This is a genomic window from Corallococcus interemptor (assembly GCF_003668875.1).
Classification (GTDB): domain Bacteria; phylum Myxococcota; class Myxococcia; order Myxococcales; family Myxococcaceae; genus Corallococcus; species Corallococcus interemptor.
The window spans coordinates 55,491-101,279 of the sequence record NZ_RAWM01000018.1; the positions used below are offsets into that span (position 1 = coordinate 55,491).

Annotated in this window: 39 protein-coding genes (1 of these 39 cut by a window edge); 27 read left to right on the plus strand and 12 right to left on the minus strand. The window is 70.8% G+C overall.

The annotated features are described in order from the left end of the window. The 4 genes from D7X96_RS09620 to nhaA all read right to left on the minus strand — a co-directional run. Positions 1–1,008: the 5' portion of a hypothetical protein gene (locus D7X96_RS09620; RefSeq protein ID WP_121769549.1), read on the minus strand. Its footprint begins 507 nt before the window's first position; 1,008 of the gene's 1,515 nt are visible here — the first part of the coding sequence; it begins with the start codon at positions 1,006–1,008; its stop codon lies beyond the left edge, outside the window. Next, positions 1,008–1,475: a hypothetical protein gene (locus D7X96_RS09625; protein ID WP_147468270.1), complete on the minus strand. Its 468-nt coding sequence runs from the start codon at positions 1,473–1,475 to the stop codon at positions 1,008–1,010. Before D7X96_RS09625 ends, D7X96_RS09620 begins: the two co-directional genes overlap by 1 nt. A gap of 143 nt (positions 1,476–1,618) precedes the next feature. Continuing rightward, the gene (locus D7X96_RS09630; protein WP_121769551.1) at positions 1,619–3,304 is read right to left on the minus strand and encodes an ABC1 kinase family protein; all 1,686 of its coding nucleotides are present in this window, start codon (positions 3,302–3,304) and stop codon (positions 1,619–1,621) included. After that, entirely contained in the window at positions 3,301–4,656 is a 1,356-nt protein-coding gene (nhaA, locus tag D7X96_RS09635; protein WP_121769552.1) for a Na+/H+ antiporter NhaA, read from the minus strand. The genes D7X96_RS09630 and nhaA overlap by 4 nt, the downstream gene beginning before the upstream one ends. 151 nt (positions 4,657–4,807) lie before the next feature. On the opposite strand from nhaA, the gene mutS reads away from it, so the two are divergent. Next, positions 4,808–7,582 (plus strand): DNA mismatch repair protein MutS, encoded by a 2,775-nt coding sequence (gene mutS, locus D7X96_RS09640; RefSeq protein WP_121769553.1) that lies wholly within the window; start codon positions 4,808–4,810, stop codon positions 7,580–7,582. A gap of 130 nt (positions 7,583–7,712) precedes the next feature. After that, on the plus strand, positions 7,713–8,879 hold the full coding sequence (locus tag D7X96_RS09645; protein ID WP_121769554.1) for a serine/threonine-protein kinase: 1,167 nt from the start codon (positions 7,713–7,715) through the stop codon (positions 8,877–8,879). Between the two features lie 6 nt (positions 8,880–8,885). On the opposite strand, the gene D7X96_RS09650 is transcribed toward D7X96_RS09645, so the two are convergent. Next, positions 8,886–9,245 carry a helix-turn-helix transcriptional regulator gene (locus D7X96_RS09650; protein WP_120547655.1) on the minus strand — a complete coding sequence of 120 codons (360 nt, stop codon included), beginning with the start codon at positions 9,243–9,245 and terminating at the stop codon, positions 8,886–8,888. 317 nt (positions 9,246–9,562) lie between these two features. Here D7X96_RS09650 and D7X96_RS09655 point away from each other — a divergent pair, with 317 nt between their 5' ends. From D7X96_RS09655 to D7X96_RS09665, 3 genes are all read left to right on the plus strand, one after another. Further along, complete coding sequence (locus D7X96_RS09655) at positions 9,563–11,359, plus strand: serine/threonine-protein kinase (protein WP_120547654.1); 1,797 nt, start codon at positions 9,563–9,565, stop codon at positions 11,357–11,359. Positions 11,360–11,410: 51 nt separating this feature from the next. Continuing rightward, positions 11,411–12,301: a DUF2381 family protein gene (locus D7X96_RS09660; RefSeq protein ID WP_244219514.1), complete on the plus strand. Its 891-nt coding sequence runs from the start codon at positions 11,411–11,413 to the stop codon at positions 12,299–12,301. Positions 12,302–12,447: 146 nt separating this feature from the next. Then, positions 12,448–13,347: a universal stress protein gene (locus D7X96_RS09665; protein WP_121769555.1), complete on the plus strand. Its 900-nt coding sequence runs from the start codon at positions 12,448–12,450 to the stop codon at positions 13,345–13,347. 4 nt (positions 13,348–13,351) lie between these two features. On the opposite strand, the gene D7X96_RS09670 is transcribed toward D7X96_RS09665, so the two are convergent. Next, positions 13,352–14,119: a hypothetical protein gene (locus tag D7X96_RS09670; protein ID WP_121769556.1), complete on the minus strand. Its 768-nt coding sequence runs from the start codon at positions 14,117–14,119 to the stop codon at positions 13,352–13,354. A 385-nt stretch (positions 14,120–14,504) separates the two neighbouring features. Between D7X96_RS09670 and D7X96_RS09675 the strand changes: the two genes are divergently transcribed. The 3 genes from D7X96_RS09675 to D7X96_RS09685 all read left to right on the plus strand — a co-directional run bounded on the left by D7X96_RS09675 (position 14,505) and on the right by D7X96_RS09685 (position 20,665). Next, positions 14,505–15,272, plus strand: coding sequence for a DUF3592 domain-containing protein (locus tag D7X96_RS09675; protein WP_120547651.1), 768 nt, complete (start codon positions 14,505–14,507; stop codon positions 15,270–15,272). Between the two features lie 84 nt (positions 15,273–15,356). Beyond that, positions 15,357–17,069: an N-acetylmuramoyl-L-alanine amidase gene (locus tag D7X96_RS09680; protein ID WP_121769557.1), complete on the plus strand. Its 1,713-nt coding sequence runs from the start codon at positions 15,357–15,359 to the stop codon at positions 17,067–17,069. Positions 17,070–17,092: 23 nt separating this feature from the next. Continuing rightward, the gene (locus D7X96_RS09685) at positions 17,093–20,665 is read left to right on the plus strand and encodes a DEAD/DEAH box helicase (protein ID WP_121769558.1); all 3,573 of its coding nucleotides are present in this window, start codon (positions 17,093–17,095) and stop codon (positions 20,663–20,665) included. 296 nt (positions 20,666–20,961) lie between these two features. Here the strand turns inward: D7X96_RS09685 and thiD are convergent, their stop codons facing one another. The 3 genes from thiD to D7X96_RS09700 all read right to left on the minus strand — a co-directional run bounded on the left by thiD (position 20,962) and on the right by D7X96_RS09700 (position 23,599). Continuing rightward, the gene (thiD, locus tag D7X96_RS09690) at positions 20,962–21,771 is read right to left on the minus strand and encodes a bifunctional hydroxymethylpyrimidine kinase/phosphomethylpyrimidine kinase (RefSeq protein WP_121769559.1); all 810 of its coding nucleotides are present in this window, start codon (positions 21,769–21,771) and stop codon (positions 20,962–20,964) included. A 44-nt stretch (positions 21,772–21,815) separates the two neighbouring features. Next, entirely contained in the window at positions 21,816–22,829 is a 1,014-nt protein-coding gene (locus D7X96_RS09695; RefSeq protein ID WP_121769560.1) for an alpha/beta fold hydrolase, read from the minus strand. A 77-nt stretch (positions 22,830–22,906) separates the two neighbouring features. Next, positions 22,907–23,599 (minus strand): TVP38/TMEM64 family protein, encoded by a 693-nt coding sequence (locus tag D7X96_RS09700; RefSeq protein WP_233609988.1) that lies wholly within the window; start codon positions 23,597–23,599, stop codon positions 22,907–22,909. On the opposite strand from D7X96_RS09700, the gene D7X96_RS40270 reads away from it, so the two are divergent. The 7 genes from D7X96_RS40270 to D7X96_RS09730 all read left to right on the plus strand — a co-directional run bounded on the left by D7X96_RS40270 (position 23,598) and on the right by D7X96_RS09730 (position 29,040). Beyond that, positions 23,598–23,735, plus strand: coding sequence for a hypothetical protein (locus D7X96_RS40270; protein ID WP_167510820.1), 138 nt, complete (start codon positions 23,598–23,600; stop codon positions 23,733–23,735). The two genes, D7X96_RS09700 and D7X96_RS40270, sit on opposite strands and share 2 nt — an antisense overlap. Before the next feature lie 229 nt (positions 23,736–23,964). Beyond that, entirely contained in the window at positions 23,965–24,414 is a 450-nt protein-coding gene (locus tag D7X96_RS09705; protein WP_120547645.1) for a general stress protein, read from the plus strand. Positions 24,415–24,453: 39 nt separating this feature from the next. Next, positions 24,454–24,789 (plus strand): hypothetical protein, encoded by a 336-nt coding sequence (locus tag D7X96_RS09710; protein WP_120547644.1) that lies wholly within the window; start codon positions 24,454–24,456, stop codon positions 24,787–24,789. Positions 24,790–24,824: 35 nt separating this feature from the next. After that, positions 24,825–26,060: a sodium:proton exchanger gene (locus D7X96_RS09715; RefSeq protein WP_120547643.1), complete on the plus strand. Its 1,236-nt coding sequence runs from the start codon at positions 24,825–24,827 to the stop codon at positions 26,058–26,060. Then, complete coding sequence (locus tag D7X96_RS09720) at positions 26,057–27,355, plus strand: cation:proton antiporter (protein WP_120547642.1); 1,299 nt, start codon at positions 26,057–26,059, stop codon at positions 27,353–27,355. The genes D7X96_RS09715 and D7X96_RS09720 overlap by 4 nt, the downstream gene beginning before the upstream one ends. A gap of 54 nt (positions 27,356–27,409) precedes the next feature. Further along, on the plus strand, positions 27,410–28,030 hold the full coding sequence (locus D7X96_RS09725; RefSeq protein WP_120547641.1) for an L-threonylcarbamoyladenylate synthase: 621 nt from the start codon (positions 27,410–27,412) through the stop codon (positions 28,028–28,030). A gap of 23 nt (positions 28,031–28,053) precedes the next feature. Continuing rightward, a complete protein-coding gene (locus D7X96_RS09730; RefSeq protein ID WP_120547640.1) occupies positions 28,054–29,040 on the plus strand; it encodes a hypothetical protein in 987 nt (328 codons plus the stop codon). 34 nt (positions 29,041–29,074) lie between these two features. Here the strand turns inward: D7X96_RS09730 and D7X96_RS09735 are convergent, their stop codons facing one another. Continuing rightward, a complete protein-coding gene (locus D7X96_RS09735; protein WP_120547639.1) occupies positions 29,075–29,368 on the minus strand; it encodes a hypothetical protein in 294 nt (97 codons plus the stop codon). Positions 29,369–29,494: 126 nt separating this feature from the next. Here D7X96_RS09735 and xerD point away from each other — a divergent pair, with 126 nt between their 5' ends. The 4 genes from xerD to D7X96_RS09755 all read left to right on the plus strand — a co-directional run bounded on the left by xerD (position 29,495) and on the right by D7X96_RS09755 (position 33,599). Beyond that, positions 29,495–30,433, plus strand: coding sequence for a site-specific tyrosine recombinase XerD (gene xerD / locus D7X96_RS09740; RefSeq protein ID WP_121769562.1), 939 nt, complete (start codon positions 29,495–29,497; stop codon positions 30,431–30,433). 259 nt (positions 30,434–30,692) lie between these two features. Beyond that, the gene (locus D7X96_RS09745; protein WP_147442692.1) at positions 30,693–32,204 is read left to right on the plus strand and encodes a hypothetical protein; all 1,512 of its coding nucleotides are present in this window, start codon (positions 30,693–30,695) and stop codon (positions 32,202–32,204) included. 99 nt (positions 32,205–32,303) lie between these two features. Continuing rightward, positions 32,304–33,026 (plus strand): glutathione S-transferase family protein, encoded by a 723-nt coding sequence (locus tag D7X96_RS09750; RefSeq protein ID WP_121769563.1) that lies wholly within the window; start codon positions 32,304–32,306, stop codon positions 33,024–33,026. Positions 33,027–33,155: 129 nt separating this feature from the next. Next, complete coding sequence (locus D7X96_RS09755; protein WP_121769564.1) at positions 33,156–33,599, plus strand: PAS domain-containing protein; 444 nt, start codon at positions 33,156–33,158, stop codon at positions 33,597–33,599. A 7-nt stretch (positions 33,600–33,606) separates the two neighbouring features. Here D7X96_RS09755 and D7X96_RS09760 read toward each other — a convergent pair whose 3' ends face one another. After that, the gene (locus tag D7X96_RS09760) at positions 33,607–33,990 is read right to left on the minus strand and encodes a hypothetical protein (protein ID WP_121769565.1); all 384 of its coding nucleotides are present in this window, start codon (positions 33,988–33,990) and stop codon (positions 33,607–33,609) included. Between the two features lie 81 nt (positions 33,991–34,071). Between D7X96_RS09760 and sitA5 the strand changes: the two genes are divergently transcribed. Together sitA5 and D7X96_RS09770 are read left to right on the plus strand one after the other, a co-directional pair. Next, positions 34,072–35,310, plus strand: a complete 1,239-nt coding sequence (sitA5, locus tag D7X96_RS09765; protein WP_121769566.1) for a SitA5 family polymorphic toxin — start codon at positions 34,072–34,074, stop codon at positions 35,308–35,310. Further along, complete coding sequence (locus D7X96_RS09770; protein WP_121769567.1) at positions 35,307–35,669, plus strand: hypothetical protein; 363 nt, start codon at positions 35,307–35,309, stop codon at positions 35,667–35,669. Before sitA5 ends, D7X96_RS09770 begins: the two co-directional genes overlap by 4 nt. Before the next feature lie 3 nt (positions 35,670–35,672). On the opposite strand, the gene D7X96_RS09775 is transcribed toward D7X96_RS09770, so the two are convergent. After that, positions 35,673–36,860: a DUF4388 domain-containing protein gene (locus D7X96_RS09775; RefSeq protein WP_120547631.1), complete on the minus strand. Its 1,188-nt coding sequence runs from the start codon at positions 36,858–36,860 to the stop codon at positions 35,673–35,675. Positions 36,861–37,105: 245 nt separating this feature from the next. On the opposite strand from D7X96_RS09775, the gene trpS reads away from it, so the two are divergent. From trpS to D7X96_RS09805, 6 genes are all read left to right on the plus strand, one after another. Further along, positions 37,106–38,119 carry a tryptophan--tRNA ligase gene (trpS, locus tag D7X96_RS09780; protein WP_121723818.1) on the plus strand — a complete coding sequence of 338 codons (1,014 nt, stop codon included), beginning with the start codon at positions 37,106–37,108 and terminating at the stop codon, positions 38,117–38,119. Between the two features lie 201 nt (positions 38,120–38,320). Next, positions 38,321–39,133, plus strand: coding sequence for a segregation and condensation protein A (locus D7X96_RS09785; RefSeq protein ID WP_370450104.1), 813 nt, complete (start codon positions 38,321–38,323; stop codon positions 39,131–39,133). Further along, positions 39,120–40,121, plus strand: a complete 1,002-nt coding sequence (gene scpB, locus D7X96_RS09790) for an SMC-Scp complex subunit ScpB (RefSeq protein ID WP_120547628.1) — start codon at positions 39,120–39,122, stop codon at positions 40,119–40,121. Before D7X96_RS09785 ends, scpB begins: the two co-directional genes overlap by 14 nt. A 30-nt stretch (positions 40,122–40,151) precedes the next feature. Continuing rightward, positions 40,152–42,857 carry a pseudouridine synthase gene (locus D7X96_RS40845; RefSeq protein ID WP_121769568.1) on the plus strand — a complete coding sequence of 902 codons (2,706 nt, stop codon included), beginning with the start codon at positions 40,152–40,154 and terminating at the stop codon, positions 42,855–42,857. 97 nt (positions 42,858–42,954) lie between these two features. Then, on the plus strand, positions 42,955–45,072 hold the full coding sequence (locus D7X96_RS09800; protein ID WP_120547626.1) for a HEAT repeat domain-containing protein: 2,118 nt from the start codon (positions 42,955–42,957) through the stop codon (positions 45,070–45,072). Further along, positions 45,073–45,789: tetratricopeptide repeat protein (locus tag D7X96_RS09805; RefSeq protein WP_502260779.1), on the plus strand; the 717-nt coding region annotated here is incomplete at its 3' end.

Genomic DNA, 45,789 nt, shown 5'->3' on the forward strand with positions numbered 1-45,789 from the left:
GGACTTCAGGCCGAAGGACTGATCAATCGAGCCCGTGATGCCCAGCCGCGCCAGCGCTCCCTTCTGGAAGGCCGCGAGCGGATAGAGCGTCACATCGCCCGCCACCTGCGGCGCGCCCGGCAGCGCGAAGCCGCCCACGTCCGGGCCCAGCGTGTACGGCCGCAACACGCCGAACACGTCGTCCTTGTAGCGCAGCGACCGGCCCAACAGCTTCACGCCCAGCGCACCCTCCACGATGGGCGCGGAAGCGACCGCCGGCTCCGCGACGGACGGTTCGTCCTCGCGCACCGGGGCCTTGTCCTCCTTGGGCTTCGCGGCCACCGGCTTGCGGATGGGCTCCGGGGCCGGCGTCTTGGGCGCGGGCGCCGGTGCCGGCGTCTCCGCGATGGGCGCCGCGGGCTTCAACGGCTCCGGCTCCACCGGCGTGGGCGGCTGCGGGGGCGCCACCGGGGCGGCCTCCGGCGCGGTCGACTTCTGCAGGCCGCGCTCCAGCGCCGTCCACTGACGCTTCACCGCCGCAGGCACCAGCTTCGCCGTGGCGGGCTTCGCGGCGGGGGGCGACGCCAGCGCCTTGCCGTCCTTGCCGTTGCGCACGGTGAGGCGCACCTGCTGCTTCTTGCCCACCGTGGACGTGTCCGCCACCACCACGGCGCTCAGGCCCAGCTCGCTCGCCACCGCGGCGGCGCCAGCGGGCTGCGTCGGATCCCTTCCCAGGCGCGACGCGGCGGCGCGCACCGCGGACTCGGGCACGATCTCGTAGCGGGCCGGACGGCGGGCCAGCTCCGCCTCCAGCACGTCGCGCGCGGCGTCCGCGTGCGGACCGGAGGCGAGCACCGCCACGCGGCGCGCCTCCGTCACCTTCGAGGCCTTGGACGAGGCCTTGGACTTCTTCGACGCGGACTGCGCCGTCTTCGCGGCCGCCTTCTTCGGCGCGGCGTCCGCGGCGGGAGCCAGCAGCAGGGCCGCGCCCAGCAAGGCCGCGGCGGAGGCGTATCGGGTGCGGGTCATCACGGGGAGCCCGGCTTTCCGGCGACCAGCCACTCGGTGAGGCACGCGGTGTCCGCGGCGCTCAGCGACCCGCCCAGCGGCATCTGCGCGCCGCAGCCCGGCGACGGCGCCAGCTTCTTCAGGAAGAAGGACTGGGACGGGTTGCTGCTGTCCGCCAGCGGCGCCTGATTGCACGACGAGTTGGTGGTGTAGAGCCGCCCGGGGAGGCCGGACGCCTGCAGATCCAGGTTCCCGCCCGACGCCTTGGTCTCCGTGGAGTGGCAGGCGAAGCACTGCTGCTGGAGGACGCTCGAGGCGGTGGTGCCCGGCGCGCAGGAGCTGGAGCCCCCGCCGGTGAAGCGCTCGGGGTCATCTAGCCCGCCAGCGCAGCCGGCGGTGGTGGCGAGGAGCGCGGCCGCGAACAGCGTGGCCAGCGGGGCGCGGTACGGACGACGGGCGGCGGATGGGTTCGCGAACAAGTCGAGCACGGGGGGCAAGAGGGGAACGAACAAGCCCCGCAGATTACCCGGCCCATGCGGGACTGTGCACCCCTCAACGGATCCGTTCTCACCCCTGTGACACGCGCTCCCCATGCCCGCATGCTCGTCGCGGGGTGGGCGGGTGTCACACCCTACCTGCGCTTCTTGAGGAAGCGGGTCACGCTGACCTTCCCGAAGCGGCCGCCGAAGAGGTACCAGGTGAGCACCGCGCCGAAGAGGGCCGCCGCCAGCGCGATGCCGACGATGCCCAGCACCGGCGTGTTCCCGTACATGGGCGGCCGGGGCGCGAAGGCGATGAAGGCGCCCACGATGAAGCCGCACGCGCACAGGCCCAGGAAGGCGATGACGGCCACGCTGCGCAGGTTCTCGTTGAGCTTGTCGAACTGCTCCGCGCGCACCGTGACGCTGAACTTGCCCGTCTCCAGGTCCAGCAGGATTTGCGACAGCTGCGTGGGCAGGTCCTGCGCCATGGACTGGAAGCGCAACAGCGTGCGCATCAGGCCGCCCTGCAGCTGCGTGGGATCATACCGGCCCGCCATCAGCTCCTTGGCGTACGGCAGCGCCACCTCCAGGATGTTCAGCTCCGGGTAGAGCCCGCGCAGCATGCCCTCCGTGGAGATGGAGGCGCGCGACAGCAGCGCGTACTCCTTGGGGATGCGGATGCGGTACTTCACGGCCAGGTCCAACAGGTCGCGCAGGAGCGTGCGCGCGTCCACCTGGCCCAGCGTGGTGGGCAGGTGCTGGCCGAGGATGGACTCGATGTCGTTGCGAAAGCCCATCAGGTTGGCGCGCGCGTCCGGCACGCCCACGCGGTAGAGGATGCGCGCCACGGAGTCGCTGTCCTTGAGCGCCACGGCCAGGCACAGCATCACCAGCGTCTCCTGCATGGGGCGGGTGAGCCGGCCCACCACGCCGAAGTCCAGGAGCGCCAGCCGGTTGCCCTCCATGAGCAGCACGTTGCCGGGGTGCGGGTCGCCGTGGAACAGCCCGTCGTCGAAGAGCTGCCGGAAGCTGGCCTCCAGGATGTGCTGGGCAATCTGCTTGCGGTCCGGCTCCGCCAGGGCGGCGGGGTTGATCTTCTCCCCGCGGATGAACTCCATGGTGAGCACGGTGCGGCTGGAGAGCGCCGCGTGCACTCGCGGAATCTTGAGGTACGGGCGGTCCTTGTGGTTCTCCAGGAACGCGCGGATGTTGGTGGCCTCGTTGATGAAGTCCAGCTCCTCGTGGATGGCCCGGTCGAACTCGTCCACGATGCCAGACGGCGTGTAGATGCCCGTCTCCTCCACCACGGCTTCCAGCAGGCGCGCCAGCGAGCGCAGCACGCCCAGGTCCGCGTCGATGCGCTGGGCGATGCCGGGGCGCTGCACCTTGATGACGACCTCCTCGCCCTCCAGCGTCACCGCGCGGTGCACCTGCGCGATGGACGCGGCGGCGAGCGGCTCCGGATCCACCTGGGCGAACAACTCCTGCACCTCCTTGCCCAGCGCGTCGCGGATCTGCGCGTGGACGTCCTCCAGCGGGATGGCCTCCACGTTGTCCTGGAGCGTGGCCAGCTCGTCCACGAACTCCGCGGGCAGCAGGTCCGCGCGGGTGGAGAGCACCTGGCCCAGCTTGATGAACGTGGGGCCCAGCTCCGCCAGGAAGCGGCGGAAGCGGCGCGCGGTGGACTCGCGGCGGGCCTCCTCGGAGACCTCCACCTTCTCCTTGCGGCCGCCGAGCAGGCGCCAGACGCCCGCGCGCTCGGTCACCTCGCCGAAGCCGTGACGGGCCGCGATGAGGGCAATCTGCCGGATGCGGTTGAGGTCCTGGAGGTTCATGACGGGGTCTGGAGGGCAGCCTGTGGCGGACGGGCCACGTAGCGCAAGAGGACGTAGCCCACGACGGCGGACAGCAACGATCCCGTGAGGATGCCCAGCTTCGCCTCCGCCAGCAGGGCGGGCTCGTTCGCGAAGGCGAGCCCCGCCACGAAGAGGGCCACCGTGAAGCCGATGCCGGCCACCACCGACACCCCGTGCACCTGGGCGACGCCCGCGCCCGTGGGCAGCGGCGACACGCCCGTCTTCACCGCCGCGAGCGTGAAGAGGAAGATGCCCACCTGCTTGCCCACGAAGAGGCCCACGATGATGCCCAGGGGCAGGGGCTTGAGCAGGTCCGCCAGGGACATGGCGGACACGTCCACGCCGGAGTTGGCCAGCGCGAACAGGGGCACGATGCCGTAGGCCACGTAGCCGTGCCACAGGTGCACGAAGCGGTTGAGCGGCGGCTCGATGTCCTCCAGCGCCTCCTCGATGTGGAGCAGCTGCGCGCCGCGCGCGCTCTCGTCGTCCGGCCGGGACACCAGCTCCCGGATGTACTGCGCCAGCTCCTCCAGCACCTCGCGCCCGGAGCGGGTGGGCAGCGCGGGGATGGCCAGCCCCAGCACCACGCCGGACAGCGTGGCGTGGATGCCGCCGTGGTGCATGGCGTACCAGAGCGCCGCGCCCACGACGGCGTAGGCCAGGCCGTTGCGCACGTAGAAGCGGTTGAGCCCCCAGAGCACCGCGACCAGGCCCCCGGCCACCGCGAGCCATTCGACGTGCAGGCCCGTGCCGTAGAAGAGCGCGATGACGAGGATGCCGCCGATGTCGTCGAAGATGGCGAGCGCGGTGAGGAACACCACCAGCCCCTGGCCCACGCGCGCCTTCACCAGCGTGAGGCACCCGATGGCGAACGCGATGTCGGTGGCCATGGGGATGGCCCAGCCGCCCTGCGCGGGCGTGCCGTGGGTGAACGCGAGGTACAGCCCCGCGGGCACCACCATGCCGCCCAGCGCGGCGATGAGCGGCAGGAGCGCGCGGGAGAAGGAGCGCAGCTCACCCGCGGCCAGCTCGCGCTTGATCTCCATCCCCACGAGGAAGAAGAAGAGCGTCATCAGGCCGTCGTTGATGAGCTCGCGGAAGGTGAAGGCGCCGCCGTGGCCCACCACCTCCAGGTGCAGGGGCGCGTCGAAGACGGCGGCGTAGGTGCTCCCCCAGGGCGAGTTGGCCCACACGAGCGCGGCCACCGCGCAGAGCGCCAGGAGGATGCCGCTGCTGGCCTCCAGGCGGAAGAACGCCTGCACGGGGGCCAGGGCCACCTTGAACAGGGCGGGGACGGGGGGGCGGGAGGTCGTCTGAGGAGAGTTCGCCATGTCGCCGGGCAGCCTGCCGGGGGGAGCAGGGCCTGCAAACCGTTTTCGGCCGGGGGTCCGCCGAAATGTCGGACGCCGATGGTAGGCATACGCACCAGGTAGGGGCGCCGGTTCGTTGATCCGGGGGTAAGGCCGTGAGAGAAGGTCGGGGATGGCGGTGACGCAGCAGACGAAGACAGGCAAGGCGGCGAACGTGGTGCTGCCCGAAGAGGACACGACTCCGGACGTCGGAACCGGTGAGGCCCCCGCGGGAGCGCGGGAGATCGCCTCCCTGACCCCGATGATGCGCCAGTACCTGGAGGTGAAGGCGCTCCACCCGGACACGGTGCTCTTCTTCCGGCTGGGTGACTTCTACGAGATGTTCTTCGAGGACGCGGTGCGGGCCTCGGAGCTCCTGCAGATCACCCTGACGGCCCGGGCCAAGGGCGCGGACAAGATCCCCATGTGCGGGGTGCCGTACCACTCCTCGCGCCGGTACATCGCGAAGCTGGTGGAGCACGGCCTCAAGGTCGCCATCTGCGAGCAGGTGACGGAGCCGGGCAACGGGCCGGGCATCGTGCAGCGCGAGGTGACGCGGGTCATCACCCCCGGCATGGTGCTGGACGACGAGGTGCTGGAGCCGCAGGCCAGCAACTTCCTCGCGGCCCTGTGCTGGGGCGAGGCGGGCTTCGGCGCGGCGCTGCTGGAGGCGTCCACCGGCGAGTTCTTCACCTTCGAGGCGCAAGGCCTGCCGGAGCTGGTGGAGGGCCTGTCGCGCGTGGAGCCGCGCGAGCTGCTGGTGCCGCAGGGCCTGCGCGAGGCGCCGGAGGTGGTGCAGGTGTGCCAGCGGCTGTCGCGCGTGCCGGCCGTGGCGGAAGCGGAAGGGGCGGCCTTCGAGCCCACGCGCGCGTCCGCGTTCCTGCGCTCGCACTTCAACGTGCAGTCGCTGTCCGCGTTCGGGCTGGACGGCTCGCCGCTGGCCACCGGGGCGGCGGGGGCGGCGCTGCGCTACCTCAAGGACACGCAGAAGACGCCGGCGGCGCACGTGGACCGGCTGTCGCGCCAGGAGCGCGCGGGCTGCCTCGTGATGGACGAGTCCTCGCGCGGCAACCTGGAGGTCCTCAAGAGCCTGCGCGATGGCGGGCGCAAGGGGTCGCTGCTGGGCGTGCTGGACCGGACGGCCACGGGCCTGGGCGCGCGCAAGCTGGCGCGCTGGCTGGCCGCGCCGCTGTGCTCGCTGCCGGAGATCGAAGCGCGGCTGGACGCGGTGGAGGAGCTGTCCGGCAAGAGCGTGTGGCGCGAGGAGCTGGTGGCCACCCTCAAGGAGGTGGGCGACCTGGAGCGGCTGTGCGGCCGGCTGTCGCTGGGCGCGGGCAACGCGAGGGATCTGCGCGCGCTGGCGCTGTCCCTGACGCAGCTGCCGAGGCTGGGCGCGGCGCTGGGGCGGTGTGACGCGGCGCTCTTGAAGTCGCTGTCCGGGCCGCTGGGCGCGCTGCCGGAGCTGGCGGACCTGCTGATGCGCGCGGTGCAGGACGAGCCGCCGGTGGTCATCCGCGAGGGCGGCTTCATCCGGCCGGGCTTCCACGCGGAGCTGGATGACCTGGTGGCGCTGTCCACGTCCGGCAAGGACTACCTGCTCAAGCTGGAGCAGCGGGAGAAGGACCGCACGGGCATCTCGTCGCTGAAGATCCGCTACAACAAGGTGTTCGGCTACTACCTGGAGGTGACGAAGGCGAACCTCCACGCGGTGCCCAAGGACTACATCCGCAAGCAGACCACGGTGGGCGCGGAGCGCTTCGTCACCGAGGAGCTGAAGGAGTACGAGGAGAAGGTCCTCACCGCGGAGGAGCGCCGCGTGGTGCTGGAGCTCCAGCTGTTCGAGGAGCTGCGCACGAAGGTCATCGCCGCCGCGCCGGCCATCCGCTCCGCCGCGGAGGCGGTGGCCACGGCGGACGCGCTGGTGTCCTTCGCCCGGTGCGCCGCGGAGTACGGCTACACGCGGCCCCAGGTGGACGCAGGGGAGGGGCTGACCATCACCGGCGGGCGGCACCCGGTGGTGGAGCGGATGCTGGGCGCGGGCGAGTCCTTCGTCCCCAACGACGTGCGGTTGGATCCGGAGGACGCGCAGCTCTTGGTCATCACCGGCCCGAACATGGCGGGCAAGAGCACGGTGATGCGGCAGGTGGCGCTGACGGCGCTGATGGCGCAGGCAGGCTCGTTCGTGCCGGCGAAGGCGGCGCGCATTGGCCTGTGCGACCGCATCTTCACGCGCGTGGGCGCGGCGGACAACCTGGCGCGCGGGCAGTCCACGTTCATGGTGGAGATGACGGAGACCAGCCACATCCTCCACCACGCGACCCGGAAGAGCCTGGTCATCCTGGATGAGATTGGCCGCGGCACGTCCACGTACGACGGCCTCTCCATCGCGTGGGCGGTGGCGGAGCACATCCACGACAAGGTGGGCGCGCGCTCGCTCTTCGCCACGCACTACCACGAGCTGGTGGACCTGGCGCGCGAGCGGCCCCGGGTGAAGAACCTGTGCATCGCGGTGAAGGAGCAGGGCGGCAAGGTCATCTTCCTGCGCAAGCTGGTGCCCGGCGGGGCCAGCCGCTCCTACGGCATCGAGGTCGCGAAGCTGGCCGGCCTGCCGCCGGAGGTGGTGTCGCGCGCCCGCGAGCTGCTCCAGAACCTGGAGTCCGGTGAGCTGGACGACGCGGGCCGTCCCCGCGTGGCCGTGCGCTCCACGAAGCGCGCGGCGCCGGTGAACGCGGGGCAGCTGGGGTTGTTCGGCGGCGCGCCGCAGCCGGCGCCCGTGGCCGTGGCGCCAGTGCCTCCCGAGCACGCGGAGGTGCTGGAGTCGCTTCGGACCGCCTCCATCGACCGGATGACGCCGCTGGACGCGCTCAACCTGCTGGCGAAGTTGAAGCAGTCGCTGGGCACTTCCTGAGGAGCGGGGTGGACCTCGGGGCAGGAGCCCGGGTGCACCTGAAAGGCACAGGGGAGTAGACTTTTCAGGTTCAATCGTCGGAGGCTTTCCGGGTGGCGCGCTCGCGCCCCTGCTCATGCCCGGAGGAGTCATGACCCCGTCCACGCCCGACAGTGGAGGCAGTACCCGGCCCGCGCGTCGCCTGCCGTCGCCGTCGCCCGAGGCGCCTCGCTTCCTCTTCTCGGTCGATGGCATCCGTTACGAGGCCATCCGGGAGGTGGCGCGGATGCAGACGGGGGAGCTGTTGATGCTGGCCCGTCGGCGTCCACAAGCGGACGGCGCATTGGCGGGCCTCTGTCTCGTGCGCCGGCTGCCCAACCCCTCCACCTACCTGCGCCGCAAGCGGCTGGTGGAGGAGGTGCAACTGGCCTTCCGCCTGAACCATCCTGGCATCGCCCAGGTCTACTTCCGGAAGGTGCACGAGGACTCCCTGCACGTCGTCATGGAGCATGTGAACGGGCCTTCGCTGGAGACGCTGGTCAGCGCCGGGGTTGCGCGCGGCAAGCCTGTCTCCGAGTCCTTCGGCCTCTACGTGGGAGCCGAGCTCGCGGACGCGTTGCACCATGCGCACACCCTGACGGGCGAGGGGGGCAAGCCGCTCGGCATCATCCACCGCGACGTCAATCCCCGGCATGTCTACGTGGGCGCGCACGGCGGCGTGAAGCTGACGAACTTCGGCGCGGCCTACTCCGTGGTGGTGGGGCGCGAGGAGTCCCCCATGAACCTCGTCCGGGGGGACGTGGCCTATGCCTCACCCGAGTATCTGGAGAAGCAGCCGCTGACGCCTCGCTCCGACGTCTTCAGCCTGGGCGTGCTGCTGGTGGAGTTGCTCACCGGCACGCACCTCTTCGACGTGCAGGACGTGCGCCTCGTCTCCAAGGCTCTGGCGCCCCTGCGAATTGAAATCCTCCCGTCCCTGCCGCTGACGCAGATGCGCATCCTGCTGGCCAGCTTCAGTCCGGCCGACGTGGAGGCCGCGGTGGCGGGGCTTTCGCCGGACGTGAAGGCGCTGTTGCACAAGGCCCTGCGAGCCGACCCGACGGAGCGCTTCGCCTCGGCGGCGGAGATGCGCGACGCACTCCGGACCGCATTGGCGAGGCGGCACCCGGGCTATGGGCGCCACGAAGCATCCGAGGAGGTGGCCCTCGTGCTGGCCGAGGGCAGTTGCCTGCGAGACGTGGTGGAGTTCGGCGAGGGCGGACTCTTCCCTGAAGGGCTGGAGGAGCACGAACTCACAGCCCTGCCTCCGCGCAAGTAACGGCCTTCAGCGGGTCAGCACCGTGGCGACGTGGAGGAGCGCCTCCAGCTTCTCCGCGTCCAGCTTGCGCGCGAGGTAGAGCAGCCGCCGCAGCGCGGGGGTCTCGTCGTCGCGGGGGCGGGGGCGCTGGCCCTTGCGTCCTCGCACCAGGGCGGTGAGCCCCAGCATGTCCTCTGGCGACACCTTCAGCTCGGTGCACAGCCGGTAGAGCGTCGGGACGCTGGGCAGCATCTTCCCGCGCTCCAGGCGGCTGTAGACGGTGGAGAGAAGGCCCACGCGAGGACCCACCTCGGCTTGGGTGAGGCCCTGCTCCTCGCGGGCGGCGCGGGCGATTCTGCCAATGGTGATGGCCAGTTCTTCATTCATGGGACCGGCTCGGGAGCAGGATGCGCACCCGGGTCGTCCCGGGCGCCGCGCGAGGTGTATCAGACGTCACCGGGCAGGTGGCTTTCATCCACCGTCCAGGCGCGGTGGTGGGGACCTCCGCTCGTCCTGCGGTTGAACGCATGGGCGAAGGCGGGCTTTCCGATGGGTAGACCTTGAGAGGCCAGAAGAATGAACCCATCAGGATGAGTCCCAGAGCGTTGACGGATCCCCGGTATTCGCGTGCTTCTGGTAGCTTGCGCGCACGTGAAGGGAGGGCGTCGCATGCGAGTGGCCCGAAGCCCCCGAGGAAGGACGTCATGAGGCCACCGCCCGCCATGCTGCCACCAGGTGCCGAGGTGCTGGGCTACACGGTGGAGCGCCAGCTGGGGCAGGGCGGCTTCGGCACGGTGTACCTCGCGCGCAACGCGGGGCAGCCCTTCGCCTTGAAGCTGCTCCACCTGACACACGTGGGTGAGCGGGTGGAGCGTGAGGTCTCCATCCTCTTGAAGCTGCACCACCCCAACGTGGTGAGGCTTCAGGGCCATGGCCTGTGGCCGCCCGGAGCCCCGCGGTTCGCCGCCATCGTCATGGAGTACGTGGACGGGCGCCGGCTGGACGTCTGGGCGGACGAGGAGAACCCCACGGCGCGGCAGGTGGCGCGCGTGGTGCTGGACATGGCGCGGGCGCTGGCGGCTTCGCACGCGGTGGGGGTGCTTCACCGGGACGTGAAGGAGGTCAACGTCATGGTGCGGGCTTCGGACGGGGTGGCCAAGCTGGTGGATTTCGGCATCGGCGACTACGAGGGCGCGAGGGGCCTCACGGTGGACATCCTCCCGCCGGGGACGCCGGAGTACCGCGCCCCGGAGGCTTGGCGGTTCTTCCGGCAGCACGTCCACGTGCCCGGCGCCAGGTACGACGCGGGACCGCCGGACGACTTGTGGGCGCTGGGCCTGGTCCTCTACGCGCTGCTGACGGCGCGGAAGGCTTTCGATGGCGCCGACGACCCCGGCTTCATCGAGGACGTCATGACTCGCGATCCGGCGCCGCCCCACGAGGAGAATGCACGGGTGCCCCGGGCGCTGGGCGACGTGTGCATGTGCCTGCTGCGGAAGACACCGGAGACGCGCACGGTGAGCGCCCTGGCCGCCGTGACGGAGCTGGAGCGGGTGCTGGCGGGCGCGGACGCGGCGTGGGACGTGCCGCTCTGCGATGCCTATGGCGAGGACACCGCGACGACGGAAGGGGGGAGGGACAGCGAGGAGAAGTGGCTGCGCGCGCCGTTGCACCGGCCTCGCCGGGGCAAGAGGGCACCGCTTCCTGAAGCGTCAGGGGCCCAGGTGAAGTCGGAGCCGGAGTCACACAGGTCCTCCACTGCGTGGGGGATTGCCGTGGCGCTGCTGCTGATGCTGGTCGCGACGCCGTGGCTTCGACACTCACGCGCTCCTCAGGTGGCTCCCGCCCGTCAGGAAGTAGCGGCTTCTGGCAAGTCGCCTCAAGCTGGCCGCGCCGCAGCTCCCACGGGGCCGGAGGCCACCGCCGCGGCCGTCGCGCTCCCCGCGACGCTCCAGGAGGATCCAGCCACCGTGACGACGCCGCCGAAAGACCCCCAGCCCCTTCAGCTCCCCCCGAAGCCCGCGAAGAAGGGCCTGGGCGTCATGGCCCGTGCGGTGAGCACGGCGGCGGCTTGCACGGCGATCGCGTGCCCTGGTCCGCGGGTGCGCCCGCCTCCGCCGCCAGAGCCGTGTCCACTGGGAGCGGTGACCGCCATGGAGAAGCGGGGGATCACCGTCGGAGATATGCAGCCGGCACGCTTCGCAAAGGGAGATGCCCGGGTCATTTCAATTGGAGAGGGTCCCGTTGAAATCCACCTCATGGGGGGCTGGAGAGGGCTGCCAGGCAATAGCGTCCTGTCGGGACGGAGCATCGTGCGCGACCGCGTTTATGCTCGCTTCACCTGGGCGACGACACCCCAGGGAGACAGCTTCCCTGTGTGCTTTGAGGTCCATGCCGGAGAGGGACCCCGGGGGATGGCTCGAGAGGCAGGCGACGAACCTCCGTCTCGGGCACGCATCTGGACAATTGCTTATGTGAGGGCAGTCGCCGAGTTCGAATAGCGACGCCACCGGAAAGATTGTCGAGTGCCTCTTTCATCATGGGTCGTTCTCGTGGGGCTGCTTCTCATCGGGAACACGGCGACGGCGCAACTGGAGGTTTCATCATCCGTGCCGGGCGCACGGCGGATCGAATTGACGCCCGAAGGGATTGAAGGCGTCAGTGAAGTCCTGGTCAGCCCAGGCCTTTCCACGATGCTTCTCTTCGACTCGGAGTTGCAGCGCGCGAGCGTCGAGCTGGAAAATCCACAACGCTTTTCCCTGGTCGATGTGGGGCAGGCCACCCTCCGGCTTGTGCCTTCCGCGAGTGCCACTCCAGGCGAACGGTTCAAGTTGATGCTGCGCTTCCAGGATGGTGCGGCCCCATTGACTGCCATGTTCCTGCTGAAGGTGCATCCGGCAAAGGCGGAGGCCACCATCGAGGTCTATCGGCACGCGCGAACAGTCGCGACGTACCAGCAAGAGATCCGGGATGCGCGCACGGAGGTCTTGCGCTGCAGGGAGGAACTGTCGCGCGTTGTATCCGAGCACGAGGCGCCAGGCGGGTTGACGGGGTTTCTCTTCAGCGAGGGATTGGGCCCGCGACGTGTAGCGGAGCAAGTCCTGATCAAGACTGTCACGACAACGGCGGCCAATGGATTGGGGGCACCCATCGTCAATAGCTACCGCTCAAGCAAGCGGGTGGCCGTGGACGCCTGGATTGACGTAAAGACCGGGCCGCAACCATGGGCGGCGGAAGGGGCGACGCTCAAGGCCAGGTCTGGCGAGGAGTTGAAGGTCCTTCGCGTGTGGCTGGCGGCGCCGATCCCGCCAGGAGGCCCCGGTGGGCGAGTGATTGTGGAGGCCGAGGCCCCGGCGGCTTCGGTCCAGGGACCGTTCTCCCTCAAGCTCTGGGAGGCAGAAGGGCCTCGGAGCATCACGCTCGGAAACGTGACGTTTCCTTGAAGTTGTACCCGTACCTGGACAAGGCGGCCCATGGCTGAAGCGCTGATGCGGGCGCGGCCGTCCACGACAGCGTGCCGGCGAGCAAGGGGCAGGGCCCCCGGAGGCGTGGGGGCGCGGCCTGGACAGGGGGTTGCCTATCCTAGGGAATGTCCCCCACGCGAAGCCCGCCGCCAACGCTCCTGAAGTCCGTGCTGGTCGCCACCGACTTTTCGCTCTCGGGAGCGCGGGCGGTGGAGCGGACGGCCCGCCTGCCGCTCGCCCCGGAGGCGGCCGTCATCCTGGTGCACGTGCTGCCGGGACGCGCCCCCAAGGAGCTGGTGGCGCAGGCCCGGGAGCGGGCCTCGCGGACGCTGGCGGTCATCGCGCATGAGCTCCACGCCGCGCTTCACGCCGCGGGCTCCAGCGCCTCCGTCGAGGCGCGGCTGGTGACAGGGAAGCCGGCTCCCACCCTGGTGAGCCTGGCCCAGTCGATTGGCGCGGACCTGGTCGTCCTGGGCCGGCATGGCCGCCGGCCCGTCCGGGACCTGTTCCTGGGCTCCACCGCCGATCACGTCATCCGGTACGGCCCGTCCCCGGTGCTCGTGGTCCACGGGCTGGTGGAGGCCCCGTACCGCCATCCCCTGGTGGCCGTGGATGACGAGGACACGTCGCGGCGCGCCGTGGAGTTCCTGCCCGCCGTGCTGGAGCCGCGCACCCCGCTGCGGCTCATCCACGCGTACGAGTCACCGCTGGAGTACATGGTCTTCCCCGGGCTGACGCGTGACGAGCGCGCGCGGTACCGGGAGCGGTTCAAGGAGGGCGCGCTGCGCCAGCTGCGCTCCCTGCACCGGCACCTGGACGCGCTGGGCCTGCGGTACCGTCAGGCCCTGGAGCACGGCAGCCCGTACTCCATCATCCTGAAGGAGGCGCGCCGGCACCGGGCGGACCTGCTCGCGCTCGGCACCCAGGCCCGCTCCGGCGTGTCGCGCATCCTGCTGGGGAGCGTGGCGACGGACGTGATTCGCGAGGCCGGCTGCGACGTCCTCGTGGTCCGGCCCGCCGCGTAGGCGCCTACCGGTCGCAGTTGTGGGTGTTGTCCACGAGGGTCTCGGTGCGGGTCTGGGGCGTCAGCGTTTCGCCAGCGGTGCTGTACCTCACCCGCGTCTCGTAGACGTTCGGGCCCGCCGTGCAGCCGGCCCCGATGTCGAGGTACGTCACCGTCGGCCCCGAGCCGTCCAGGGTGGGGATGAAGCCCGGCTGCTTCGCGAAGTCGTTCTCGCTGGGGTCGCCGCTGCGCTCGTCCACGCCGAGCAGCTCCCCGTCGGGGGCACGCAGCATCACGCGCAGGGCCTGGAGGGTCGGATGGTACGCATCCTTCGACTCCGGGCCCTGCAGCAGGACGGCGGTCAGGGTGCCGTCCTTCTTCTTCCACGACTTCGAATGGAGGACGCGCCACTCGGGGCCCAGCTGGGGGCACGCCAGGGGCTGCGCCCACGTCACGTCGCGCGTGTACGCGCCCGGCTCGAAGGCCTTGAGCGTCTCCAGGACCTTCGGACCCTCCGCCGGCGCACAGGCGCCGAGCACCACCACCATGAAGCCCGGCTTGAGCCCTGGCACGGTGTCGCTCTTCACGATGCGCGGGTAGCCCTCGGCCACCTTCAGCGTCCCGTCCCAGACCTTGTTCTTCACGCGCTCCTGCCACCGGCCCAGGGACGCCTCGGCTTCCGCGGTGTCCTTGCCGCCGCCCCAGATGACGAGCTGGGCCGGCTGGGGCTCCGCTTCCGCCACGCCCATCCACGCCAGTACGGCCGCCAGCACCACGAATCCGTTCGCCTTCATGATTCCCCCTCTGCGGTTTCGACGCGATGGCGGAATCCTACGCCGTGAGGCTGACCTGCTTCGAGGGCGATGAGACCCTTCGGAGGCCACACGACCATCCCAGCCGACCCCGGAGCTCCGAGCCACTCCGGCGCTTCATGGCTTGCTCTTGTCGGGCGACGGTAGGGGCGCTCGGGGTGCTCATTCTCCAATGGGCCGTGGGGGCTGTGCGTGTCGCGGTTCCAGGCTGTGTCGAAGGCCGTCCTGGAACACGCCGCGAGCGGGGAAGGATTGGCGGCGTTCGAGGCCTCGGAGATGCTGAAGCGGTGGGAAGAAGGGGCATGGAATCTGGATCCCGCCTGAATGAAGCGCGAGCCACAGCCGTGAAGTAGGCTCCGTGCCCGCCATGCAGCTCGCCATTCCCCACGCTCCCCGCCGTGTCCGGATCGCCCAGGTCCCGGGGGCGGTGGCGCGGCTGGTTCGCGGGGTGGTGCTGGGCCTGGTCGTCATCGCCGCGCTGGGCCTGGGCGCTGGCTACGTCGGCCGCTACTTCATCGAGGAGCAGCGCTTCACCGCCAGCGCGGAGCTGGTGGACGCGGTGGTGGGGCTCAGCCACGCGCCCCCTTTGAACCAGCGCGAGGACGCCGAGGGCACGCTGGATGTCCTCTACACGTTCGCCGGTGAAGACCACTCCGTGTCAGGGGTCCGCACGAGCGCGGATCACGCGGCCGGCCTGGGCCATGGTGCCCGGGTGCAGCTCCTGGTGGACCCGTCCCAGCCGGGACGGCCTCGCGAGGCGACCTACGCCCGGGCGCGGGCGGCCCGGGTGGGGCTGCTGCCCTGGGGCCTGGGCCTGGGCGCGCTGGTGGCGCTGGGCGGCTTCGCCTGGGAGGTGCGGCGGCTGTGGCGCCGGGAGGTGGTGCCCCTGCGCCTGGGCGCGCTGGTGTGGCTCACCCCGGATGACGGCTATCTGCCGGAAGGGAAGGGCGAGGCCGTCTTCCCCGCGCACTTCTTCCGACAGGACGTGAAACACGCCGTGCGGGCGCGCTGCCGCCCCCAGCGGGCCCCGGTGCGAAACGGCGGCAAGGTGCTGGCGGCCGTGGTGCCCTCGGAGCCGGGGTGGTGCCGCGTCATCGACGAGGAGCTGGCGCGGAAGCTGGGCTGGGTGCGCTGACGGACGGACAGGTGGGGTTGAAAAGTTGCTGGCCCCCGGAGGCCGTGTGACACACGCCTGTAGCTGCAACGTCCGGAGGCTTCCATGCGCATGCGCTTCTCCCACTTCGTGCTGCCCGTGCTGCTCCTCACGGCCCCGAGCGCCGTCGGAGCCGCCAAGCGCAACGAAGCGGAGGAGGCGTACCAGCAGGCCCGCCGCGCGTACTACGCCCTGAAGGACGACGCGTCCCGCCGCAAGCTGCGCCACCACTGGCTCAACGTCGTCCACCGCTTCGAGGCCGTGGCCACCCGCTTCCCCAAGAGCGAGCGCGCCCCCGACGCCCTCTTCACCGCGGGCGACCTGCTCCAGGAGTTGAGCCGCATCTCCTTCGTGGACGAGGACCTGCAGGCCGCCATCTCGGACTACTCGAAGCTGGTGGAGGCCCACCCGAAGCACCGGCTCGCGGATGACGCGGCGCTGGCGCTGGCGCGCATCCACGTCAACCGCCTGGACAAGCCGGAGGCGGCCCGGAAGATCCTCAACGAGTCGCTGGCGACGAACCCCAAGGGTGACCAGTCCAAGGAGATCAAGTCGCTGCTGGCCTCGCTGCCCCCGCCCAGCAAGACGCCTCCCGCGAAGCCCACGGTGAAGCCGCTGCCCCCCGTCGTGAAGTCCACGCCGGACACCGCCGTCGCCGCCGCGAACCCCAGCTCGCCGCTGGTGGATGCCATCACCCGGCTCGCTCGTGAGCCGGCGCCGGCCCAGACTTCAAGCGCTGACACCTCCGCGAAGGACGCGGCGCCGAACATCGTGGACGCGCCCACCGTCGCCGACCGGGCCGTGGATGCGAAGGACGCCGCGAAGGCCCCGGAGGCCGTGGCTTCCTCTCACGCGACCTCGCAGCCCGTGAAGCCGGAGGTCCCGGCCGTGGTGGCGAAGGCTCCGGCGGTGGCGGAGAGTGCTCCGAAGCCGGCCGCTCCCGTGACCGTGGCGTCGAAGCCCGAGACGAAGCCCGAGGCGCCCCGTCCGGTGACGGCGCCGGTGGACGCGCAGGTCGCGCAGGCGCGGCTCAAGGCGGTGGCGAAGCAGTCGCGCCACGCGGAGCTGACGCTGGCGGAGCAGCTGGGGCTGAAGGTGCGCCGCGTGGTCATCGACGCGGGCCATGGCGGCCATGACTCCGGCGCCATTGGCAAGGCGGGGACGAAGGAGAAGGACGTGGCGCTGGCCATCTCCAAGAAGGTCGCGGACGGCCTGCGGGAGAAGGGCCTGGAGGTCGTGCTCACCCGCGACGACGACACGTTCATCCGCCTGGAGGACCGCGCGAAGCTGGCCAACGAGGCGCACGGCGACCTGTTCATCTCGGTGCACTGCAACTCGGCGGCGACGCACAAGCTGCGCGGCATCGAGACGTACACGCTCAACACGTCCGCGGACCGCTACTCCATCCGCCTGGCCGCTCGCGAGAACGCGTCCTCCGAGAAGGGCATCAGCGACCTGCAGTTCATCCTGGCGGACCTGGCCACCAAGGCGAACACCGAGGAGTCGAGCCGGCTGGCGAACGCCGTGCAGCACAACCTGGTGACGGGCCTGTCCGCCCAGTACGACGGCATCAAGGACCTGGGCCACAAGGAGGCGCTGTTCTACGTGCTCCTGGGCGCGAAGATGCCCGCCATCCTGGTGGAGACGTCCTTCCTGTCGCACTCGGAAGAAGAGAAGCGCCTGGCGTCCGAGCGCTACCAGGACGAGGTGGCGAAGAACATCGTGCTGGGAGTGGAAGAGTTCCTCGGTGATCGCCGCCGCGTGGCCAAGGTAGACTGACGCGTTCGTCGTCGTCAGTCCCCATGGCCGAGCAGTCTCCCCCGTCCCATCCCAAGCCCTCGCAGGACCCCCTCGCGCCCCCGTTCCAGACGGAGGCGGACCTGCGCGCGTGGCTCAAGGCGGAAGGCCTGGAGCACCTGTCGCGCCTGAGCCTGGCGCTGCTCACCCCGCGCGTGGAGGCCGCGTACCTGCCGCAGGTGCGCGCCGTCATCTCCCGCCGCCGGCTGATGGAAGTGCTTGCCCAGGACACGCTCGACCGCTGGACGGCGGAGATGCTGCCCACGCCGCGCATGCGCGACCTGCTGCCGAAGCTGGCCTGGCGCTTCGTGGAGGACGAGCGGCAGGCCGCCATCGAAGCGCGCGCCTCCGTCGCGGAGCGGCTGGTGCCTCCGTCAGACAAGCGCACGCACACGGTCCACGGGATGCTGATGGCGTGGCGTGCCCGGGTGCCTCCGGGCATCGCGCCGCGTCCGGAGCGGGCGCTGTCGCTGGAGGCGCTGGTGGAGGAGCCGGACCTGCCGGGCTTCCGCCTCAAGGAGACGCGCATCTCCGAGCAGCCGGTGTCTCCGCCGGGTTCGGGCTTCATCCTGCCGGAGGCGCGGCTGACGTTCAGTCCGTCCGGCGTGACGGTGGACTGTTCCTGCGGCGCGACGTTCTGCGTGCACCAGCTGGCGGCGGTGGACACCACGCTGCTCTGGCTGCGGCAGCGCTGGACGGAGGCCTTCGGCGAGACGCTGGAGGAGCTGGTGCGGCCCGCGTGGGCCCGGACGCTGCGCGCGCTGGAGCGGGCGGTGGAGGAGAGCCCGGGCGGCGGCGGGGGCGTGGAGATCTCCTGGCGGCTGGATGTCATCGAAGGGTACGGCGTGGAGGTCGCGCCGTACGTGCACCGGCGCACGAAGAAGGGCCAGCGCTCCATGGGCGCGAAGCTCACCCGGCGCAAGCTGCTCCAGGAGTACGGCTCGCAGCTGGGCCCCGCGGACTCGCGCATCGCCGCGCTGCTCTCCGACAGCACCGCCCCCGCGTCGCGCGCGCTGCTGTTCGAGCTGATCAACCATCCGCGCCTGTCGCTGGAGGGCACGCAGGACATCCCCGTGCGCATCGAGCGCGCGAAGGTGGGCCTGGTCGCCGAGGACCGGGCCGGCACCGTGCTGGTGAACGCGGGCGTGGACGGCACCGTGCTGCCGCCGCCGCTCCTGGAGCGCGTGCGCAAGGCGAAGCCGGAGGATGCCGTCTTCCTCTGGGACGAAGGCACGAGTGTGCTCACGGTGCTGGACGTGAGCCCGGAGGTGCGCGCGCTGGCCACGGTGCTCCAGCGGCACGGCAACGCGTTTCCTCCGGAGAGCCACGGGGCGCTCCTGGAGCAGCTGTCGAAGTTCTCCGTGCGCCTGCCGGTGGCCATGCCCCGCAGCGTGATGGGGGAATCCATCGCGCCGCAGCAGCTCCCGGTGCTCCGGCTGGAGGGACAGCCCGGGGGCGCGGTGCGGCTGGAGCTGCGGCTTCGCGCGCTGCCGGACGGCCCGGCGTACCTGCCGGGTGAGGGGCCTCGGGATGTGCACGTGCGGCGGGACACGCGGTCGTTCCACGCGGTGCGCGACTTCGGGCGCGAGCTGACGGCGGCCGCGGCGCTCCAGGCGCGGTTGCCCTTGCAGACCGCGGAGCCGCAGGAGCTGCCGTTCTGCTTCCTCTTCCACAGCGCGCAGGGCGGGCTGGCGGTGCTGGCCGCGTGCGCGGAGATGGAGCCCCGGCCGGAGCTGGAGTGGGTGGGCGCGTCCATGCGGCTGGTGCCCAAGCGCGGGGCAGGGGACCTGAAGGTCGTCCTGGAGCGCAAGCGCGAGTGGTTCGGCGTGCTGGGCGGCCTGTCCGTGGAGGGCGAGCGCGTGGAGCTGGCGCGGCTGTTGGACGCGGCCCGGCGCAAGGAGCGCTTCGTCCAGGTGGACGCGCGCACGTGGGTGGAGATCGAAGCGGCGCTGCGCGAGCAGCTGGAGAAGCTGGCGGACCACGCGTACCTGTCGAAGCACGGGCTGGAGGTGGGCCCGTCCGCGGCGGAGGCCCTGGCGGGGCTGGGCACCGCGGGCGCGCTCATCGACGCGGACGCGTCCTGGAAGACGCTCGTCGAGCGCATCTTCGCGGCGAAGGAGCTCAAGCCCCGAGTGCCCTCGACGCTGAAGACGGAGCTGCGCGACTACCAGCTGGAAGGCTTCCGGTGGCTCACGCGGCTGGCGTCGTGGAACGCGGGCGGGGTGCTGGCGGACGACATGGGCCTGGGCAAGACGGTGCAGGCCCTGGCCGTGCTGCTGGAGCGCGCGAAGCACGGGCCCGCGCTGGTGCTGGCGCCCACGTCCGTGGCCTTCAACTGGCGCGATGAGGCGAAGCGCTTCGCTCCGTCCCTCAAGGTGACGATCTTCTCCGACGCGGAGGACCGGGGCGGCACGCTGGAGCGGCTGGGGCCTCGCGACGTGCTGGTGCTCAGCTACGGCCTGCTGGTGCGCGACATCGAGCGGCTGGCCTCGATTCGCTTCGCCACCGTCGTCTTCGACGAGGCCCAGCAGCTGAAGAACGCGGCCACGCAGCGCTTCCGCGCGGCGCGGGCACTCCAGAGCGACTTCAGGTTCGCGCTGTCCGGCACGCCGCTGGAGAACCACCTGGGCGAGCTGTGGGCCCTCTTCGCCGTCGTCTTCCCGGGGCTTTTGGGCAGCCTGGAGGCGTTCCGCAACCGCTTCGCCGCGCCCATCGAGAAGCAGGTGGACCCCACGGCCGCGCCCGCGCTGGCCCGGGTGCTCCAGCCCTTCCTCCTGCGCCGCACCAAGGCCCAGGTGGAGGCGCAGCTGCCGCCGCGCACGGACGTGAAGGTGCCCGTGGTGCTGTCGCCGCCTGAGTGGACGCTCTACGAGGACGCGCGCCTGGCGGCCCTGTCCGACCTGGAGACGCGCAAGTCGAAGATGAAGGACCAGGAGCGCCGCATCGAGGTGCTGGCGGCGCTGACGCGGCTGCGGCTGCTCGCGTCGCATCCGCGCCTGTACGACGAGGCGTCCAGGCTGGAGTCCTCCAAGCTGGAGCGCTTCCTGGAGCTCATCCAGGAGCTGCGCGAGGAGGGGCACCGTGCACTGGTGTTCAGCCAGTTCACCTCCCACCTGGCCCTGGTCCGCGAGGTGCTGGACGCGCAGGGCATCGCCTACGAGTACCTGGACGGTTCCACGCCCGCCGGAGCCCGTGCGGAGCGCGTGCGCGCCTTCCAGGAGGGGGACGCGCCCCTGTTCCTGATTTCGCTCAAGGCGGGTGGCTTCGGCCTCAACCTGACGGCCGCCACCAGCGTCATCCACCTGGACCCCTGGTGGAACCCGGCCGTGGAGGACCAGGCCTCCGACCGCGCCCACCGCATCGGCCAGCAGCGCCCCGTCACGGTCTACCGGCTGGTGGCGCGCGGGACGATCGAGGAGCAGATGCTCTCGCTCCATGAGCAGAAGCGGGCCCTGGTGGCCGGCGTGCTGGAGGGCAAGGACGCCGCCGCCCGCCTGTCCACCCAGGAGCTGCTGGGGCTGCTCGCGCAGCGGCTGCCGGGCATCGACGGGATCGATTCAGACGCCACCAAGCACTGAACGCTCTTTCCGTGGTTTTTCGCGGGGCCGTTCGTGCGCCTGAACGGGCACTGAACAGACTTTTAGCCATTTCCGCCACGCGCCGACCTGAACGGCCGGACAGCCCTGGAATCCCGATCGGCCGCGCCTACATGAAACAATGATCAGGTGGGCGGGGCGCGCAGTCCGCCGGAAGACAATCTTGCCATGCCTACATGCTCATGAATTCAGTGGGTGGCGCTTGACCCAAGTGAAACACATATCAAATAAATACATGTTTCATTTGCGCGTCTATCTTTGCAATCAATTGCATGTGTCTATTTGGGCAGCAGCTGGAAGAAGTGCCCGATGGGGCCGTTCCCGTGGCCCACGGCGAGCGGGTAGCGCAGGGCGGAGGTGACGTACTCCTTCGCCAGCCGCACGGCCTCCAGCGGCGGGGCGCCCAGCGCGAGCCTCGCGGCGATCGCGGCGGACAGCGTGCACCCGGTGCCGTGCGTGTTCGGCGTGTCCACGGGCGCCACGGACAGCGTCTCCATCCGCGTCCCGTCGAACCACACGTCCGTGCCGCGCAGCGCGCCCGGCATGCCGCCGCCCTTCACCAGCACCACGCGCGAGCCCAGTGCGTGGATGCGCCGGGCGGCCTCGCGCATGTCCTCCAGCGTTTCTATCTCCATGCCCGCGAGCAGCTTCGCCTCGTGGCGGTTGGGCGTGAGGATGGCGGCCAGGGGCAGCATGCGCGTGCGCAGCGCCTCCGCCGCCTCGTTGTCGATGAGCTGCGAGCCCGCGCGGGACACCATCACCGGGTCCACCACGATGGGGCCCAGCGACACGCGGGAGAGCTGATCCGCCACGGCGTCGATGAGCGCGCGTTGGGCCAGCATGCCCACCTTGACCGCGTCCACGCGCATGTCCGACGCGACGGCGTCCACCTGCGCGGTGACGGACTCCGGGGGCAGCAGGTCCACGCGCGTGACACCCCGCGTGTTCTGCGCGGTGATGGCCGTCACGGCGCTGGTGCCGTGGACGCGGTGGAAGGAGAAGGTGCGGAGGTCGGCCTGGATGCCCGCGCCACCGCCGCTGTCCGAGCCGGCGATGGTGAGGGCGGTTGCGACAGGGAAGGGCTTCATGGGCGCGGCATCCTAGCCGCGCCCCGGCTCATGCGACCCTGGAACTAGAACTGGTTCTGCCGGGCCTGGTCGAAGTCCACGCGGTGCTTCAGGTAGAGCGTGTCCAGCATGTGGTTGCTGAGGGGGTTCAGGTTCCCGTCGGTGAAGCGGTGGACCACCGCGCCCTTGCCCGCGTCCTTCAGGAAGGCCAGCGGATCCACGTCGCCGCCCAGGCCCGTGAGCGTGGGCACCGGGTCCGCGTTGTTGACGTAGTGCACGTACTTGGGGCCGTCCGGGTACTTCGTGGACGCGGCGCCGAAGGTCTCCACCTGCAGGTGGCTCAGCTTCGCCTCCACCTGCGCGGGGGACAGCCCGTCTTCCACGCGCAGCCGCTTCGCCACGTCGTTGAGCGCTCGCGCGGTGACGAGGCCCCCCTGGCTGTAGCCCACCAGGTGCACGTCACGGCCGGCCTTCAGCTCCGAGTAGAGCGTGTCCGCCAGCGTGTCCACGGCGGGGTTCTTGCCCTTGTCCAGCTTGTCCGTCACGCACTGGGCCAGGTCCTTCACCAGCCCTTCCGTGGCGTTGTGGATGCCCACCACCTTCGCGCCGGAGCTGTCCGCCAGCGCCTGCATCTCCCCCAGCTGGCCCGCCGTCGGCGTCATGATGCCGTTGACGTAGAGGATCGTCTTGTCCGGGTTCGGGTTGTTCTTCGGCGTGACGCCCGGCACGTCCCCCAGCTTCGTCGTGGACGGCAGCACCTTGCCGCCCGCGCCCACGAACATGCCGTCCTGCGCGCGGTCCGGCTTCGCGCCGCCAAAGAGGCTGGTGATCTCCTTCACCGTGGTGGCGTTGAAGACGTTCGCGCCCATCTCCACGAAGCGGGGGATGTCCTTGATGCCGCCCACCGCCGCGTCGATGAGGCCGCCCAGCAGGTTCTTCTGCTGCGCCGGCGACGGCTCGAACGAGGACTTCTGGAACGCGGGCTGGTGCGGCGCCGGCTTCTTCGCCAGCGGCTCCGTGGCCGCCTTCGGGGTGGAGGACGGCACGGCGAGGGAACGGGTGCGGTCAATCGTGCTCATGGAGACCTCCAGCCACCGGGGGAAGTGGGCTCGGGTAGGTTATCCGAACCCAGCCCGGGAAGTTGCGTCCCCTGGCGTCACGGCGTGGTGAGCACTTCCTTCGCGGCGGGCAGGCCGCGCGCGGTCTCGGTCTCGGGCTCGGGGGCCTCCACCGGTGCCTCGTTGACTTCCTTGTAGAACCTCCGACCGAAGATGACGCCCAGCACCAGCGACACCACCATGCCCACCGCGGACACGGCGGTCATCACCGTGCGGCCCTGCGCGAGGCCACTGCCGAACTGCGCGGTGAGGAAGGTGCCCGGGATGGTCCCCAGCACGACGCCCATGACAGAGGGCCAGAAGCGCGCGCCGCTCGCCGCGCCGGCGATCAGCATGATGTCCGTGGGGCACAACGGATTGAGGCAGGCCAGGAACGTGAACTGGAAGTCGTGCCGGCGCGCCGCCTTGGAGATGGCGGAGTACTTGCTGCCGCACAGCCGCTGCATGGGCCGCGTGCCCAGCTTGCGAGCAACAAAGAAGAGCAGGGTGGCGGACAGGAAGCTGCCCGTTAGTGAATAGAGGGTCGCGGCAAGGGTTCCGAACATCATCCCGCCCACCGCGGTGATCACCTGACCGGGCAACAGCGTCAGGGGCCGCACGGCCAGGAAGGCCACGTACGCCAGGGGGGCGTAGTCACCCAGGGGGAGCAACAGCTCCCGGATGGTCCGCTGATCGATGAAGTCCGGCCCCAACAGCCGGAGCATCACCAGCCCGCCAATGGAGACGACCATGGGCGCGAGGATCCGCAACCAGGTCTTCAGTCCGCTGCTGCTCGCCAAGGAAACCTCCACCATCGCCCGCGAAGCCCATGTGTCAGGCGTTGCGCACAAGGTGGGAACCGAGCAGGGAATCGGCAACGAGGGCTGAATTGTTGTGAACAACGAGAGCGTCCTGCCGGGCAATCACCCGTCCCGTCCGGATGCCCAGCAGGCCCGACAAGCGCGCGAAATCCTTGGGGATTATGCATGCAATGTCTGGAGAGAACGGCTGGCGGTGTACGGAGCTTGCTTGCATCGGGGCGCTTCCGTCCCAAGGTTTCAGGCAAGGGACAACAAGGCGCGGACGGGGTCGGGCAGTCACGAGAGGAGACACGGACATGACGGACAAGGACAACAAGGGCAGCATGACGGTGGCTGAGGCCGGGCGTAAGGGCGGCGAGACGGTCCGCAACGAGCGCGGTCGCGAGTTCTACGAGACCATCGGCCGCAAGGGCGGCGCCACGGTGAAGGCCGAGCGCGGTCGCTCCTTCTACGAGGAGATCGGCCGCAAGGGCGGCGAGACCGTGAAGGCCGAGCGCGGCGCCAAGTTCTACGAGGAGATCGGCAAGAAGGGCGGCGATCGCGTCAAGGCCACCCGCGGTCCGAACTTCTATGAGGAGATCGGGCGCAAGGGCGGGCAGAAGGTCAAGAAGCTGATTGAAGAGGGCAAGCGCGCCGCCCGCGCCGCCATGGAGGGCCAGGCGGGGAATGCCCCTGCGTCTTCCGAGGCGCCCGCCGCTCCGGCCAAGGCTCCGGAAGAGCCCGCGCAGCCGGGTGGCAACGAGTAACGGGGGACAGGAAGCGCGGCTTTCCGGTATGACGGCCGCGTGTACCTGGTCATCACGTTCCTCGAACAGGTGGAGGCGACCGAGCGGGCGATCCGCCGGCTCCGGGAGTTCGGCATCCCGGAACCGCTGGTCATCCGCGCACGGAGCGCCGCCGCGGCACTGTCCGCGGAGGTGCCGGTGTTCGCCGGTCTGCGCAGCCTCGCGCTGGGCGCGGATGAAGACCGCGTCGTGCTGGTGAGCGTGCTGCCCGCCCTCCCTCAGGAGGAGATGGACCGCATCCTCCAGCGCGTGCAGCTGGAGATGGACGCGGACGACCCGCCCATGGGGCGCCTGGTGGCCCTGCCCGTCATGGCGGCGCCCACGCACCGGCGTTGATGACGCCCGGGGGCGCGTGGGTGTAAGCACGTCGCGTGCAAGCGCTGCTCGTCTTCCTCATCGTCGCGGCGTTGTCGCTGCTCGCGTCCAGCCGGTCGCTCCTGGATCCGGGCCGGTTCCCGGCGCTGGCGCAGCTGGCGGCCAGCGGCTTGCTGTTCCTCATCTTCGGCGCCCTGCTGGGGCCGTCCCTCCTGGGCGTGCTCACCGCGCGCAACCTGGAATCGCTCCGCCCGCTGGTGGCGCTGGGGCTGGGCACGGGGGGCGTGCTGCTGGGGCTCAACCTGGAGCCGCGCCTGTTGCGGCTGTTGCCCCGGCCCGTCTACGCGGCGGCGGTCGCGCACGCGGGCACGGCGTTCCTCTTCGTCGCGCTGCCCCTGTCCGTCCCGCTGCTGTTGTCCATGGGCCTGAGGCCCCTGGTGGCGGTGGGCGCGGCGGCGCTCCTGGGCGCGGCGGCGAGCCTGTCCTCCGGCCACTTCGCGGTGCTGGGCTACCGCAACGGCCGGCTGGAGCGCGCGCGCGGCCTGGGCGTGGCGCTGCTCACGATGATGGACGACGCGGTGGGCCTGGGCGTGCTCGCGCTGGGCCTGGTGCTGGGGGCCACGGGCAACGCGGCGGAGGGGCTGGGCCTGGTGTCGCTGGCGCTGCTGCTGGGCGTGGCGTGCGGCGCGCTGCTGGCGTTCCTCACGTATTCGCTCAAGGACCTGGCGGAGCAGACCACGGTGACGCTGGGCATGGTGGCGCTGGTGGGCGGCGCGGCGGCGTACCTGCGGCTGTCGTCCCTGCTGGCGGGCGTGGCGTGCGGCGCGACGCTGGCGCTCATGGGCGGGCGCACCGCGGAGCGGGTGTCCCGGGCGCTGTCGCGCGTGGAGCGGCCCACGTACCTCCTGCTGGTGTTCATGGTGGGCTGCCACATCCACGCGCGCGACGTGTCCGCGTGGGCGCTCTTGCCCGCGTACGTGGGGCTGCGCTTCCTGGGCAAGGTGCTGGGCGGACGGTTCGCGCAGCGGCTCACTGCGGGCGTGTTGGACCTGCCGCCGCGCTTTGGCTACGCGCTCATCTCCCAGGGCGGGCTCGCGCTGTGCCTCGTCGCTGAATACGTGATGCTGGTGCCGGGCTCGCTGTCGCAGCGGGTGCTGGACGTGGTGGCGGTGGGCGCGGTCGTCAACGAGATGCTCGCGCACGGGGCCTTCCGGCACGTGCTGGCCGCGGAGCCCCGGGGCCCGGCCGCGCCCCAGACGCCCTCCGCCGGTGACGCGGGGGTGGCGGCATGAAGGGGTCCATCTTCCGGCTGCTCCTGCTCATGGCGCTGCTGGCGGCCATCACCCAGGCCCAGGCGGTGCGCGCGGACTCCGGCACGCCGGTGCTGCTGGCGGCGGGCGCGCTCCTCTTGTGCGGCCTGTTCGCCGGCAAGGTGGCCAAGGGGATGGGCCTGCCTCGCCTCACCGGCTACCTCCTGGTGGGCGTGGCGGTGGGGCCGTACGCGCTGGGCTTCATCCCCAACGCGGGCGTGAAGGGGCTGGAGCTGGTGAAGGGGCTGGCGGTGAGTCTCATCGCGCTGGTCGCGGGCACGGAGCTGCACCTGGGGCTCATCCGCCGGGTGGGCGCGCGCGTGGCGCTGCTCTGCGCTGCGGTGTGCGGGGTGACGTTCGCGGTGTGCTTCGGGGCGACGTTCGCGCTCAAGCCCGTGCTGCCGTTCCTCACCCCCATGACGGTGCCGCAGGCCCTGGCGGTGAGCGCGCTGTTGTCCACGGTGGTGGTGTCGTTCTCCCCCACGGTGACCATCGCCATCGTGCAGGAGACGTCCGCGCGCGGGCCCTTCACGGAGTTCCTGATGGCGCTGGTCATCATCGGGGACCTGTTCGTGATGGTGGCCTTCGGCCTGGCGGCGGGCATCACCCGCGCGACGTTCGGCGACGGCCTGGACCTGCCCGCGCTGGTGGGCGGGGTGGGGTGGGAGCTGTTCGGCTCCGTGGCGGTGGGCTGCCTGCTGGCGGTGGTGATGCTGCTGTACATGCGCAGCGTGAACCGCGAGCTGCCGCTGTTCCTCGTCGGCCTGTCGTTCGCGGCGGCCGAGGGCGGCGCGCGGCTGCACCTGTCCCCGCTGCTGGTGTCGCTGGCGGCCGGGGCGCTCATCGCGAACCTGGACGAGCGCGAGGGCCGGCGCATCCACCACGCCATCAACCAGGCGGGCCTGCCGGTGTTCGCGCTCTTCTTCGCCGCGGCGGGGGCGGGGCTGAAGCTGGACGCGCTGGTGACGGTGGGGCCGGCGGCGCTGCTGCTCGTGGCGCTGCGCGGCCTGGCCATCTGGGGCGCGTGCCGCAAGTTCGCGCCCGCGGAGGACCCGCGCCTCAAGCGCTACCTGTGGATGGGGCTCATCTCCCAGGCGGGCGTGACGTTCGGCCTGGCGGCGCTGGTGTCGCGCACCTTCCCGACCTTCGGGCCGCAGGTGGAGGTGCTCATCGTCGCGATGATCACCGCGCACGAACTGGTGGGCCCGGTGCTCACCCGGCGTGCGCTGCTGGGCAGTGGCGAAATCCGTGCGGAGGAGGCGAGCGGAGGCGCATAGTGGGGGCACACCCCCGCACCTTCTGGGGGTGGTCTCTGCCAGGAGCCTGCCGTCATGCCCGCCCCCGTCGCTCCCATCCTCGAGGTGGACGTGGACCATCCCTCCCCGCGCCATGTCGCACGCGCGGTGGAAATCCTGGAGAAGGGCGGCGTCATCGCCTACCCCACGGACACGTACTACGGGCTCGGCTGCGATCTGAATTCCAAGAAAGCGATTGAGCGGCTGTATCAGCTCAAAGGTCGCGACAAGAAGAAACCGCTGTCGTTGTTGTGCCCGGACCTGTCGGACGTGGCCCGCTACGCGCACGTGAGCAACTTCGCCTACCGCGCCATGAAGGGCCTGACGCCCGGGGCCTTCACCTTCATCCTGGAGGCGACGCGCCTGGTGCCGGAGGTGATGATGACGAAGCAGAAGCAGGTGGGCCTGCGCGTGCCGGATGCCGCCTTGCCCCGCGAGCTGGCGAAAGCGCTCGGCCGCCCGCTCATCACCACGTCCGCGACCCATACCGACGGTACGGTTCTTTCCGACGCCCGGGACATCAAGACGGCCCTGGGGCATGGCTTGGATCTGATTCTTGACGGGGGCGTCACGTTGAACGAGCCGTCCACGGTGGTTTCACTGATAGGCGATACGCTTGAAATCCTGAGGCAAGGCAAGGGTAGTCTGGAGTCCTGAAATCCTTTCCAGAGGGGGAAGTCTTGGCAGAGGGGGACCTTCCAGCAACGCCAGTCATCGACTCGCCGGAGCGGGTGCCGGGGGCGCTCGCGTTGCTGGGCCTGTTGGTGTTCCGCCCCATTGATCTGCATTACCGGCTGCGCGAGGTGGGCATCCGCGCGCCGGCGGGCCGCATCGGGCAGCTGTGGCGCGAGCAGGCCGAGGGAGGCCGCGCCGCGGGGGCCTACGTCGCGCGGATGCTGCTGCTGCTCGTGGTGCTGTCGCCGGTGCTCACGGTGCTCGCGGGGCTGGGCCTGCGGCTGTTGGGCGTGCCGATGCGGGGCGTCTACCTGGTGTCCGCGGCGCTGTGCAGCGCGGTGGGGCTGGTGGTGGCGCTGGTGTCGGGGCTCGCGTCCGGGGTGATGCTGGGCTCGCTGGCGAGCGTGGCGATGCTGGCGGGGCTGCACGCCACCGCGGGCGGCGCCTTCGGTCCGGAGCACGGCGGCGCGGCGGCGGTGGCGGTGGGGCTGTGCCTGGGCATCGTGTCCGGCCTGTCCGCGGGGAGCATCGGAGGGCTGGCCAACGGGCGCGGCCCGTCCGTGCGCAACGTGCAGGTGGCGGCCATCGCCACCAGCCTGGTGCCCATGCTGGTGTGGAGCAGCGCCGCGACGGTGTCCTTCGCGGGCGCGGTGGCGGCGAGCGCGCTGGTGGCCTTCCTGACGTGCGCGTTCCGGCTGCCGCTCTACGCGCTGGAGGTGCTGGCGCAGGCGGTGGCGTACGCGGTGGAGCGCTTCACGGGCAAGCCCACGCTGCGCTGGGTGCCGGTGCGCCACCACAACCTGAGCTACCTGCCGCACCCGTTCCTGGGCCGTCACCTGGCGCTGGCGGTGCGCTCGCGGCCGGCGGAGGTGCTGGCGGTGGCGGACGCGTGCCTGCGCTCGCCGGGCAACATCCTGGTGGGCTGGCCCTGGGTGGTGGAGGCGCTGGAGCGCGCGCACGCCCAGGAGGCCTCGGCGGGGCCCCAGGCCTGAGAGTGCCTCCGGAGCCTGGGGGGCCGCCCGGGCGCTACTGCTTCTGCACGTTCGTGACGACCTTCGCGCCCACGTCGTTGGGGGCGTAGGTCAGCTTCACGGTGTCTCCCGCGCGGATGCCCTGGAGGGCCTGCGTGAGCTGGGGCTTCGACGTGTCCACCACGTAGGTGAGCGGCGGGGCCTCCGCGGTGGCGCCCTCCAGCTGGATGCTCGTCGGGCTGACGCTCTTCACCTTGCCCTCGCGCGTCTTGGCGGCCTGGGCCAGCGCCGTGTCGCCCATCACGCCCAGCATCAGCACCGCCAGCCACGTCCATGCCTTCGCGCGCATCCTTGCCACTCCTTGAGTGTGGGAAGCGGAAAGGGTGGACCGCTTCCCGGGGTGAAGGCAATGCCGTGCCGGGTGGGGCCGTCAGGGAGTTGCCCCGGGGAGCGCGTCCGGTAGCCTCCGGGGACCATGGAAGGACTGCTCGACGCGTTCATCGCCTTCATCCGCGCGGAGCGGGGCCTGTCCGGCAAGACGGTGGACGCCTACGCGGCGGACCTCACCGTGTACTTCGAGGACCTGCGCTCGCGCGGCAAGGTGGACGTGGCGCGCGTCACCCAGGAGGACGTGCTCGCGCACCTGGTGACGCTGGGCAAGCAGGGCCTGGGACGCCGCAGCCAGGCGCGCCACCTGGCCGCGCTGCGCGTCTTCCACCGCTTCCTCGTCGCGGAGCGGATGGCGGACAAGGACCCCACGGAGGACGTGGACACGCCCAAGTCCCCCCGCAAGCTGCCCGTGTTCCTCACGCTGGAGGAGGTGGAGCAGCTCCTGGCCGCGCCCGACGAGCGCACCGTCACCGGCCTGCGCGACAAGGCCATGATCGAAGTCCTCTACGCCACCGGCCTGCGCGTGACGGAGCTGTGCACGCTGGAGCTCAACAACGTGCAGCTCACGTCCGGCTACCTGGTGACGAAGGGCAAGGGCTCCAAGGAGCGCATCGTCCCGCTGGGGCGCGTGGCGATTGAAGTGGTCCAGGAGTACCTGTCCCGCTCGCGGCCGGAGCTGTTGGGCAAGCGCCAGGCGGACGCGCTGTTCGTCACGCCGCGCGGGCAGGGCTTCACGCGCCAGGGCTTCTGGAAGCTGCTCAAGCGCTACGCGCTGAAGGCCGGCATCCTGAAGCCGCTGTCGCCGCACAAGCTGCGCCACTCGTTCGCCACGCACCTGGTGGAGCGCGGCGCGGACCTGCGCGCGGTGCAGCAGATGCTGGGGCACGCGGACCTGGCGACGACGCAGATCTACACGCACGTCAACAGCGCGCGGCTGCGCAAGGTCTACGACGAGTTCCACCCGCGCAGCGACGCGTTCAAGCCGAAGCCCTCCGCGCGCAAGCGCCCGTCCACGCCGGGGTGAGGGGGACCCTGGCCTGAGGGGAGGGGAGGGAGCCCTCGCGTCGCGGGCGAACGCAATCGCTTGCGGTGGAGACGCACTCCGGGCCGCATGCGCGCGGCGTCAAAGCCGGTGCGCAGAGGAAACGACGCATTCCGGGGAAGTGGATCGCCTTGTGCAGTGCAGGACGGCGGCGGCGGACATGGCGTCCGCGGCCCTGTCGCACGTCTCGCGATCCACCCCACTTGCGGGCGCGGTGTGGCCCACGAAGGTCTGCTCGTCCATGAAGCGAACTCGCCCATTGTTGTTGTCCGGCGTCCTGGCGTTGTCCCTCTCCGCCTGCAAGGTGCCGGAGGCCGACGCCGCGGAAGCGAAGCCCGCGCCCAAGAAGGCACCCACCTCTCAAGTGGTGCCGGTCTCCGGCACCGCGCCCACGGACGCGAAGGTCCGCACGCCGTTCGCCGCGGCCCGGGAGGTGTACGAGCGCAGCGCCGTGAACGCGAACCCCTTCGCGGACAACAACGGCAACGTCCCGCCGCCCTCGGTCTATCAGGGGCCGCTGTTCAGCCTGAGCCATGACTATCCGCAGACGCCCGTGGCGCCGCCGGCCAATCCGCCGTGGATCGCCGCGCTCAAGGGACAGCCCATCTCCAAGGCGAACGCGCTCGCGTACGTGAACGCGCTGAAGGCGTACATCGCGCCGTCCATGCAGACGCTGCTCTATGACTACCGCCGGTGGGATGCGGCGAAGGAGGGCTGGTACAACGAGCCGTGGCTCGCCTCCATCCGCGAGAGCATCCACGGCACCTACGTGGGCTCCGAGTTCCCCGCGAGCACCTTCTCCGCGACCGGCCTCCGCGTCGACATGACGACGTACGTGCTGACCTACTACGACAAGGTGGCGGCGTACGCGCTGGGCCAGGTGTGGGGCAAGACGGCGATGACGCCCACGCTCACCAACACCTCCGCGCAGTTCCCGGAGGGCTCCATCGTCATCAAGGTGGCGTTGACGAGCGCGCTGGCGAAGGACTGGCCGGTGATGGAGGGCGCGTCGCTGTGGCCCGTCTACGTGACGCCGCCCAACGGCCCCTCCGGCGCGAAGCCGCAGGTGATGAATGCGTCCATCATGCAGTTCGACATCATCGTCAAGGACACCAAGACGGCGCCCAAGACGGGCTGGGTGTTCTCCACGCTCGTCTACGACATGCGTGTGCCGGGCAGCCCCTGGGACAAGATGATCCCCCTGGGCGCGATGTGGGGGGATGATCCGAACGTCAACTCCACGCTGAACCCGGGCATGCCGCTGCAGGAGACGGTCATCAACCCCGCGGCGCCCGCGTACTCCACCGCGACGCTGGGGTGGGGCGGCCGCCTCTCCGGGCCGAACGACGGCGCGGTGGTGGCGCCGGCCTCCGTCAACGGGCAGATTCTCCCGGCCGTGCAGGCCTCGTCGTGCATGAGCTGCCACAGCGTGGCCGAGTGGCCCATGAAGACGTTCCTGTTGCCCACCACCACGATGCCGCCCACGGTCGTCGGGCCGAACAAGGACGCGCTCGTGCTGGAGCCGCCGGGGTCGCAGGCGTGGATGAAGTGGTTCCAGAACAACCCGGGCAACGTGCCGCTGGATCCCGGGACGGTGCCCATGGACTTCGACATGGTGTTCGCCTTCAAGTCGCTGCCCGCGTGGCAGGCGGCGACGCAGGGCAACAGCGGGATGAAGGCCTTCGAGGCCGCGGACCTCCTGCGCGGCACGCCGCCCGTCAACCCGCGAGACCTCAAGTACAACGGCCAGTAGGCCCGTGACGTTTCGGGGGACCCCCTGCCCAGCATGGGGTCCCGTCCGCCTTCTCTATCCTGACAAGGGGCTGTCACGAACCGGGCCTATCGTGGCGTCATGAACACGAACGCATCACCTCCGCTGACGCTGCTGGAGCTGGCCGACACGGGCCTCCCCGGCGTCGAGAGCTACTCTCCCTTCTGCCTCAAGGTGCACCGGGCCCTGAAGTTCGTGGGGCTGCCGTACGCGCGTGGCTGCGCGGACAACCCGGCCTCGCACCGCAAGCACAACCCCACCGGCCAGGTGCCGGTGTTGCTGGTGGGGGCGGAGGCGGTGCCGGACTCCACGGCCATCCTCGCGCGCATCCAGCAGCTGGCTCCGGGCCGCATCGACGCGTCACCGGAGGCGCTGCTCTGGGAGGAGCTGGCGGACACGTCCCTCAACGGCTTCCTCGTCGCTTCGCGCTGGGCGGATGACCGCAACTGGCCGAGGACGCGCGCCGCGTTCTTCCACTTCATGCCGGCGCCGGTGCGCGCGGTGGTCCCGACGCTGATCCGCCGCAAGCAGGTGGAGAAGCTGGTGGCGCGGGACGTCTGGCGCGCGGGGCCGGAGGCCTGCTGGCGCCGGTTCGGGTTGCTGCTGGACCAGCTGGACGCGCGCGCGCCGGAGCAGGGCTTCTGGCTGCAATGCGGGCTGAGCGTGGCGGACCTGGCCCTGTTCGCGCAGCTGCAGAGCCTGCGGACGCCGCTCACGCCGTGGCAGGGCGCGGAGGTGGACCGGCGTCCGCGTTTGAGCGCGTGGCTGGGGCGGGTGGACGCAGCCACCCGCACCGCGAGCTGAGGCGGGCAGGGGCCTTCCGTCCGATAACGGAGGCTTGCTCCCGGTTGGAAGCACACCACCCAACGTTCAAACGTTGGACACGGTCATCGCCCCGACGTGCTGGGGAGGAGGTCTCCTACGGTTGCGTGCATGAACCCGACCGCGCACACGCCCCCCACTGGTGAACCCGTTCCCCTTCAAGCGACGACGTCCGAGTCGCTCGACGCGCTCATCCAGCGGGTCGACAACATGTCGGAGGTGGAACTGGATCACCTCCCCCTGGGGATGATCCAGCTGGACAGTCAGGGGCGGATCCTCAAGTTCAACCGGACCGAGGCCTCGCTGGCGCGCATCCAGGCCCGCGAGCAGATCGGCAAGAACTTCTTCTACGACGTCGCGCCGTGCACGCGCGTGCGGCAGTTCTTCGGCCTGTTCCAGGAGGGCGTGCGGGCGAAGAAGCTCTATCAGACGTTCGGCTTCGTCTTCCGCTTCGCGCACGGCGCGCGCCACGTGGCCATCACGCTGTTCTACAGCGACAAGACGGACTCGGTCTGGGTGCTGGTGTCCGACAAGAAGATGCCCGGCGAGGGTTGAGCCGCCTTCAGCGCACGAAGCCCGCCACGGGGCTTTCGAAGACCTTGCTCACGGCGTTCATCGTCCGGAGCCAGGCATGCGCCTCGTCGCCAAGCCGCCCGTAGACGCGCACGTCCACGGGCCGGGCGACACCGAGGAGCGCCTTGAACTCCGGCCACCCGGAGATCCGCCGGATGTGCTCCATGACCTCGCGCGAGTCCGCGAACGTGATGACCGCGCCGGCCTCCGTGTCCTCGGGCCGGGCGTGGAACTGGATGCTGATCAGGCTGCGCACGCCCTCGGATTCCAGGCGTTGAACCGCGGCCTGGACGGTGGATGAGAAGACGTCGAAGGACGCCGTCCGTTCGAGCACCTCCACGAGGGTGATCCGCTCACGGGCTGCCGGGTCCATTCGCGTGCTCCCTTCTTCGAAGACCCACCGGGCTTCCCCTGGGGTCGAGTCACACGCTAGGGAGTGGATCCGGAGGGGCCCATGGCCTTTCGAGTCCAGCTCGCTGTCCTGCTCCTCGCCCTGCTCAGCGCATGTGCTGCCCCGAAGGGCAGGGTGCGGCTGGATACCGGCGACGGTGCCCCCATCGAGTACAGCCCGCCTTCTGCTCGGGCCGTGACCGTGGAGGCGGATGCCTTCGAGAAGTCACTGACCGAGCTGGTCCTGGTGACGCCCCTGCGGCTCCGGGCTGCGCGGCCAGGGGACTGGGTGCGTGCCTCCTATGACGGCGGCTCCCGGGAGCGCGCCTTTGGAGGTTTCTGTGAGCCCGGGCCTCGCCGGGGCAACTGCATCTCGCTGGTTGAAGACGTGATGGGGCTGGGGGACTGGGACAAGTTCAGCGTGGCGCTCGCGCTGTCCTTCGACCCGCTCAAGGAGAGCATCGCGAGGGCCGTGGAGGAGACGCTGGCGCCGCAGCTCTTCTATTCAGTCATCGCCACCGGACTCGTGACCTGGGCCGCGTTGGCCGCCAATCCCGAACCGGCCTTCACCAAGGTCGCCGCGGTCGTGTCGGCACTGCTGCTGGTCTACCTGGGCGCGGAGACGTTCCTGGAGCTGATTGAAGCGAGCCAGGACCTGAAGCTCGCCACGGACAGCGCCACGACCTGGAGGGAGCTGGAGCAGTCCGGCCAGCGCTTCGCGGCCAGGGTCGGGCCATCCATCGCGAGAGTCCTGGTCCTCGCGGCCACGGTCGCGGTGAGCCACGGCATGACGGGTGGCGCGTCGTTGCTGGCGGCCCGGCTTGCGTCGCTGCCGAACTTCCCGGGAGGCGCGGTGGCGGCCTCTCGCGCTGGCATCAACGTCGCGAGCCTCGATCAGGTGAGGGCTGTGTCCGTCTCGGGAGGCGTCATCACGCTCTCCCTGCCGTCCACGGTGGTCGCGATGGTGGCGAAGGGGACAGGCTCAAGTGGGGCGCGCTCCTGGAACTCCTTCAGCGCGCTGAAAAGGGCGCGAGGACCCGCGGGCCCAGGCAAGCAGTGGCACCACATCGTCGAGCAGACGGACGGCAACGTGCAGCGCTTCGGTCCTCAGGCCCTGCACAACACCGACAACGTGATCGCCCTCGACGAAGCCATCCACCAACGGATCAGTGGGTACTATTCATCGAAGATTGCTTCCTTCACGGGATCCCAGACTGTGCGGCAATGGTTGAGCACCCAGTCCTTCCAAGCCCAACGAGACTTCGGCATGAAGACCCTCATTCGCTTTGGAGCCATTCCTTGAGCACCCGGAGATTTCAGAAGGCCAGTAACGAAGAGCTCCTTCAGTGGTACGTAGAGGGAGCCGTCGAGTCCGGACGAGCACTGAACGCTGGTGACTCGCGGTCCGCCAATCGCGCCGCCGACAAGATCTCGGCGGCCTACCGGGAGCTCCGGAGCCGTGGTGCTACGGACCAACTTCTTCCGCTGCTCCAGAGCCAGGATGAAACCATCCGTTCCTTCGCCGCAGCCCATGCGCTGGAGTTCGCTCCGGAACTCGGCGAGCCCGTATTGCTCTGGATCGCGAAGCGTCCAGGGCTCAATGGGCTCGCCGCGGAATACGCGCTCAAGACCTGGCGTGAAGGCACACTCAAATTTCCCTGAGCGCTAGTTCCCGCCCAGGTCTCCCAGGTTCAACCCGTACGGATCCGTGGTCGTCCGCCTGGGCGCGGGCTCCGGTGCGCCGGGTGCCAGCGGGGCCACGCGGATGAGGCCCGCGGCCCTCAGGCGCTCCACGGAGCGGGACGCGGCCAGCTCTCCCATGGCCGCCGTGCGCAGGGCCTGCCGGATGCTCCGGCTGCCCCTCAACTTCGAATAGAGATACAGGTCGTCCGCCGTCAGGTCCGGCGGAGCAGGGCGGGGGATGGGCTCGAACACCAGCCTCCCGTCCAACGCGAACAGCGCGTCGCTCAACGCCAGCGTCAAACCCACCTCCGCCTCGCGGTACAGCGCGTGCGCCTCCGGCACCGGCCCCCGCTCCAACACCTGCGCCGCCAACGCCACCGCCAGGTCGTACTTGCGCGATGACAAGAAAGCCCGCACCAGCGCCAACAGCTCCGTGAACTCCGTGGACTCGCCCACCGTGAGCCCCGTGGTCCGGTGCGGCGCCAGCGCTCCGCGCCGGTACAGGTGCAGCACCCAGCGCGCCGCGAACAGCGGGGCCTCCCTCGCGCTCGCCAGCAGCTCGCCCAGCGTCGCGCCTCCCGACGCCAGGTCCAGCAGCACGTCCTCCTCCTCGGAGAACGTCTCCACCGCGAACTCGCGGAACACACGGAACGTCGTGTCCAGGCGCGGGAAGATGTCCCGGAACTGCGCCCACTCCTGCACCCGCGCCACCGCGTCCCGGTGCAGCGTGCTCAAGGGCAGCCGCAAGCCCACCGCGCGCCCGGACAGGGGCAGCCCCGGCGTGAACTCCACCTCGCCCGACTCCCAGGCGTAGCAGTCGAACAGCGCCTCGCGCGCCTTGTGCTCCATCGCCTCCGTCAGCTGCGACAGCTCCACGAAGCAGCGCTGCACCAGGAACGTGCCGTAGGGCAGGTTGGCCCCTTCCGACGCCTCGAACGCCGCCGCCGCCCGGGGCGCGTCCAGGATGCGCAGGTTCACCAGCACCTGTGCCAGGTGCTCCCTCGGATCCGTGGAGGCCACCCCCACCAGGTGCCCGTCCCGCAGGTAGAACTCCCGGCGCACCGCGCCCCGCTCCACCCGCAGCGTCCCCTCCACACCTGGGGCCGTGTACAGCGGGGGCATCACCAACTGGAGCCGGTAGCTGGCCAGGTTTCCCGTGAACGCTTCCATCCGTGGGCGCCCTCCAAGGCGGTCCGCTGTGCTGCGCCGGCCGCCAGGGTACCTGGGAGACTTGAGACGTCTCAACCCCTCGAAACTGCTGGGCTTTTCCTGTCAGGGCGAAATGTTCCAGGAATGCCGGGCGCGCGAGTGTCAGGCATTCAAAGGGCCCACCTGTCCCAACGGAAGGTTGCAGCACGACGGCGGGTGTGCGAACGAGCCGTGTCCTCCACCCGTCATTCGGAGCGCGAATCGCGATGCGGATTCTCTCAGGCGTCCAGTCGTCCGGAAGGCTGCACATCGGCAACTACTACGGGGCGATGCGGCAGTTCGTGCAGCTCCAGGACCAGGGCGAGGCCTACTACTTCATCGCCAACTACCACGCGCTCACCACCGTCCGGGACCCCAAGCTCGCGCTGGACCTGACGCGCGACGCGGCCCTCACGTACCTGTCGCTGGGCCTGGATCCGAAGAAGGCCGTCCTCTTCCGTCAGAGCGACGTGAAGGAGGTCCTGGAGCTCAACTGGATCCTCGGCACCGTGGTGCCCCAGGCCCACCTGGAGCGCGCCCACAGCTACAAGGACAAGGTCGCCAAGGGCATCAGCCCGGACTTCGGCCTCTACGCGTACCCCGTCCTCATGTCCGCGGACATCCTGCTCTACAGCGCGGACCAGGTCCCGGTGGGCAAGGACCAGATTCAACACATCGAGTTCGCGCGCGACTGGGCCGTGAAGTTCAACACCCAGTACGTCCCCGGCTACGACCCGGCGGATCCGGAAGGGAAGGAGCGGGGCCACGCGCCCGGCATCCTCAAGCTGCCCTCCGCCTTCGTGCAGGAGAACGCCGCCACGGTGCCCGGCATCGACGGACAGAAGATGTCCAAGTCCTACGGCAACACGCTGGAGCTGTTCGGCGAGGAGAAGGACATCAAGAAGCGGATCATGTCCATCAAGACGGACTCCACGCCCGTGGACGCGCCCAAGCCCACCACGGACGCGCCGCTCTATGACTTGCTCAAGCTGATGCTCCCGCCCGGCGAGTTCTCCGACGTGGACGCGTCCTGGAAGGCCGGCGGCAAGGGCTACGGCGACTTCAAGAAGAAGCTGCTGGACGCCTTCCACGTCACCTTCGGTCCCGCCCGCCAGCGCCGGCAGGAGCTGCTCAACGACCCGGGGGAGCTGGAGCGCATCCTCAAGGACGGCGCCGAGCGCGCCCGGGCCGAAGCCACCCGCCTGATGGACCAGGTGAGACGGGCCGTGGGAATCCCCTGAACGCCCGTTCCTGTTCAAATGTTTGACCCCCCTGGGAGGCATTGCTAAGGAGGTCTGTCCCCCCGGCGCTCGTAAAGCCCGGGATTTCGGCCCCTTACGCATGACGAAGTTCCCATCCCCCCAGAAGGACGCCGGCCGGTGAGCGAAGGTCGCAAGCCCCCACCGCCCGACGACCTCCCGCCGGACCCCGACGGGGAGGGATTGCCGCGCACGCCCGGAGACGCGTTCCGGGTGGCGCTGCCCAACTTCGAGGGTCCTCTGGACCTGCTGCTCCATCTCATCAAGGAGCACCGGGTCGACATCTTCGACATCCCGCTGGCGCTGATTACGGCCAAGTACCTCGAGTACCTGGAGCGGATGCGGGAGCTGAACCTGGACATCGCCGGCGAGTTCCTGGTGATGGCCTCCACGCTCGCCCACCTGAAGAGCCGCATGCTCCTGCCCCGGCAGGATGCCGCCCAGGTGCCGGAAGGGGCGGACGTCCTCGCGTCGGTGGAGGAGGCGCAGGACCCCCGCGCGGAGCTGGTGCGCCGGCTCCTGGAGTACCAGAAGTACAAGGAGGCCGCGGAGCACCTGGCCATGCAGGACATCCTGGACCGGGACGTGTTCGCCCGGAAGGTGCCCGTGGAGGCGGTCCCCATCCCCGAGGACGAGGTGGGGCTCCAGGAGATTTCCGTCCTGAAGCTGGTCGAGGCGCTCGACCGGGTGCTCGAGCGGCTGACGCCCAAGGTGCAGCACGAGGTGGTGCTGGAGCGCGTGAGCCTGTCGGAGGCCATCCTCCGGGTGGCCGACCGGGTGAAGAAGGACGGGCAGGTGGTGTTCGAGGCGCTGTTCACGGAGGCGGCCACGCGCCAGGAGGTGGTCATCACCTTCATCGCCATGCTGGAGATGGTGAAGCGCCGCCTCATCAAGGTCTTCCAGGAGGAGCCCCTGGGCCCCATCCAGGTGACGCCCAACGGGGACGCGCTGGAGAAGCTACTCCCCACGGAGGTCGACGAGAGTGACTACCGGTAACGGTCCCGACGACGCTGACGAGACGCCCGCCCCCGGCACGCCCGGCGGCCCCGGCCAGTTCTCCGAGGAGGAGATCGCCTCCGTCACCGGCCCCGGCCCCGACGACGCGGAGCTGGACGGGGTGGAGGCGGCCGCCATCGAGGAGGGCTCGGACGACGACGAAAACGTCCCGGACCTCCAGTCCTCCTTCGAGAAGCTGCTCGCCAAGAGCCGCAACCTCTCCCCGGACCGCATCCGCACGGTCCTGGAGAGCGTGCTCTTCGTCGCCGAGCGCCCCCTGTCCGTGGACGAGCTCTACCAGGCCACCGGCATCCCGAGAGAGCCCATCCTCCAGGCGCTGGATCAGCTCTCCGGCATCCACCGGGAGGGCATCAGCGGCATCGTCCTCTACGAGGTGGCGGGCGGGTGGCAGTTCCGCACGGACCCGCACTCGGCGGAGTACGTCCGGCGCTACCTCCGGGTGAAGCCGCAGCGGCTCACCCGCGCGGCGGTGGAGACCCTGGCCATCATCGCGTACCGCCAGCCCGTCACCCGGCCGGAGCTGGAGGACATCCGCGGCGTGGACTGCGGCGCGGTGCTCAAGGCGCTGATGGACCGCAAGCTGGTGAAAATCCTGGGGAAGCGGGAAGAAGTCGGCCGCCCCATCCTTTATGGAACCACGCGCGAGTTCCTGGAGTTCTTCGCGCTGAAGGACCTGTCCGCGCTGCCCACGCTCCGGGAATTCCATGAGTTGACCCAGGAGCACCGGGAGATCGTGGAGAAGGAAGCGGCGCCCCCGCCTCCGAAGGCGGAGGGCACGGTGGCGGCGCTGTCGGACCCGAACTTCACGAAGCGGATGGAGAAGAACGAGGCGGCCAGTGAGGCCGCCTTGGAGGAGCTGGAGGAGGCCATGGCCGCCGCGGAGCGGAGCCAGAAGGTCAGCGCCAGCATCCTGGAAAGCCCCCCTTCGCCCGAGAAGGGTGATAGCGAGGGGCCCAAGCCCGAGTGATGGGCGGCAACAACTGGAAGAAGGCACGGAATGGCGGCGGAACGTTTGCAGAAGTACCTGGCTCGCGCGGGAGTGGCTTCGCGCCGGCACGCGGAAGAACTCATCACCTCCGGTCGCGTCGGAGTGAACAACGAGACGGTGACGGAGCTGGGCAGCCGGGTGGAGCCCGGAGTGGACCTGGTGACCGTGGATGGGAAGCTCGTCACGCCGCCGGAAGAATCGTCGTACTACCTGCTGTACAAGCCCGTGGGCGTCGTGACGACGCTGTCGGATCCGCAGGGCCGGCCCACGGTGGCCAGCTACGTGGAGGAGACGGGCCGCCGCCTGTTCCCCGTGGGCCGTCTGGACTACGACGCCGAAGGGGCGCTGCTCTTCACGGATGACGGCGCGCTGGCGCACAAGCTCACGCACCCCAGCTTCCAGGTGCCGCGCTCGTACCTGGCGAAGGTGAAGGGCGTGCCGGACATGCCCACGCTGGAGAAGCTGCGCGGGGGCGTGCGCCTGGAAGACGGCATGGCCACGCCGGTGTCCGTGGACATCTTCGAGAAGGCCGAGCGCAACACCTGGCTGAAGATCGTCGTGGCGGAGGGCCGTCCGCACCTCATCAAGCGCCTGTGCGCGGCGGTGGGGCACCCGGTGGTGCGCCTGTTCCGTCCGAACTACGCGGGCGTGGGCGTGGAGGGTCTGCGCCCCGGCGAGCTGCGGCCGCTGAAGACCGCGGAAGTGCTGCAGCTCACGGAGGTGGCGGAAGGCCGTGCGCAGCCGGCGCCCTCGGACCTGAAGCTGCCGCCGCGCCGTCACGGGCGTTCGGCGCCGGGCTTCGGCGGGGCGGATGACGACGACATCGAGCTGTCGATGGACGACGACGCGCCGGTGGCGCCGCGCAAGACGGAGCGCGCGGCGAAGAAGGCCGCGACGGGTCCGAAGACCCGCGAGGCGCGTCCGGAGCGCAAGGAGTGGAAGGGCGTGCAGGACGGAGGCACGCGTCCGCCGAAGTTCGCGAAGCGTGGAGCGACGCTGGCCGCGGACGACAACGCGGATCTGGATGACGTGCCGACGTTCGACGACGACGGTGACGAGACGGAGTCTGACGCCGCCGAGGGCGCGACGTACGGCAAGGCCGCGCGTGGCGCGGGCCGTACCGGCAAGCCGGCCCGGGAGGGCGGTGCGGGTGGCCGTTTCGGCAAGCCGGCGGGAGCGGGCCGTGGGGGTGACGAAGCGCCGCGCGGGCGTTTCGGCAAGCCGGCGGGCCGTGGTGGCGACGAGGGTGGTGCGCCGCGCGCGGGTGGCCGTTTCAGCAAGCCCGCGGGCCGCTTCGGTGATGAGGGCGGTGCTCCTCGCGGCCGCGGCTTCGGCAAGCCCGCTGGTGCGGGCCGTTCCGAGGGCGGTGCCCCTCGCGGTGGCAGCCGCTTCGGTGCCGAGGGTGGTGCTCCTCGTGGCCGCAGCTTCGGCAAGCCCGCTGGCCGCTTCGGTGACGAAGGTGGCGCGCCGCGCGGTGGTGGTCGGTTCGGTAAGCCCGCCGGTGCGGGTCGTGGCGGTGACGAAGCTCCTCGCGGTCGCAGCTTCGGCAAGCCCGCGGGCCGTGGTGGTGATGAGGGCGGTGCCCCTCGCGGTCGCAGCTTCGGCAAGCCCGCTGGCCGCTTCGGTGATGAGGGCGGCGCGCCTCGTGGCCGCAGCTTCGGCAAGCCCGCTGGCCGCTTCGGTGACGAGGGCGGCGCTCCTCGCGGCCGCAGCTTCGGCAAGCCCGCTGGCCGCTTCGGTGATGAGGGCGGCGCGCCTCGCGGCCGCAGCTTCGGCAAGCCCGCTGGCCGCTTCGGTGACGAGGGCGGCGCTCCTCGCGGCCGCAGCTTCGGCAAGCCCGCTGGCCGCTTCGGTGATGAGGGCGGCGCGCCTCGCGGCCGCAGCTTCGGCAAGCCCGCTGGCCGCTTCGGTGACGAGGGCGGCGCTCCTCGCGGCCGCAGCTTCGGCAAGCCCGCTGGCCGCTTCGGTGATGAGGGCGGCGCGCCTCGCGGCCGCAGCTTCGGCAAGCCCGCTGGCCGCTTCGGTGACGAGGGCGGCGCTCCTCGCGGCCGCAGCTTCGGCAAGCCCGCTGGCCGCTTCGGTGATGAGGGCGGCGCGCCTCGCGGCCGCAGCTTCGGCAAGCCCGCTGGCCGCTTCGGTGACGAGGGCGGCGCTCCTCGCGGCCGCAGCTTCGGCAAGCCCGCCGGTGCGGGCCGTGGCGGTGACGAGCGCGCCCCGCGGCGCTCCTTTGGAGACGAAGGCGGCGCTCCTCGCGGCCGTTTCTCCAAGCCGGCCGGCGGCAGCCGCTTCGGCAAGCCCGCCGGTGCGGGTCGTTCCGAGGGCGGTGCCCCTCGCGGTGGCAGCCGCTTCGGCGGGGAAGGCGGTGCCCCTCGCGGCCGCGGCTTCGGCAAGCCCGCGGGTGCCGGTGGCGACCGTCCGGAGCGCCGTGAATGGAAGCCGCGCGGCGAGTCCGCGGGCCGTCCCGAGCGCAGGGACTTCAAGCCCCGTGGCGAGTCCTCCGGCAGCCGGTCTCGCGGCGGCGGTGAGTCCGCGTCCAGCGCCTCCGGCGAGCGCATCGTCCGCGCGGGCGTGAAGAAGGGCCCCCCGAGCGAGCGCGCCGGCGGCTTCCAGGACTTCAAGGAGCGCAAGACGCGCGACTCGGAGCCGCGCTGGAGCAGCAAGGCGCCTCGGGGAGGGGCAGGCCGTCCGCCCCCTCGTGGCGGCCGCTCCCGCTAAAGCACCCATCCTCCCGGGTCGTGCCGTCGGTGGGCGGCCCGGGAGGCCGTTGATATAACCGCCGCCTACCTCCACCGTCCGCCGCTCCGGGAGAACGATGCGAATCCGCGTGCGACCCCTCTTCCTCGCCCTGACCCTGCTCGTCGGGTGCAACGGCAACCGGGATCAGCTCCTCGCGGAGATCCAGGACCCCCGTCCCGAAACCCGCGCCGCCGCCGTGCGGAAGCTGGCCGAGCAGAACAACCCGGACGACCTGGTCCTCTTCACCCGCGCCGCCAAGGACCTCTCCGCCTTCGTCCGCGGTGAAGCCGCCGGAGCGCTCGGAGAGAGCCAGGATCCGCGCGTCGTGGATCTGCTCGGCGAACTGCTGGAGGACCCGGACGAAGCCGTGCAGGGCAAGGCGGCCCTGGCGCTCGCCAAGGTGAAGAACGACAAGGCCAAGGCGTACCTCACGCTCCAATACGGACGGCGGGGCCGCGCCACGCGCCAGGTCATCGTCCAGGCGCTCAAGAGCGCCAACGTCCCCGGCGCCATGGCCACCGTCGTCGCCGCCGAGTCCAAGGGCCTCTGGGACCGCAACCTCCTGGCCCTCACCGAGGGCGCGCTCCCCGAACGCGTGGGCGCCGCCGAGGAGCTGGGCAAGAGCGGCCGCGCCGACGCCGTGAACCGGCTGATGCCCATGGTGCGCGACAGCCAGGTCATCCTCGCCGCCGCCGCCGTGCGCGGGCTGGGCGACGCGGGCGACACCCGCGCGGTGGCCCCCATCGCGCTCCTGCTCGACGAGAGCTTCCCGGAGCTGCGCGAGTCCGCCATCGGCGCGCTGATGAAGCTGCAGGACCCGACGGCCGCGACGAAGCTCCAGGCGGTGGCGGTGGAGAAGAGCGCGGTGAGCCCGCTGGCCATCGACGCCATCCTGACCTTCCCGCGCACGCCCACGACGGACGCCGCGCTGTGCGCCATCGCGCTCGACGGCGCCCGAGACGAGGCCCTGGACGCCGCCCGCGCCATGCGTTCGCGAGGCGGCTGCCCGGCGGAGCCCATCGCGGACCGGCTGTCGCGCCCGGCCTCCGCGGCGGCGGGACTCCAGGCCGTCGCGGGCCTGGGCCCGGCGGCGCAGGCGCTGCTGCCCAAGGTGACGCCGTGGCTCAACCAGCCGGACGCCAACCTGCGCACGCTCGCGGTCGAAGCGGTGACGAACCTGGGCGACGCCTCCGTGGTGCCCGCCATCCAGAAGCTCTACGAGCAGGAGGTCGCCGGTCTCACGGCGCTGCGCGCGGACTGGGTCCCGCAGGCGCTGCCGCAGAAGTACGCCGCGGACCTGGACCCGTCGGCCCCGCGTCCGGAAGCAGGGAAGGGCAAGGACGACAACAAGTCCGCGCGGCACGCGCAGCTCTTCGAGCGGCTCCAGGCCCTCAACGCGGCCCGAGCGAAGGAGGCCGGGCGCGTGGTGGTGCCGCCGCGAGTCCCCTCGGAGCTGAGCGACGACGTGGAGCCCGCGAAGCTGCAGCCGCTGGCCACGCTGCTGACCGCGCTGGGCAAGCTCAAGGCGCCCGGGGCGCTGGAGCTCCTCAAGGGCTACGCGGATGACGTCAGCCCGGTGCTGCGCGCGGCGGCGCTGGTGGGGCTCACGTCCGTGGGCCCCGAAGGCATCGAGGTGGTCCGCGCGGCGCTGCTGGAGCCCGACCGCGAGCTGCAGAAGACGCTGGCGCTGGCGCTGGCGGAGCAGGGCGAGGCCGGGCAGCTGGCGCTGGTGGCGTCGCTGCCGAAGATGGGCAGTGAGAAGCTGGTGGTCCTGGATGCGCTGACGCGCGTGGGGCCGACGCCGGCGTCCGCGTCGCAGGCGCTCCAGGGCGTGGTGAAGGAGGGTGGGGCGGAGGCGGCGCTCGCGGCGCAGCTTTTGGGGCGCATGGGCGCGAAGGACGCGGTGCCCACGCTGCTCAAGGCGCTGGACGACTCCAACAGCGTGGCCCGTCGCGACGTGCTGCTGGCGCTGGGGGCCATTGGCGACGCGAAGTCGGCGGAGGTGGTGGGGCGGGACCTGTACCACGACCTGCCGGAGATCCGGGCCGCGGCGGCCACGGCGCTGCGCAAGATGAACTCGGGCGTGGAGGCCGAAGCGCTGGACGCGCTGAAGGGCGACTACTTCCGCGAGGTCCGCGTCGCGGCGGGAGCGTCGCTGACGAAGGAAGGCACGGCGGCGGGCGGGGCGCAGTGAATGGAGCTGCGCGCGCTCAAGGACAAGGCGGCCGAGGCCTTCAGCAAGGGCCGCTTCGCCAAGGCCGCTGAACTGTACGAGGACTACTGCCAGGCGGATCCGAAGGACCACCAGAGCCGGCTGCGCATGGGGGACGCGTGGGCCAAGGCCGGTCAGCGAGACCGCGCCGTCTCCGCGTACCAGTCCGCGGCGGAGGGCTTCGCGAAGGAGGGCTTCCTGCCGCGCGCCATCGCCGCGAGCAAGCTGATCCTCGAACTGGATCCGTCCCACCAGGGCGTGCAGCAGATGCTCGCGGACCTGTACGCGAGAAGGGGCACACCGGCCACGTCCCGGGCGAAGCCGAAGGAAGCCGCACCGCCATCCACGCCCGCGAATCTCGTCTCGCAGCGGGAGACTCCGCCCACCGAGACGCCCGCGCCGCTGGAGGCAGGCGGAGCGCCGGTGGACCTGTCGGATTCGCTCCCGCCCGAGCTGGCCCTGCCGGACACCCGGCCCGTCGCGGACGAGGTCGTCATCTCCGTCGAGGTGGAGCTGGAGCCCGTGACGGCCGAAGCAGTCGTATCACCCACACCATCCGCCGTACCCGCGCCGCAGGGCCAGTCCGTCCGCGTCGCCCCGCCGTCCCCACCTTCCATGCCCGAGCTTCCCCTGACCCGGACGCCCAGCGGACGCTGGCAGGCCCTCGCGCCGCCCATCACCGACGACACCGCTCCGGCC

Coding starts and splice junctions, on each gene's coding strand:
- D7X96_RS09680 (WP_121769557.1), top strand. CDS start 15,357: ATGCGCATGCGCTTCTCCCACTTCGTGCTGCCCGTGCTGCTCCTCACG.
- nhaA (WP_121769552.1), bottom strand. CDS start 4,656: ATGGCGAACTCTCCTCAGACGACCTCCCGCCCCCCCGTCCCCGCCCTG.
- D7X96_RS09705 (WP_120547645.1), top strand. CDS start 23,965: ATGACGGACAAGGACAACAAGGGCAGCATGACGGTGGCTGAGGCCGGG.
- D7X96_RS09670 (WP_121769556.1), bottom strand. CDS start 14,119: ATGAAGGCGAACGGATTCGTGGTGCTGGCGGCCGTACTGGCGTGGATG.
- D7X96_RS40270 (WP_167510820.1), top strand. CDS start 23,598: ATGGGCGCGAGGATCCGCAACCAGGTCTTCAGTCCGCTGCTGCTCGCC.
- D7X96_RS09685 (WP_121769558.1), top strand. CDS start 17,093: ATGGCCGAGCAGTCTCCCCCGTCCCATCCCAAGCCCTCGCAGGACCCC.
- D7X96_RS09630 (WP_121769551.1), bottom strand. CDS start 3,304: ATGAACCTCCAGGACCTCAACCGCATCCGGCAGATTGCCCTCATCGCG.
- D7X96_RS09720 (WP_120547642.1), top strand. CDS start 26,057: ATGAAGGGGTCCATCTTCCGGCTGCTCCTGCTCATGGCGCTGCTGGCG.
- D7X96_RS09755 (WP_121769564.1), top strand. CDS start 33,156: ATGAACCCGACCGCGCACACGCCCCCCACTGGTGAACCCGTTCCCCTT.
- D7X96_RS09800 (WP_120547626.1), top strand. CDS start 42,955: ATGCGAATCCGCGTGCGACCCCTCTTCCTCGCCCTGACCCTGCTCGTC.
- D7X96_RS09745 (WP_147442692.1), top strand. CDS start 30,693: ATGAAGCGAACTCGCCCATTGTTGTTGTCCGGCGTCCTGGCGTTGTCC.
- D7X96_RS09695 (WP_121769560.1), bottom strand. CDS start 22,829: ATGAGCACGATTGACCGCACCCGTTCCCTCGCCGTGCCGTCCTCCACC.
- xerD (WP_121769562.1), top strand. CDS start 29,495: ATGGAAGGACTGCTCGACGCGTTCATCGCCTTCATCCGCGCGGAGCGG.
- D7X96_RS09725 (WP_120547641.1), top strand. CDS start 27,410: ATGCCCGCCCCCGTCGCTCCCATCCTCGAGGTGGACGTGGACCATCCC.
- D7X96_RS09735 (WP_120547639.1), bottom strand. CDS start 29,368: ATGCGCGCGAAGGCATGGACGTGGCTGGCGGTGCTGATGCTGGGCGTG.
- D7X96_RS09665 (WP_121769555.1), top strand. CDS start 12,448: ATGTCCCCCACGCGAAGCCCGCCGCCAACGCTCCTGAAGTCCGTGCTG.
- mutS (WP_121769553.1), top strand. CDS start 4,808: ATGGCGGTGACGCAGCAGACGAAGACAGGCAAGGCGGCGAACGTGGTG.
- D7X96_RS09700 (WP_233609988.1), bottom strand. CDS start 23,599: ATGGTCGTCTCCATTGGCGGGCTGGTGATGCTCCGGCTGTTGGGGCCG.
- D7X96_RS40845 (WP_121769568.1), top strand. CDS start 40,152: ATGGCGGCGGAACGTTTGCAGAAGTACCTGGCTCGCGCGGGAGTGGCT.
- D7X96_RS09775 (WP_120547631.1), bottom strand. CDS start 36,860: ATGGAAGCGTTCACGGGAAACCTGGCCAGCTACCGGCTCCAGTTGGTG.
- D7X96_RS09675 (WP_120547651.1), top strand. CDS start 14,505: ATGCAGCTCGCCATTCCCCACGCTCCCCGCCGTGTCCGGATCGCCCAG.
- D7X96_RS09655 (WP_120547654.1), top strand. CDS start 9,563: ATGAGGCCACCGCCCGCCATGCTGCCACCAGGTGCCGAGGTGCTGGGC.
- D7X96_RS09760 (WP_121769565.1), bottom strand. CDS start 33,990: ATGGACCCGGCAGCCCGTGAGCGGATCACCCTCGTGGAGGTGCTCGAA.
- D7X96_RS09650 (WP_120547655.1), bottom strand. CDS start 9,245: ATGAATGAAGAACTGGCCATCACCATTGGCAGAATCGCCCGCGCCGCC.
- trpS (WP_121723818.1), top strand. CDS start 37,106: ATGCGGATTCTCTCAGGCGTCCAGTCGTCCGGAAGGCTGCACATCGGC.
- sitA5 (WP_121769566.1), top strand. CDS start 34,072: ATGGCCTTTCGAGTCCAGCTCGCTGTCCTGCTCCTCGCCCTGCTCAGC.
- D7X96_RS09750 (WP_121769563.1), top strand. CDS start 32,304: ATGAACACGAACGCATCACCTCCGCTGACGCTGCTGGAGCTGGCCGAC.
- D7X96_RS09645 (WP_121769554.1), top strand. CDS start 7,713: ATGACCCCGTCCACGCCCGACAGTGGAGGCAGTACCCGGCCCGCGCGT.
- thiD (WP_121769559.1), bottom strand. CDS start 21,771: ATGAAGCCCTTCCCTGTCGCAACCGCCCTCACCATCGCCGGCTCGGAC.